The 57671-nt window shown below is 47.6% G+C and carries 50 protein-coding genes, 2 tRNA genes and 1 pseudogene; 27 read left to right on the top strand and 26 right to left on the bottom strand.

The window, feature by feature from the left end:
* Positions 1-105: 105 nt before the first annotated feature.
* The 6 genes from H3001_RS07465 (at position 106) to ettA (ending at position 7279) form a co-directional block, all read left to right on the top strand.
* Positions 106-1371, top strand: a complete 1266-nt coding sequence (locus tag H3001_RS07465) for a putative DNA modification/repair radical SAM protein (protein WP_181214560.1) — start codon at positions 106-108, stop codon at positions 1369-1371.
* 241 nt (positions 1372-1612) lie between these two features.
* The gene (gene zupT, locus H3001_RS07460) at positions 1613-2404 is read left to right on the top strand and encodes a zinc transporter ZupT (RefSeq protein WP_219915849.1); all 792 of its coding nucleotides are present in this window, start codon (positions 1613-1615) and stop codon (positions 2402-2404) included.
* Between the two features lie 393 nt (positions 2405-2797).
* Complete coding sequence (locus H3001_RS07455; protein ID WP_181214558.1) at positions 2798-3451, top strand: HAD family hydrolase; 654 nt, start codon at positions 2798-2800, stop codon at positions 3449-3451.
* 121 nt (positions 3452-3572) lie between these two features.
* Positions 3573-4394, top strand: coding sequence for a 3-methyl-2-oxobutanoate hydroxymethyltransferase (gene panB / locus H3001_RS07450; RefSeq protein ID WP_181214557.1), 822 nt, complete (start codon positions 3573-3575; stop codon positions 4392-4394).
* A gap of 17 nt (positions 4395-4411) precedes the next feature.
* A complete protein-coding gene (locus tag H3001_RS07445; protein WP_181214556.1) occupies positions 4412-5536 on the top strand; it encodes an MFS transporter in 1125 nt (374 codons plus the stop codon).
* Between the two features lie 54 nt (positions 5537-5590).
* Positions 5591-7279: an energy-dependent translational throttle protein EttA gene (gene ettA / locus H3001_RS07440; RefSeq protein WP_181214555.1), complete on the top strand. Its 1689-nt coding sequence runs from the start codon at positions 5591-5593 to the stop codon at positions 7277-7279.
* Positions 7280-7422: 143 nt separating this feature from the next.
* Here the strand turns inward: ettA and pyrH are convergent, their stop codons facing one another.
* The 5 genes from pyrH to H3001_RS07415 all read right to left on the bottom strand — a co-directional run bounded on the left by pyrH (position 7423) and on the right by H3001_RS07415 (position 11280).
* Positions 7423-8133, bottom strand: a complete 711-nt coding sequence (gene pyrH, locus H3001_RS07435) for a UMP kinase (protein ID WP_181214554.1) — start codon at positions 8131-8133, stop codon at positions 7423-7425.
* A 350-nt stretch (positions 8134-8483) separates the two neighbouring features.
* Complete coding sequence (locus tag H3001_RS07430; RefSeq protein WP_181214553.1) at positions 8484-9812, bottom strand: MATE family efflux transporter; 1329 nt, start codon at positions 9810-9812, stop codon at positions 8484-8486.
* A complete protein-coding gene (locus H3001_RS07425; RefSeq protein ID WP_181214552.1) occupies positions 9809-10552 on the bottom strand; it encodes a biotin--[acetyl-CoA-carboxylase] ligase in 744 nt (247 codons plus the stop codon). The genes H3001_RS07430 and H3001_RS07425 overlap by 4 nt, the downstream gene beginning before the upstream one ends.
* Entirely contained in the window at positions 10539-10895 is a 357-nt protein-coding gene (locus tag H3001_RS07420) for an MmcQ/YjbR family DNA-binding protein (protein ID WP_181214551.1), read from the bottom strand. The genes H3001_RS07425 and H3001_RS07420 overlap by 14 nt, the downstream gene beginning before the upstream one ends.
* A 19-nt stretch (positions 10896-10914) precedes the next feature.
* Complete coding sequence (locus H3001_RS07415) at positions 10915-11280, bottom strand: YraN family protein (protein ID WP_181214550.1); 366 nt, start codon at positions 11278-11280, stop codon at positions 10915-10917.
* Positions 11281-11351: 71 nt separating this feature from the next.
* Here H3001_RS07415 and H3001_RS07410 point away from each other — a divergent pair, with 71 nt between their 5' ends.
* Both H3001_RS07410 and H3001_RS07405 read left to right on the top strand, forming a co-directional pair.
* Entirely contained in the window at positions 11352-11585 is a 234-nt protein-coding gene (locus H3001_RS07410; protein ID WP_181214549.1) for a hypothetical protein, read from the top strand.
* Positions 11586-11603: 18 nt separating this feature from the next.
* Positions 11604-12038: a nucleoside deaminase gene (locus tag H3001_RS07405; RefSeq protein WP_181214548.1), complete on the top strand. Its 435-nt coding sequence runs from the start codon at positions 11604-11606 to the stop codon at positions 12036-12038.
* A 48-nt stretch (positions 12039-12086) separates the two neighbouring features.
* Here the strand turns inward: H3001_RS07405 and H3001_RS07400 are convergent, their stop codons facing one another.
* Genes H3001_RS07400 through H3001_RS07390 form a run of 3 tightly spaced genes read right to left on the bottom strand, consistent with a single transcriptional unit; the run spans position 12087 to position 13863 of the window.
* Positions 12087-12383 (bottom strand): DUF4834 family protein, encoded by a 297-nt coding sequence (locus tag H3001_RS07400; RefSeq protein ID WP_181214547.1) that lies wholly within the window; start codon positions 12381-12383, stop codon positions 12087-12089.
* Between the two features lie 53 nt (positions 12384-12436).
* The gene (gene pssA / locus H3001_RS07395) at positions 12437-13144 is read right to left on the bottom strand and encodes a CDP-diacylglycerol--serine O-phosphatidyltransferase (RefSeq protein ID WP_181214546.1); all 708 of its coding nucleotides are present in this window, start codon (positions 13142-13144) and stop codon (positions 12437-12439) included.
* A 23-nt stretch (positions 13145-13167) separates the two neighbouring features.
* Positions 13168-13863, bottom strand: a complete 696-nt coding sequence (locus tag H3001_RS07390; protein ID WP_181214545.1) for a phosphatidylserine decarboxylase family protein — start codon at positions 13861-13863, stop codon at positions 13168-13170.
* Positions 13864-14048: 185 nt separating this feature from the next.
* Between H3001_RS07390 and dnaE the strand changes: the two genes are divergently transcribed.
* The 3 genes from dnaE to H3001_RS07375 all read left to right on the top strand — a co-directional run bounded on the left by dnaE (position 14049) and on the right by H3001_RS07375 (position 18598).
* A complete protein-coding gene (dnaE, locus tag H3001_RS07385; protein WP_181214544.1) occupies positions 14049-17846 on the top strand; it encodes a DNA polymerase III subunit alpha in 3798 nt (1265 codons plus the stop codon).
* 73 nt (positions 17847-17919) lie between these two features.
* Positions 17920-18237 carry a thioredoxin gene (trxA, locus tag H3001_RS07380; protein WP_181214543.1) on the top strand — a complete coding sequence of 106 codons (318 nt, stop codon included), beginning with the start codon at positions 17920-17922 and terminating at the stop codon, positions 18235-18237.
* Positions 18238-18262: 25 nt separating this feature from the next.
* Positions 18263-18598 (top strand): hypothetical protein, encoded by a 336-nt coding sequence (locus H3001_RS07375; protein ID WP_181214542.1) that lies wholly within the window; start codon positions 18263-18265, stop codon positions 18596-18598.
* A gap of 103 nt (positions 18599-18701) precedes the next feature.
* Here the strand turns inward: H3001_RS07375 and H3001_RS07370 are convergent, their stop codons facing one another.
* Genes H3001_RS07370 through H3001_RS07350 form a run of 5 tightly spaced genes read right to left on the bottom strand, consistent with a single transcriptional unit; the run spans position 18702 to position 21946 of the window.
* Positions 18702-18920: an immunity 17 family protein gene (locus H3001_RS07370; RefSeq protein WP_181214541.1), complete on the bottom strand. Its 219-nt coding sequence runs from the start codon at positions 18918-18920 to the stop codon at positions 18702-18704.
* A gap of 38 nt (positions 18921-18958) precedes the next feature.
* The gene (gene tsaE, locus H3001_RS07365; protein ID WP_181214540.1) at positions 18959-19381 is read right to left on the bottom strand and encodes a tRNA (adenosine(37)-N6)-threonylcarbamoyltransferase complex ATPase subunit type 1 TsaE; all 423 of its coding nucleotides are present in this window, start codon (positions 19379-19381) and stop codon (positions 18959-18961) included.
* Positions 19382-19433: 52 nt separating this feature from the next.
* The gene (locus H3001_RS07360) at positions 19434-20258 is read right to left on the bottom strand and encodes a metal ABC transporter permease (protein WP_181214539.1); all 825 of its coding nucleotides are present in this window, start codon (positions 20256-20258) and stop codon (positions 19434-19436) included.
* A 24-nt stretch (positions 20259-20282) separates the two neighbouring features.
* Positions 20283-20702 carry a phospholipase gene (locus tag H3001_RS07355; RefSeq protein WP_181214538.1) on the bottom strand — a complete coding sequence of 140 codons (420 nt, stop codon included), beginning with the start codon at positions 20700-20702 and terminating at the stop codon, positions 20283-20285.
* Positions 20703-20716: 14 nt separating this feature from the next.
* Positions 20717-21946 (bottom strand): 3-phosphoshikimate 1-carboxyvinyltransferase, encoded by a 1230-nt coding sequence (locus H3001_RS07350; RefSeq protein WP_181214537.1) that lies wholly within the window; start codon positions 21944-21946, stop codon positions 20717-20719.
* A 242-nt stretch (positions 21947-22188) separates the two neighbouring features.
* Here H3001_RS07350 and H3001_RS07345 point away from each other — a divergent pair, with 242 nt between their 5' ends.
* The 11 genes from H3001_RS07345 to H3001_RS07295 all read left to right on the top strand — a co-directional run bounded on the left by H3001_RS07345 (position 22189) and on the right by H3001_RS07295 (position 40322).
* Positions 22189-23460, top strand: coding sequence for a hemolysin family protein (locus H3001_RS07345; protein WP_181214536.1), 1272 nt, complete (start codon positions 22189-22191; stop codon positions 23458-23460).
* Positions 23461-23719: 259 nt separating this feature from the next.
* The gene (locus H3001_RS07340; RefSeq protein ID WP_181214535.1) at positions 23720-26296 is read left to right on the top strand and encodes a TonB-dependent receptor; all 2577 of its coding nucleotides are present in this window, start codon (positions 23720-23722) and stop codon (positions 26294-26296) included.
* A 26-nt stretch (positions 26297-26322) separates the two neighbouring features.
* Positions 26323-28188 carry a choice-of-anchor J domain-containing protein gene (locus H3001_RS07335; protein ID WP_181214534.1) on the top strand — a complete coding sequence of 622 codons (1866 nt, stop codon included), beginning with the start codon at positions 26323-26325 and terminating at the stop codon, positions 28186-28188.
* Between the two features lie 94 nt (positions 28189-28282).
* Positions 28283-29302 carry an endonuclease/exonuclease/phosphatase family protein gene (locus tag H3001_RS07330; protein ID WP_181214564.1) on the top strand — a complete coding sequence of 340 codons (1020 nt, stop codon included), beginning with the start codon at positions 28283-28285 and terminating at the stop codon, positions 29300-29302.
* A 274-nt stretch (positions 29303-29576) separates the two neighbouring features.
* Positions 29577-31184: a fimbrillin family protein gene (locus H3001_RS07325; RefSeq protein WP_181214533.1), complete on the top strand. Its 1608-nt coding sequence runs from the start codon at positions 29577-29579 to the stop codon at positions 31182-31184.
* 25 nt (positions 31185-31209) lie between these two features.
* Positions 31210-33180 carry a fimbrillin family protein gene (locus H3001_RS07320; protein ID WP_181214532.1) on the top strand — a complete coding sequence of 657 codons (1971 nt, stop codon included), beginning with the start codon at positions 31210-31212 and terminating at the stop codon, positions 33178-33180.
* 92 nt (positions 33181-33272) lie between these two features.
* The gene (locus H3001_RS07315) at positions 33273-35993 is read left to right on the top strand and encodes a TonB-dependent receptor (protein WP_181214531.1); all 2721 of its coding nucleotides are present in this window, start codon (positions 33273-33275) and stop codon (positions 35991-35993) included.
* Between the two features lie 25 nt (positions 35994-36018).
* Positions 36019-37401 carry a DUF5689 domain-containing protein gene (locus H3001_RS07310; RefSeq protein ID WP_181214530.1) on the top strand — a complete coding sequence of 461 codons (1383 nt, stop codon included), beginning with the start codon at positions 36019-36021 and terminating at the stop codon, positions 37399-37401.
* Between the two features lie 11 nt (positions 37402-37412).
* On the top strand, positions 37413-38459 hold the full coding sequence (locus H3001_RS07305; RefSeq protein WP_181214529.1) for an endonuclease/exonuclease/phosphatase family protein: 1047 nt from the start codon (positions 37413-37415) through the stop codon (positions 38457-38459).
* A 199-nt stretch (positions 38460-38658) separates the two neighbouring features.
* Positions 38659-39936, top strand: a complete 1278-nt coding sequence (locus H3001_RS07300) for a C10 family peptidase (RefSeq protein ID WP_181214528.1) — start codon at positions 38659-38661, stop codon at positions 39934-39936.
* Complete coding sequence (locus H3001_RS07295) at positions 39933-40322, top strand: hypothetical protein (RefSeq protein ID WP_181214527.1); 390 nt, start codon at positions 39933-39935, stop codon at positions 40320-40322. Before H3001_RS07300 ends, H3001_RS07295 begins: the two co-directional genes overlap by 4 nt.
* A gap of 985 nt (positions 40323-41307) precedes the next feature.
* On the opposite strand, the gene H3001_RS07290 is transcribed toward H3001_RS07295, so the two are convergent.
* From H3001_RS07290 to H3001_RS07245, 10 genes are all read right to left on the bottom strand, one after another.
* Complete coding sequence (locus tag H3001_RS07290) at positions 41308-41853, bottom strand: 30S ribosomal protein S16 (RefSeq protein ID WP_181214526.1); 546 nt, start codon at positions 41851-41853, stop codon at positions 41308-41310.
* Between the two features lie 115 nt (positions 41854-41968).
* Positions 41969-42811, bottom strand: coding sequence for an alpha/beta hydrolase (locus H3001_RS07285; protein WP_181214525.1), 843 nt, complete (start codon positions 42809-42811; stop codon positions 41969-41971).
* 12 nt (positions 42812-42823) lie between these two features.
* Positions 42824-44815: an OPT family oligopeptide transporter gene (locus H3001_RS07280; RefSeq protein WP_181214524.1), complete on the bottom strand. Its 1992-nt coding sequence runs from the start codon at positions 44813-44815 to the stop codon at positions 42824-42826.
* A gap of 14 nt (positions 44816-44829) precedes the next feature.
* Positions 44830-45840: an FAD:protein FMN transferase gene (locus tag H3001_RS07275; protein WP_181214523.1), complete on the bottom strand. Its 1011-nt coding sequence runs from the start codon at positions 45838-45840 to the stop codon at positions 44830-44832.
* A gap of 50 nt (positions 45841-45890) precedes the next feature.
* Positions 45891-46460, bottom strand: a complete 570-nt coding sequence (locus tag H3001_RS07270; protein ID WP_181214522.1) for a manganese efflux pump MntP — start codon at positions 46458-46460, stop codon at positions 45891-45893.
* A 6-nt stretch (positions 46461-46466) separates the two neighbouring features.
* Complete coding sequence (locus H3001_RS07265) at positions 46467-47180, bottom strand: DUF6048 family protein (protein WP_181214521.1); 714 nt, start codon at positions 47178-47180, stop codon at positions 46467-46469.
* A complete protein-coding gene (locus tag H3001_RS07260; RefSeq protein WP_181214520.1) occupies positions 47128-47697 on the bottom strand; it encodes a DUF6452 family protein in 570 nt (189 codons plus the stop codon). Before H3001_RS07260 ends, H3001_RS07265 begins: the two co-directional genes overlap by 53 nt.
* A gap of 4 nt (positions 47698-47701) precedes the next feature.
* On the bottom strand, positions 47702-48652 hold the full coding sequence (locus H3001_RS07255; RefSeq protein WP_181214519.1) for a glycosyltransferase family 2 protein: 951 nt from the start codon (positions 48650-48652) through the stop codon (positions 47702-47704).
* Between the two features lie 5 nt (positions 48653-48657).
* A complete protein-coding gene (locus H3001_RS07250; protein ID WP_181214518.1) occupies positions 48658-49191 on the bottom strand; it encodes a DUF4199 domain-containing protein in 534 nt (177 codons plus the stop codon).
* A 52-nt stretch (positions 49192-49243) separates the two neighbouring features.
* Positions 49244-49411 (bottom strand): hypothetical protein, encoded by a 168-nt coding sequence (locus H3001_RS07245; RefSeq protein WP_181214517.1) that lies wholly within the window; start codon positions 49409-49411, stop codon positions 49244-49246.
* Positions 49412-49498: 87 nt separating this feature from the next.
* Between H3001_RS07245 and H3001_RS07240 the strand changes: the two genes are divergently transcribed.
* The 3 genes from H3001_RS07240 to H3001_RS07230 all read left to right on the top strand — a co-directional run bounded on the left by H3001_RS07240 (position 49499) and on the right by H3001_RS07230 (position 51373).
* A tRNA-Thr gene (locus H3001_RS07240) sits at positions 49499-49572 on the top strand.
* 21 nt (positions 49573-49593) lie between these two features.
* A tRNA-Thr gene (locus H3001_RS07235) sits at positions 49594-49667 on the top strand.
* A 299-nt stretch (positions 49668-49966) separates the two neighbouring features.
* The gene (locus H3001_RS07230) at positions 49967-51373 is read left to right on the top strand and encodes an amidophosphoribosyltransferase (protein WP_178244520.1); all 1407 of its coding nucleotides are present in this window, start codon (positions 49967-49969) and stop codon (positions 51371-51373) included.
* 133 nt (positions 51374-51506) lie between these two features.
* Here H3001_RS07230 and rfbB read toward each other — a convergent pair whose 3' ends face one another.
* Positions 51507-52646, bottom strand: a complete 1140-nt coding sequence (gene rfbB, locus H3001_RS07225; RefSeq protein ID WP_181214516.1) for a dTDP-glucose 4,6-dehydratase — start codon at positions 52644-52646, stop codon at positions 51507-51509.
* Between the two features lie 63 nt (positions 52647-52709).
* Entirely contained in the window at positions 52710-53201 is a 492-nt protein-coding gene (locus H3001_RS07220) for a metallophosphoesterase family protein (RefSeq protein WP_178244518.1), read from the bottom strand.
* 60 nt (positions 53202-53261) lie between these two features.
* Between H3001_RS07220 and H3001_RS07215 the strand changes: the two genes are divergently transcribed.
* Positions 53262-55328: an RNA degradosome polyphosphate kinase gene (locus H3001_RS07215; protein ID WP_181214515.1), complete on the top strand. Its 2067-nt coding sequence runs from the start codon at positions 53262-53264 to the stop codon at positions 55326-55328.
* 146 nt (positions 55329-55474) lie between these two features.
* Here the strand turns inward: H3001_RS07215 and H3001_RS07210 are convergent, their stop codons facing one another.
* Positions 55475-56107 (bottom strand): cytidylate kinase-like family protein, encoded by a 633-nt coding sequence (locus H3001_RS07210; protein ID WP_178244516.1) that lies wholly within the window; start codon positions 56105-56107, stop codon positions 55475-55477.
* 301 nt (positions 56108-56408) lie between these two features.
* On the opposite strand from H3001_RS07210, the pseudogene H3001_RS07205 reads away from it, so the two are divergent.
* Positions 56409-57568, top strand: a pseudogene (locus H3001_RS07205) (tyrosine-type recombinase/integrase).
* The last annotated feature ends 103 nt before the right edge of the window (positions 57569-57671 follow it).

The raw sequence follows: 57671 nt of genomic DNA, 5'->3' as shown, positions 1-57671 counted from the left end.
TAAAATGCCTGCAAAGATACAATAAATTTTTCAGGAATGCTTGCAGGTAAATGAAAGTCTGTCTATTTTTGACTCGCCCCACAGGGGATAAAAAGCAAGAGTACAATGGACGAGAAAGTGTTGGAAAAACTGAAGGTGCTGGCCGAGTCGGCCAAATATGATGTGTCGTGTGCATCGAGCGGTACGGTGAGACGCAATACGAAGGGAGGTATCGGCAATACCGTAGGCGGCTATGGGATCTGTCACAGTTTTTCGGAGGACGGCCGCTGTATCTCGCTGCTGAAAATCATGCTGACCAATTATTGCATCTATGACTGTGCGTATTGTATCAACCGCATCAGTAACGATATTCCACGGGCGACTTTCTCGGTCAGTGAACTGGTGGAGCTGACCATTGAGTTTTACCGGAGAAACTACATCGAAGGGCTCTTTCTGAGTTCCGGAGTGGTGCGCAACCCCGATTATACCATGGAGAGACTGGTGAGGGTGGCACACGACCTGCGGGTGGTGCATCGTTTCAACGGTTATATTCACCTTAAGAGCATTCCCGGTGCCAGCGAGGAACTGGTGCGTCAGGCGGGACTCTATGCCGACCGTCTGAGCGTGAACCTGGAGATTCCTACCGAGGAGAACCTGAAACGGCTGGCTCCTGAAAAGGACCACCAGAGTGTGTATCTGCCGATGCGCTATATCCAGCAGGGGGTGGATGAGAACCGGGAGGACCGTCGCCGCTTCCGAAGGGCTCCCCGTTTTGCACCGGCAGGACAGAGTACGCAGATGATTGTAGGGGCTACTGCCGAAACCGACCGGGATATCCTGAACGTGTCTTCCTCGCTCTATGCTCGGTCTACCATGAAACGTGTGTATTATTCGGGATACGTGGCTGTCAATACCTACGACAAGCGTCTTCCGATGCTGAAACAGCCGCCGCTGGTGCGTGAGAACCGTTTGTACCAGGCCGACTGGCTGCTGCGCTTTTATCAGTTTAAGGTGGAGGAACTGGTCGACAGTCAGACGCCCGACCTCGACCTGGAAATTGATCCGAAGTTGTCATGGGCCCTCCGTCATCCGGAGTTTTTCCCGGTCAATGTCAATACGGCCGATTATGAGATGTTGCTCCGCGTACCGGGTATCGGGGTGAAATCGGCACGGATTATTGTGGCTTCGCGCCGCTTCTCGCGCGTCGGCTTTTATGAACTCAAGAAAATGGGGGTTGTTATGAAGAAGGCCCGCTTTTTCATTACTTGTCATGAACTGCCGGAGCATACCATTCACGAATTGGGTCCGATGGGGGTACGAAAACTGCTTCTGCCGGCTTCGGGAAGAAAGAAGGAGGACGACCGTCAGTTGTCTTTCGATTTTGAGCCTTGACCGCTACGGGGGTATCGGGAAGGGTAGCTGTCCACGGTCGTTTTTATCTTACTGTCTGTAATCTGTGTATTTGTATCGTTTCTCTCGAAAAACTTGAAGCATAGGAGGATTCCCGGAACCTTTTAGTGGGATTTCCAGGAATTGAACGTCCGTTTGTCACTTTCTCTGCGATTGTTTTAGTAATTAAATATAAAATTGTTATCTTTACAAAATAAAATAAATTATAAATATTAAGAGGATGATGACCAATCAGGAAATAATAATTGCTTTCCTGCTTACCATGGTGGCAGGACTTTCTACCGGAATCGGTAGTCTTATCGCTTTTTTTGCCAAGCGGACCAATACGCGTTTTCTTTCGGCGGCATTGGGACTCTCGGCAGGAGTCATGATTTATGTGTCGTTTATGGAGCTGATGCCGGAATCGCTTCACCTGTTTTCCGAACAGCATGCTCCGAAGTTGGCCAATGTGTATATGTTGCTTGCGTTCTTCTCCGGAATCGGACTGATTGCGCTGATCGACCGTCTGGTGCCGGAAGATGAAAACCCTCATGAGATGCATCTGGAGGATTCCGATCTTCCGAAAAAGAGTCTGAAGCGTACCGGGATAATGATGGCGCTGGCCATCGGAATCCATAATTTCCCGGAGGGACTGGCTACTTTTGCATCGGCACTGACGAGTCTGGACATTGCGCTCCCGATTGTGCTGGCCATTGCCATTCACAACATTCCCGAGGGAATTGCGGTTTCCGTACCTATTTATCATGCTACCGGAAGCCGGCGGAAGGCGTTCTGGTATTCTTTCCTTTCGGGGATGGCGGAACCGGTGGGTGCCTTGGTGGGAGTGCTCTTCCTCTTGCCTTTCTGGACACCGGCATTGAATGCCTGGCTGCTGGCTTTCGTATCGGGTATCATGATTTATATTTCCTTCGATGAGTTGCTTCCGGGAACGGAACGGTACGGACATCATCACCTGGGAGTATTGGGTGTGGTACTGGGCATGGCTGTCATGGCCATCAGTCTCCTGCTGCTGTAATTCCTTCGCGGGAGGGGACAATCGCAAAGGTACGGAAGGAGAAAGCGGGATTGTTTCAGTAGTGAAATCGCTTTGTTTTTATGGTTATATATAGATCAAATTTTTTAAGCAGAAAAGGGCTGGTTCCATATGGAATCGGCCCTTTTTTTGGGTGGCGCTTCAGGGATGGCACAGGCTGGGCTTATTTTGCCTGTGTCGCACAACTGCGATGCAGTCTTTTTTTATGCTGGTCTGTCGGGCTGCCCGGGTGAAATCATTTTGTAAAAGCGGGCCTTGGGAGAGGGGAGAAAACCGGTTTTTCTGAAATAAAACGCTTAAATGTTAGGAGAATGTCCGGATATTTCGGACTTTTGTATTTACAAAGTCTTATTCAATAATTCATTTTGATTTTCAATGGAGCATTTACACAGGCAATGTGCCGCTTTGTTCGATTTCGACGGAGTGGTGATGGATACCGAAACACAGTATACGTGGTTTTGGGAAGAAATTGGTAAAAAATATGACATGGGTATTCCGGATTTCGGCCGGGTAATCAAGGGACAGACGCTGACCCAGATTTATGAGAAATACTTTGCAGACCGGAAGGAGGACATTCCTGCAATTACCGACGAACTGAACCGGTTTGAGAAGCATATGCAGTATGAGTATGTGCCGGGAGTGGTGGAATTCATACACGACCTGCGCCGGAACGGGGTGGCGACGGCCATCGTAACCAGTTCCAATGCGGCGAAAATGGAGAAGGTCTTTGCGGTGCATCCTGAGTTGCATACGCTGACCGACCGGATACTGACTGCCGAATGCTTTACCCGCTCCAAACCTGCGCCCGACTGCTTCCTGCTGGGGGCCGAACAACTGCAGGTGCATCCTGACCGCTGCGTGGTGTTCGAGGATTCTTTTCATGGGCTTCAGGCAGGCAATGCGGCCGGCATGACGGTGGTGGGACTGGCTACTACCAATCCCGAAGCGGCAATACGTCCTTTCTGCAAGGAGGTAATTCCCGATTTCCGGCATTACTCTTTTGAGAAGATGGCGGCTCTGCTTGCATAACTCAGCGGAATCCACTAATTTTGCCAAGTTTTTGAAAATGATTTTATTTACAACGAGGAAGCTATGGACGGAGTGATCGGAAAATAGCTTCTGTTTTATTAACAGAAAAATAAGCAGAATTATGGCTGGATATCTTTCGGGTGACGCACGTAAGGTGACGACTCACCGTTTGATTGAAATGAAGGAGAGAGGTGAAAAAATTTCAATGCTGACTTCGTATGATTATACCATTGCACAGATTGTGGACGGTGCGGGGGTTGACATCATCCTGGTAGGCGACTCGGCTTCGAATGTCATGGCTGGTAATGTAACGACATTGCCTATTACCATAGATCAGATGATTTATCACGGAAAATCGGTAATGAGAGGCGTGAAGCGTGCGCTGGTGGTGGTTGACATGCCATTCGGTTCGTATCAGGCCGATCCGTTTGACGGAGTGAGAAATGCTATCCGTATGATGAAGGAAACAGGTGCCGATGCCCTGAAGCTGGAAGGCGGGGAAGAGATCATCGAGACTGTGCGTCTGATTATCGGTGCCGGAATGCCGGTAATGGGACACCTGGGACTGATGCCGCAGTCTATCAACAAGTACGGAACGTACGGAGTGCGTGCCAAGGGGGAAGAAGAGGCTGAAAAACTGATCCGTGACGCACACTTGCTGGAAGAGGCAGGCTGCTTTGCCCTGGTACTGGAAAAAATTCCGGCAGAGCTGGCCAAGCGTGTAGCTTCTGAACTGACCATACCGGTAATCGGAATCGGTGCCGGAGGTGCGGTCGACGGACAGGTACTGGTGGTGGCAGACATGCTGGGAATGACCAACGGGTTCAGTCCGCGTTTCCTGCGCCGCTATGCAGACCTGCATACGGTAATGACCGATGCCATCGGACAATACGTAACCGACGTCAAATCGGGTGATTTCCCCAATGAGTCGGAGCAATATTGATATAAAGCATTTGTTCGATGTTGTGGAATAAGAACTTTACTTTATTAGCCCTATCGAATTTCTTGCTTCATTTGGCTGTATACATGCTGTTTCCGCTTTTTTACTTCTGGCTGAAACAGCAGTGGGGGTGTACGCCTTTGCAGGCGGCAGGCATTGCGGTCCTGCCGGGCTTTTCGATGTTTCTTGCGGGAGCCTTCAATAATTATCTGACAGATACTTTTTGTCGCAAGCAGGTCTGTATGCGCAGCATTTTCTTGCTGGGCATACTGGCCCTTTTGTATCCTTATATCACACAGCTCTGGATGGTGACGGCGGTCCGCATCCTGCAAGGAGTGTTGTGGGGGATTGCGCTGATGGCGACGGGAAGTACACTGGCCATTGATGTGACGCCGCGCAACCGCAGGGATGCGGCCAACCGGGTGTTTACCTGGAGTGGCATATTGGGGCTGCTGGCCGGATCGGTTGTGGGATTGCAGGGATATGCTTATTTCCCTCTGGAATATCTCTTGTATTTTTCGGCAGGTGGCTGTGTGACAGCCGGATTGCTGATTTCTTTTGTGGAGGTGTGCTTCCGGGCTCCCCTGAACGTGCCTCTTCTGTCGTTCGACCGTTTCATCCTTTTCCGCACCTTGCTTCCCGGCATCAATATGTTGTGCGTGCCTTTTGTTTTGGGAATGCTCTTTGTGGAAAATCCGAATATTTTTTTCTATCTTTGTATAATGGGTGGGTTCATCGGATATCTGTTTATCCGTGAACTGTTTACCGCCCCGATGAACGGACGGATGCAGATTCTGCTGGGGCAATTGCTGACGGTGGCAGGCGTACTGGTATTGATGAACGTTCCTGACAGCATGGGAGAGTGCGGAAGCGGTATCCTGCTGGGACTGGGAATGGGATTCTCCCTGGGACAGTTCCTGCGGATGATGATCCTGCTTCCCCTGCATTGTGAGCGGGGCACCGGCTATCATACCTATCAGCTGCTGTGGCAGGTAGGAATGATGTGCGGCATCCTGGCTTCGGTCTATTTCCGTCAGGTACATGGAATGTCTTCCTGTATGCCGGCACTGGCTGTGTGCATACTGGGATTTCTGTTCTATCAGGTGTACATACATGGCTATTTCTCCAGAAATCTGCCGGCTTAAGGCGGCAGAACGCAGGAAAAAAATAATTGTTTACTTTATAATAAATAAAAGAATATGGCAGACGACAAGAAGATTATCTTTTCGATGGTTGGGGTGAGCAAGTCATTCCAAAACAACAAGCAGGTCTTGAAAGACATCTACCTTTCTTTCTTTTATGGAGCCAAGATCGGTATTATCGGTCTGAACGGATCGGGTAAGTCAACTTTGATGAAGATCATCGCCGGACTGGAAAAGAATTACCAGGGAGAGGTGGTGTTCTCTCCGGGATATTCCGTCGGATACCTGGCTCAGGAACCTCATCTGGATGATACCAAGACGGTGAAGGAAGTGGTAATGGAAGGAGTTCAGAACGTAGTGGATACGCTGGCTGAATACGAGGAAATCAACCAGAAATTCGGTTTGCCGGAGTATTACGAAGACCCGGACAAGATGGATGCGCTGTTTGCCCGCCAGGCGGAACTGCAGGATATCATCGATGCTACGGATGCGTGGAACCTCGACAGCAAGCTGGAGCGTGCGATGGATGCGTTGCGCTGTCCGCCCGAAGACCAGCCGGTGAAGAATCTTTCGGGAGGTGAGCGCCGTCGTGTGGCCCTGTGTCGCCTGCTGTTGCAGAAACCGGATATCCTGTTGCTCGACGAGCCGACCAACCACCTGGATGCGGAAAGCATCGACTGGCTGGAGCAGCATTTGCAGCAGTACGAGGGTACGGTGATTGCCGTGACGCACGACCGTTACTTCCTGGATCATGTGGCCGGATGGATTCTGGAGCTCGACCGTGGCGAGGGTATTCCTTGGAAGGGAAATTACTCAAGCTGGCTGGAGCAGAAGACCAAGCGTATGGAAATGGAAGAAAAGACGGCCAGCAAGCGTCGTAAGACACTGGAACGTGAGTTGGAGTGGGTACGCATGGCTCCGAAGGCGCGTCAGGCCAAGGGTAAGGCTCGTCTGAATTCGTACGATAAGTTGCTCAATGAGGATGTGAAGGAGAAGGAAGAGAAACTGGAAATCTTTATCCCGAACGGTCCGCGCTTGGGTAATAAGGTGATTGAGGCGAAGCATGTGGCTAAGGCGTATGGCGACAAGCTGCTCTTTGATGACCTGAACTTCATGTTGCCGCCTAACGGTATCGTGGGAGTCATCGGTCCGAACGGTGCCGGTAAGACTACGCTGTTCCGCCTGATCATGGGACTGGAAACAGTGGACAAGGGTGAATTTGAAGTCGGTGAAACGGTAAAGGTGGCCTATGTGGACCAGCAGCATAAGGATATTGACCCGAACAAGACGGTGTACCAGGTAATCAGTGGCGGCAACGACCTGATCCGTATGGGCAACCGCGACGTGAATGCGCGTGCCTACCTGAGCCGTTTCAATTTCTCGGGTTCCGATCAGGAGAAGTTGTGTGGCATGCTTTCGGGTGGTGAACGCAACCGTCTGCACCTGGCCATGGCACTGAAGGAAGAGGGTAACGTGCTGTTGCTCGACGAGCCGACCAACGATATCGACGTAAATACGCTGCGGGCACTGGAAGAAGGTCTGGAAGACTTCGCCGGCTGTGCGGTAGTCATCAGTCACGACCGTTGGTTCCTCGACCGTATCTGTACGCACATCCTGGCTTTCGAAGGCAACAGTGAGGTGTTCTTCTTCGAAGGGTCTTATACGGAGTACGAAGAGAACAAGATGAAGCGTATGGGCAATGTAGAACCGAAACGCGTACGTTACCGTAAGCTGATGGAGGATTGATTCTCCGTCTGAGGGACGTATTCAGATAAAAGGAAACCGCCTTGCGGAGGAACGGACAGTGAGCCGTTCGTGCCGCAGGGCGGTTTTTTTTATGCGATGGCCCTGTCGGTAAGGGCCTGGCTGTATGCCGTCAGGCGATAGGATCAGTTGTGAACCAGTGTACCGATGTTTTCTCCTGCCATTACTTTTTTCAGGTTGCCTACCGTATCCATGTCGAATACAATAATCGGCAGGTTGTTTTCCTTGCACATGCAGGTCGCTGTCAGGTCCATTACCTTCAGTCCGCGTGCCAGTACCTCGTCGTAGGTAATCTCGTCGAACTTCGTAGCGGTAGGATCTTTTTCCGGGTCGGCGGTATAGATACCGTCTACGCGTGTACCCTTCAGCATCACGTCGGCTTCGATTTCGATTCCTCGCAGAGAAGAACCTGTGTCGGTAGTGAAGAACGGATTACCGGTACCGGCAGACATGATGACTACCTCTCCGTTTTCCATGGCTTCGATAGCCTTCCACTTGGTATAGAACTCACCGATGGGTTCCATGCGGATGGCAGTCAGCACGCGTGCCTTTACTCCCGCAGCCACCAGTGCCGAACTGAGTCCCAGGCTGTTGATGACGGTTGCCAGCATACCCATCTGGTCACCTTTTACGCGGTCGAATCCTTTACCGGCACCGCTCAGTCCGCGGAAGATGTTTCCACCGCCGATAACAATACCGATCTGTACGCCCATTTCGTGTATTTCCTTAATCTGCTGTGCATATTCTCCCAGACGTTTTTCGTCGATACCGTATTTTTTTTCTCCCATCAAGCTCTCACCGCTGAGTTTTAACAAGATACGTTTGAATTTAGCCATAATTCCTTTCTATTTAAATGTTTTTACAAAGGTAAAATAAAACCTGATGCTTACCTACATTTTTTATTGAAAAATCGTCAAAAGGGGGAGGCTGCGTCGTGGGTTTTCCGGGCGGGACTGAGGCTTTTTTATGCAGATGCCGGGGGATTCTTTGCCGGAAGTGCAAACGAAAACTCATCCGTAGAAGTGCAAATAAAAATCAGCGCCGTGAACCGGATGATCCGCGGCGCTGATTATTGGGTTTGAATCGCTGATTCTTGGATTGACGAAGAGAAGAATGGAAAGGGTAAATAAGGAGTTGTTTTCCTGATACGGAGTTTCCCTTTATCCAAGAAAGAGGAGCAAAGAATTCAGGCTTTTGCCGTGCGGTACAACCGCTGGTATACCGAATAGCCTTGTACCGCTCCGCGTAAAATCAGGTAGACGATGAAGGCCATCCACAGGGCATGGTTCCCCAGGGAGGGCTGGAGACTGAAGTACAGCAGGAAGAAGGCAGCGGCAGCTACGGCCATGCCCTTCAGCATGACGGAAGTAATGGTGGCACCGATACAGATGCCGTCGAGCAGAAAGGCTGCAAACCCTGCGGCAGGAATGGCCAGGGCCCAGTAAAAATAGGTTCCGGAGGCTGTGATGACTTCCTCTTCGTTGGTGAGCAGTCCCAGAAAAGCTTCCCCACCCAGTCCGTAGACCAGGGTGAACCCTGCAGCAAGCCAGGCACCCCATCGGAAGAGCTGGCGCAGGGTGGTGCGCAGCAAACGGGTGTCACGGGCTCCGATGTGCTTTCCCGTCAGTGCTTCCCCGGCATAGGCAAAACCGTCCATGACATAGGAGAAGAGGGTAAAGAGCTGCATCAGCAGGGTATTGACGGCAAGAATCACGTCTCCGTATCCGGCACCGGTGGAAGTGAAGAACACCGTAACGGCTACCAGGCAGAGGGTGCGCAGGAAAATATCCCGGTTGACGGCAAAGAAGCGTCTCAGTGAGTCTCTTTCAAAAATCTCCCCGAAGCGGAGGTGATGTTTCAGTCCCCGATAGCGGTAGGACCATAGCAGCAGGGCCATCAGCAGACCGGCATATTGGGCCAGCAGGGTACCTAAGGCTACTCCTTCCACTTTCATTCCCATTCCGAAGACAAAGAGCAGGCTGGCTGCGATGTTGACGATGTTCTGGGTGATGGCGATGTACATGGGGTAGCGGGAGTTCTGCATGCCGATGAACCATCCCGAGAAGCTGTACAGACCAAGGGTGGCAGGGGCTCCCCAGATACAGATATGGAAATACTGGGTGGCATAGGCCTGCACTTCGGCACTGGTATCCATCAGATGGAAGGCGGTGAGGCGTATGGGGTATTGCAGGAGGAGGAGTCCGACCGCCAGCAACAGTCCGATGACCGTAGAGCGCAGCAGGATGCGGATGACCTCGCTGTGATTACCGCTGCCGTATGCCTGGGCCGTCAGTCCGCTGGTACCCATGCGCAGGAAGCCGAAGAGCCAGTAGATCATATTGAACAGCATGCCGCCCACGGCAATGGCCCCAATGTAGGAGGCGGCTCCCAGGTGGCCCACGATGCTGACATCGATGAGGCCGAGCAGGGGAACGGTGATGTTGGAAACGATGGAGGGGATGGCTATCTGCAGGATCTGCCGGTTGACCGGCGCGGTAGGGGATTGGTGGGTCATTCTATCACAAAACTTACTTCTTTAAACATGTATTTTCTTTCTTTTCCTTCTCTGTCTTCGAGTACCAGTGTACCCATGGGTTCTATGCGCAGGATGCGGGCCTCGAATTCCCCGTCTTTGTCGCTGTACGGGTAAAATCCTTCACGGCGGTAGAGGGCCGCGTGGTAGCGTGCGGCAATCTCGTCGGTACGGCCGGCTTTCAGGTCGCGGTAGTAGCCCGAAATCTTTTCCATCAACTGGGCGAGCAGTTTCCTGCAGTCGTACTTCCGTCCGGTTATCTGATGCAGGGAAACCGGGTTGGGGGCATCGCTGAGGAAGATTTCCTGGTTGACGTTGACTCCGGTGCCGGAGATGGAACGGCTGATGCACGTACCGGTCAGGTCGTTTTCTATCAGTGTACCGCACAACTTGCTGTCGTTCCAGTAAATGTCGTTGGGCCATTTGATACGGATGTGGTCGGCATATTCCGAGAGGACCTCCTGCAAGGCAAGGGCCGTAATCTGTGAGAGCAGAAACTGGCGTCTGACTTCCAGGAATTCCGGGAATACCACAAAACTGAACAGCAGGTTGGCACCGGCTTCCGATTCCCAGTGATTGCCTCTTTGTCCCCTTCCGGCACTTTGGTAAGAGGTGAACACGCAGGTCAGTTCGGGAGTATCAGGGTGCCGGTTGCACCATTCGTCCAGATAAGAATTGGTGGAAGTGGTTTCCTCCAGCCAGAGAGGTTCAGGGTAGTTCATGATAGATGTCTTTTTGTTTACGGGTAAATTTTTTGATAACTTCTTCGTACGAGTGGTCGATGAGGCGGAGAATCAGCGGGTCGGGTACGTCGCTGCGCAAGGCTACCTGGTTCCAGTACCGCTTGTTGAAATGGTAGGCACCCTCGATGCCGCGGTAGTGCTCCCTCAGTTCGAGGGCATACTCCGGTTCACATTTCAGTGAAATCCACTCCGCACATTCCAGGTCGGCGACACAGAACATCCGGTCGACTACCTTGAATACCAGTGTCGTCTCGTCGAAGGGAAAACCTTCGCTCACTGCTTTCTTCTGCAGGCAATATGTCCGTACGGTTTCGATGTCCATAGGTTTGTCATTTGTCAATTCACCATAGAGGAGGGAAAAAGGCATCGATGAGGTGCGTGATTTGAAAGGGCGGACGGACTCCGGTGACGGTGATGATGTCAAAGCGCACCGGAAGGTCGATGCCGTACTTCTTCAGGTAGGCATCGGTAGATGCAACAATGCGGCGGATCTTTCGTCCGTCGACAGCCTCTTCCGGTTGTCCGAAACGGAGAGAAGCCCGGGTCTTCACCTCCACGACAACCAGCGTACCGTCCTTTTCCGCAATGATGTCCAGTTCATTGCTCCTTGACCGCCAGTTGCGCTCGTGGAGCACATATCCCTGAGCCTGCAGATAGGCCGCTGCAGCCGCTTCACCCTCTTTTCCCAGTTCGTTATGTGTTGCCATTTTTCCTTTTTTGCAAAAATAGCTAATTTCTGTTTTGTAATGTTAGTGAAGTACATTAATTTTGCACCGCAATGACGAACAGTGGAAAAAAAAGAAAAAAAGTGCCTCCAACCGTACCGCCACGCAAGAAGCGGATGGTATGCTTGATGAGTGAAGAAGAAGTGCAGATTGTGGACCGCTATCTGGAGAAATACCAGATCAGCAACAAGGCGCGCTGGCTTCGGGAAACGATATTGGCTTTTATTCATCAGAATATGGAGGAGGATTATCCGACCCTGTTCAAGGAGCATGACATGCGCCGTTAAATTCCAAAACATTTTTTTATGGCTGACGATGTATTTTATATGAAGCAGGCCTTGCAGGAGGCGGTGCGGGCTTCCGAAAGGGGAGAGGTGCCGGTAGGGGCTGTCGTGGTGTGCCGTGACCGTATTATTGCCCGTTCGCACAACCTGACGGAGACGCTGAACGATGTGACGGCTCATGCGGAGATGCAGGCCATAACGGCTGCGGCGAACGCTCTGGGCGGGAAATACCTGACCGACTGTACGCTGTATGTCACCGTGGAGCCTTGTGTGATGTGTGCGGGAGCGATTGCCTGGGCACAGACGGGGCGCCTGGTCTTCGGGGCGGAAGACTTGAAAAGGGGGTATCAGCGGTATGCTCCTCAGGCACTCCATCCTAAAACGGAGGTGGTAAAGGGAGTGCTGGCAGAGGACTGTGCAGCCCTGATGAAGGATTTTTTCCGCAAGAAACGCTGATTGTTCCGGGTCCGGAGATACTCCGATGAGGCCGGACCGGAAGAAGTTTTATTCTTTTATCTCTTCGAATTCTACGTATTCTCCTTCGTTGTCATCAAAGATTTTCTTTCTTTCACTTCGTGGAGAGCCGGAGCCTTCCGGCTGGAAATCGTATGCACTGCGGTTGCTGCCGCTTTCTTCGCCCTGTGCGGCAGAAGAGTCGGAATGGCGGTACGACTGACGGGAAGCTCCCTGTGTCATCCGGCGGCCTAAGCCCAATACCGTACCTACGATTTTAAATACAACGACCAGTCCGAGAAGGACTACAAAAATAAGAATGAAAAATAGTAAATATAAAAATCCCATAGTTATTGTCTTTTTGGTTTGTGAAATACAATAACTGTGCCACAGTTACTGTATTAGGATTTTTTACGGGTGATGAGGGAAAGCAGGATGTACCATACGATGACAGCCGCAAATCCGCTCAACCGGAAGATGATAAGCAATGGAATGCTGACAATCAGGAAGATATAGCTGGTCTGATTGCTTTTCCATGACAGGTTCTTGAATTTTAAAGAAAACATTGGCAGTTCGGCTGTCAGTAAGAGTGACATAATTACCACCAGCACGAAAAGATAGAGGGCATTGAAGGTATCGGATACCAGAAAATCGTGTGCACCTACTACCAGTGAGCCCCAGAACAGTGCGTTGGCAGGGGTCGGCATACCGATGAACGAGCTGGTCTGCCGTTCGTCAATATTGAACTTGGCCAGGCGAAGGGCTGAGAAGACAGCGATCAGGAAGGCCGTATAGGGCATGATTTCCGACCATGATGCCATGAATGCCGGATAATGGATTTCCTTGAAAAGTGAAAATACGATGGCAGACGGGGCTAGTCCGAAGGTGATGTCATCGGCCAGCGAGTCCAGTTCCTTTCCGATGGGAGAGGATACGTGCAACAGACGTGCGGTCATTCCGTCGAAGAAGTCGAACACGGCTCCGAGAATGATGAAGGTCAGTGCCAGTTCGTAATTTCCCTGAAAAGCCTGGAAGCAGGCAATGCATCCCGAAAAGAGGTTGCAACTGGTAATGGTATTCGGTATGTTGCGGACAATAAAGTTTGCCATAGTCTCAAAGTATAATAGTAAGGTCAGCTTAATTTGGCGATAATGGTCTGGTTACCGGTGGTCTTCTGTCCCATCTTCACGCAGACTTCTGTTCCCAGAGGCAGGTATACATCCACTCGTGAGCCGAACTTGATGAATCCCATGTGTTCGTCAATAAAGCATTCCTCTCCTTTTTCAGCGTAAGTCACGATGCGTCTGGCTACGGCACCCGCTATCTGGCGTGCCATTACGGTGTGGCCTTCGGGGGTGTCGATCACTACCATGGAGCGTTCGTTTTCGGTACTGGCCTTAGGCAGCCAGGCCTTCATGAAGCGTCCGTTGTGGTGGTCTACGTGACGGATGACCCCGTCAACCGGATACCAGTTGGCGTGTACGTTGGTTACATCCATGAAAATGGAGATCATCAGACGTTTGTCGTGGAAATATTCGTGCTCGTCTACTTCTTCTATGACTACGATTTTACCGTCGGCCGGAGCCACGACAACCTTTTCCGTGTTGCCGTCAAACAGACGGATGGGACACCGGAAGAAATTCACCATCAGCGAATACAGTACGATACTTATACAGGCTACTGTATAAAAAACAATTTTATTTTGTAATCCCCAGTAGATGGCCGCATTCAGCAAAAGCAGCAGCAAAGCACTGGTAATCAATATGTGGGTACCTTCGCGGTGTAATCTGATTTTTTTGATTTTCTTTATGTTGTTTAAACGAGTCATAGCATTTTTCACATTTTTATCACGCAAAAGTACATTTAATTTAAAAAACCTGCAAGTAATCAAGAGCCGTAATTCTGTTTTTCTGTCTTTTTTTACTAAAATGTATTCATTTGTGCTTTTGTTTTTGTTTCTTCCCCGGAAGAGCGGTATCTTTGAACTTGATTTTATCTATATCGGAATTATCTATGCAGGATTTTGTTCATTTGCACGTTCATACCCAGTATTCCATTCTGGACGGTCAGGCTTCGATACCGCGTCTGGTCGACAAGGCGATGGCCAATGGAATGAAGGGAATTGCCGTTACCGACCATGGCGATATGTTCGGTATCAAGGAGTTTTTCAATTACGTCAACAAGAAAAACGGGGGCGTAAACGGTGAAATAAAGGATCTGAAGAAGAAGATTGCCGCCCTCGAAAGCGGCAAGTCGGATGCGGAAGATCCCGAAGCGGAACTGGCTGCCTGCAAGGAGCAGCTGGAAGCGGCCAAGAAGAAACTGTTCAAGCCCATCATCGGATGTGAGATGTATGTGGCCCGCCGCCGGCTGTTTAATAAGGAGGGAAAGCCCGACCAGAGCGGTTACCACCTGGTGGTCCTCGCCAAGAACTTGAAGGGATATCATAACCTGATCAAGCTGGTTTCGAAGGCATGGACGGAAGGATTTTACATGCGTCCGAGAACCGACCGTGTGGAACTGGAAAAGTATCATGAAGGCCTGATTGTATGTTCGGCCTGTCTGGGAGGGGAGGTGCCCCGCCGTATCTCCGCAGGGCAGTTTGAAGAGGCGGAAGAGGCTATCCGCTGGTATAAGAACCTGTTTGGAGACGATTACTTCCTGGAATTGCAGCGCCACAAGGCTACGGTGCCCCGGGCCAATCATGAGGTGTACAAGATGCAGGAGGTGGTGAACAAGAAGCTGATTGAGTATGCGAAGAAATACGACGTGAAGCTGGTGTGTACCAATGACGTGCATTTCGTGGATGAAGAGAATGCGGAGGCGCACGACCGGCTGATCTGTCTGAGTACCGGAAAGGACCTGGACGATCCGAACCGTATGCTGTATACGAAACAGGAATGGATGAAGACGCGCGAAGAGATGAATGAAATCTTTGCGGATGTGCCGGAGGCCTTGTCGAATACGGTGGATATCTGCGACAGGGTGGAATTCTATTCCATCGACCATGCGCCGATCATGCCGACTTTTGCCATTCCGGAGGATTTCGGTACGGAGGAGGAATACCGGAAAAAGTTTACGGAGAAGGACTTGTTTGATGAGTTCACCCAGGATGAGAACGGAAATGTGGTGATGGATGAGGCGGCAGCGAATGCGAAAATCGAGCGCCTGGGCGGATATGACAAGTTGTACCGTATCAAACTGGAAGCGGATTATCTGGCCAAACTGGCTTATGAGGGAGCGCACCGCCGTTATGGGGAGGTGCTGTCGGAAGAGGTGGAGGAGCGTATCCGCTTCGAATTGTACATCATGAAGACGATGGGTTTCCCGGGATACTTCTTGATTGTGCAGGACTTTATTTCTGCGGCCCGTAACCAGTTGGACGTGTCGGTGGGTCCGGGACGTGGATCGGCGGCCGGATCGGCTGTGGCCTACTGCTTGGGAATTACGCAGATTGACCCGATTAAATATGACTTGCTGTTTGAGCGTTTCCTGAATCCGGACCGTATTTCGTTGCCGGATATCGATGTGGACTTTGATGATGACGGACGTGGCCGCGTGTTGAACTGGGTGACGGAAAAGTACGGGCAGGAGAAGGTGGCGCACATCATTACGTACGGTACGATGGCCACCAAACTGGCTATCAAGGATGTGGCCCGTGTGCAGAAGTTGCCGCTGTCGGAATCCGACCGCTTATGTAAACTGGTTCCGGACAAGATTCCGGACAAGAAACTGAATCTGACGAATGCCATTGCATATGTGCCGGAACTGCAGGCCGCAGAGGTATCGTCCGATCCGGTATTGAGGGATACGATCAAGTATGCGAAGATGCTGGAAGGAAACGTCCGGAATACGGGTGTGCATGCCTGTGGTACCATCATCTGTAGGGACGATATTACCGACTGGGTACCGGTGAGCACGGCCGACGACAAGGAAACCGGAGAGAAGATGCTGGTGACCCAGTACGAAGGTTCGGTGATCGAGGATACGGGACTGATCAAGATGGACTTCCTGGGATTGAAGACATTGTCCATTATCAAGGAAGCCGTAGAGAATATCAAGAAAAGCAAGGGCATCGACCTGAATATCGACGAGGTACCGATTGATGACCCGGCCACCTATAAGTTGTACAGTGAGGGACGTACGGTAGGTACTTTCCAGTTTGAATCGGCGGGTATGCAGAAGTATCTGCGCGAATTGCAGCCGAGTACCTTCGAGGACCTGATTGCGATGAATGCCTTGTATCGTCCGGGACCGATGGATTACATTCCGGACTTTATCGACCGTAAGCACGGACGGAAGCCTATCGAATACGATATTCCGATCATGGAGAAGTACCTGAAGGATACGTACGGTATTACGGTGTACCAGGAGCAGGTGATGTTGCTGTCGCGCTTGCTGGCCGATTTCACCCGAGGTGAGTCGGATGCGCTGCGTAAGGCCATGGGTAAGAAGTTGCGCGACAAGCTGGATCACATGAAACCGAAGTTTATCGAAGGGGGTAAGAAGAACGGACACGATCCTAAGATCCTGGAGAAGATCTGGGCCGACTGGGAAAAGTTTGCTTCGTATGCGTTCAACAAGTCGCACGCGACCTGCTATTCGTGGGTGGCTTATCAGACAGCGTATCTGAAGGCGAATTATCCTTCGGAATATATGGCGGCTACCATGAGCCGGAACATCTCGAACATTACGGAAATCACGAAACTGATGGACGAGTCGAAGGCGACGGGCATCAATGTACTGGGACCGGATGTGAACGAGAGTGGACTGAAGTTCTCGGTGAACCAGCACGGGGATATCCGTTTCGGACTGGGAGCGATAAAGGGTGTGGGAGAATCGGCCGTACAGAGTATTCTGGCGGAAAGGGAGAAGAACGGACCCTTCAAGGGTATTTTCGACTTTGTACAGCGTGTGAATCTTTCGGCCTGCAACCGTAAGAACATTGAAAACCTGGCTCTGGCCGGCAGTTTCGACAGTTTCCCGGAAATCCGGCGGGAGGACTTCTTCGTGAAAAACGCGAAGGATGAATCGTTTGTGGAAGTACTGGTGCGCTACGGTAACAAGTATCAGATGGATAAGGCGGCGGCTGCCAACTCACTGTTCGGAGGAGAACATGAGGTGGAAATTGCCACACCGGAGATTGTCCGGGCACCGGCTTGGGGCGATCTGGAGCGTCTGAACAAGGAAAGGGAACTGGTGGGTATTTATCTGTCGGCCCATCCTCTGGATGAATATGCGGTGATTCTGGAAAATGTGTGCAATGTGCATATGTCCGAATTGTCGGATCTGACTCCTTTGCAGAACCGCGACCTGACACTGGGAGGTATCGTGACCGGAGTGCGCGAAGGTTATACCAAGACGGGTAAGCCTTATGGCGTGGCGAAGGTAGAGGACTACTCGGGAGGTGCGGAGTTTGCCTTCTTCGGAAACGAATGGGTGGAGAAGAAGAATTTCTTCATGGAAGGTATGTTCCTCTTCATGCGGGGCAAATGCCAGCCGCGTCAGTGGAAGCAGGAGGAATGGGAGGTGAAAATCAATACTATCGAACTCTTGCCGGAGGTGAAGGATAATCTGATTGAGAAACTGACCATCAAGGTTCCGTTGTCGGCTGTCAACGAGGAGATGATTACGGAGATTTCCTCGCTGGCGAAAAGCAATCCCGGAAAGACGAAGTTGTATTTCTATGTGAGGGATGAGGACGGACAGATGTACGTGAACCTGTTTTCGCGGAGTGTGGAAATTGCCGTGCGAAAAGACTTTGTAAATTATTTAAAAAGTCAGCCGGTATTGGACTATAAGATAAATTGATTTATATTTGCGTTATCAATATATTTGAGAGATTGAAAACAAAAATTCAGTAACAACTAAAAAATAGAAGAAAATGGCACTTGAAATTAAAGATTCAAATTATGAAGCAATTGTAGCTGAAGGAAAACCGGTAGTATTGGATTTCTGGGCAACTTGGTGCGGACCTTGCAAGCAGATTGCTCCGTTCATCGAAGAACTGGCAGAAGAATTCAAGGATACAGTAAATATCGGAAAATGTGACGTAGATGACAATTCTGACCTGCCTGCTCAGTTTGGCGTCCGTAACATCCCTACTGTATTGTTCATCAAGAACGGTGAGGTGGTCGACAAACAGGTAGGTGCGGCTACTAAGGCTGCGCTGAAAGCAAAAGTAGAAACTTTATTGAAATAATTCACTGATTTAAAACTCTAAGACTATGGGAATGGAAGACGATTTCTTGTTGGAGGATGAAGATGACGAAAAAACCATCGAGTTTATCAAGAATTACCTGCCTCAGGATTTGAAAGGAAAATTCTCGGATGATGATTTATACTACATCCTTGATCTGATTGTGGATTATTATACTACGAGTGGTTGCCTTGATGTACAGCCGGATGAAGAGGGCTACATCAATATCGACCAGGATGAAATTGTGAACTATGTAGTCAAGGAGGCTAATAAAGATGGCATGGGACCGTATGATGCGGAAGATGTTTTCTTTATCGTGCAGGGGGAAATGGAATACGGAAATTCACTGGGACAGGTGGAATAAGTATTTTCCCTGACTGACGGAAGTTCAGGAAATGAAAAAGGATTGACAGGAGTTGCCTGAGGCAAGCACTGTCAATCCTTTTTTATGTCTGTATCCAGCAGTATCACAAGTTTTGTACGGCAAGGAAAAAATAGATTCCGGTGCCGATCATCAGACAGCCCAGCAGGGCATAGATTATCCGGGCGGTTTTCCGTCCCGTGGCAGCGACGATGAACTGGCTGTTGCGTGAGTTGAGCAGCCAGTCGCTGTTGAGGAGGGCTCCCGAAAGGGTCAGTATGCCGACCAGTACAAACAGGGCCTGTATGAAATAATGGATTGCCATTTTGAGACAGGGATTATTGCCACCGTAACGGTACGGAATTATTCTGCATCAAAACGGACAGTGCGGGTGCCGTCTTCCTGTTCTTCGATATATACGTTTACGGCATCTCCCGGAAGGACTTCTTCAATCAGTTCAGGCCATTCGATAAAGCAAAGGGCGCCGCTGTAGAAGTAATCCTCGTATCCCATGTCGTATACTTCTTCCAGTTTCTTGATGCGGTAGAAGTCGAAATGGTAAATGAGTTCTCCGGTTTCTTCCGAACGGTATTCATTTACGATGGCGAAAGTAGGAGAGTTGATTACGTCGGTAACTCCCAGTTCTTCACAAACCGCCTTGATGAAAGTGGTTTTTCCGGCACCCATCTTTCCGTAAAAGGCAAAGACGGTATTGTCTCCCATTGCAGCGATGAATTCTTTCGCTGCTTCGCGGATATGGTCGAGTGAATTGATTTTTATTTCCATAATTTATACTGTTTAATTGATGTTTCTGCAAAATTAATCAAAAATCAGACATTTACTGTGCTTTCTTTTTCTTTGCAAGCAGGAAAAGTTTGGAAAGAGCGTAAATGATGATTGAGATAAAAATGATGGCTGCTCCGGAGGGAATCTGGTAGCTGTATGAGAACAGCAGTCCCCCGATGCAGCTGATGTAGCCGATGCCGATGGACAGGAAGATGATATTCTTGAACCGGTGGGTGAAGAGATTGGCGGTCATCTGCGGAAGTGTGAGCAGTGAGATAGCCAGTACGATGCCTACCATCCGCAGACAGGCCACGATGGTCAGGGCGATGAACATCATCAGTATGTATTCGAACAGGGCTACCGGCATATGCTGTGAACGGGCAAACTCCCGGTCGAAGGCAATGGCGACAATGGGGCGGAGGAACAGGGCAAAGAAAAGGCTGAGCGCCAGACTGAGTATGCCCAGCAGCAGGATGTCCGTCTGGGTGATGGTCAGAATGTTGCCGAACAGAAAGGACGACAGGTCGGGGGTGAATCCCGGGGCCAGGAAACTGAAGATGATTCCTACGGCCATACCGAAGGTCCAGAATACGGCTATGGCGGAGTCTTCACGCATGTCGCTGCGCTTGCTGAGCCATTCTACCCCGAATGCAGAGAGGACTGCGAACAGGGCAGCCGTCAGCAACGGGGAAATCCCTGCATAAAGGCCGATGCCGATGCCTCCGAATGAGGCATGGGTAATTCCGCCGCTGATGAATACCAGCCGGCGGGTGACAATATAGGTACCTATGATGCCGCAGGCGATGCTGGCAAAAAGGCTGCCCAGCAAGGCGTGCTGGAAAAACAGGTAATGGAACAGTTCTATGATATTGCTCATGACAATCTGCTGCGAATGGGTTAATTAATGGAAACGTCGTTCTCCTACGATGAGGAATATCTCGTCTTTCAGTTCGTCGGGAAGGGCAATGTTTCTGAGTTGCAGACTGCGGCACCATCCGGCAACTTCTACTTCCTGCATGGTGTAGAGGATGTTGCGGAACTCTTCGATTTCCTCTTCCGTATATTCATCGGAAGGATGACCCTTGAAGCGGTCGAGCTCTTCGTCGTCGTAATATTCAATCTGCTTGCTTACGGCTGCCAGCAGACTTTCCTTTTCGCAGATCTGATGCTGTCCGCAGCATTCACTGTCTACTTCTACCACTTCGGGAGCTTCCTTGAGTTCTCCCCGTTCAATTTTTTTCTTGATATTCCGGTTGTAAATCAGTCCGACCACCATGCCGAACAAGACAACTCCAATAAGAATAAGTACCAGTATCCACATATGTTGTTGTTTTTTTATTCTGTAATGTTAAATCCTGCCGTGCGCAAGTCTTCCCAGAAATGCGGGTACGACTTGCTGACTACCTGCGGTTCGTTGATGCGCAGCGGTTGTATGCAGATGCATGCCGGAGCGAAAGCCATGGCCATACGGTGGTCTTCGTACGTGTCAATGCCCGAAGCCAGTTCCGCGGGACACCGTTCTCCTTCCCAGGCCAGTACCCCGTTTCCCGTTTCCTTCAGCAGGAAGCCCAGTTTTTTCATTTCGGTAATCAGTGCATGAATCCGGTCGGTTTCCTTGATTTTCAGACTCTGCAACCCTGAAAAGCGGAAAGGAATCTGCAGCAGGGCACAGGTAACGACGAGGGTTTGTGCCAGGTCGGGCTGGTTGATGAAATTGTATTCCAGTGTGGTGGCTGCATTTCCCTGATTTTTCAGGATGACTTTGTCCGGATGGTATTCGGTAGAGACTCCCAGATGACTGAACAGGGATGCAATGGCCGAATCTCCCTGAAGGCTTTCGGAGAATAGGGCCGGCAGTTCAATCACTGCATCCGGAGTCAGCGCACAGATCTCGTACCAGTACGAAGCCGCACTCCAGTCGCTTTCCACATAGAAAGGATGGTGGCTGTACGGTTGAGGCGATACGCCAAGTGTCTGTGGCGAACGCCAGCAGGCATCGGCACCGAACTGGTTCATCAATTTCAGTGTCATGTCGATATAGGGACGTGATATCACTTCTTTCTCCAAAGTGATTTCCAGACCGTTTTTCAGCATGGGACCGATCATCAGCAGGGCAGAGATGTACTGCGAACTTACGTTGCCCGGAAGACTGATGGCAGATCCGGTGAGTGCTTTTCCTCGGATAAGAAGCGGAGGGAATCCTTCGTTTTCCAGGTAGCTGATGTCTGCTCCCAACTCGCGCAGGGCATTGACCAGAATACCGATGGGGCGCTGCTTCATCCGTTGGGTTCCGGTAAGGATATGTGTCTCTCCCTCCCTTACGGTCAGGTAGGCCGTCAGGAAGCGCATGGCTGTTCCTGCCGCTCCGATGTCGATGGTTTCCGGCATCGCCTGCAGGGCCTGGACCATTACGCGGGTATCATCACAGTCCGACAGATTGTCTATCGGAGCATTTCCCTGTGACAGGGCATTGATAATCAGTGCCCGGTTGCAGATGCTCTTGGAGGAGGGCAACTTGATTCGGGTCTGTATATGGGCAGGGGCTGAGACTGTAATTTGTTTCATGCTATTTTCTGATTACAAATGTTTCTGGCAAAGATAGCGAAAATTTGTGAGAGCATGATTCCGTTTCAGAAAAAAGGAGGGATGGACAGGAAGGATTGACGCGGACGAAAAGTCGCTTCCTTAGTATGGATCGAGGCATGCATCAGTGTCGGATAATATTAAAATAGGTTAACAAAAAAGAAGTTTTTGCGGGTCAGTCGCATACATTCTGCTATATTTGCTCATATTATTACAAAACTACTATGAATGAAATAATTATTATTGGGGGATTGATTGTATTGAATGGAATTTTTGCAATGTCGGAAGTGGCATTGATTTCTGCCCGGAAATCGCGGCTGACAGCAGACGAAAAAAAAGGAAACAAGTCGGCTGGAGTGGCACTGAAACTTGCAAATGACCCGGATCGTTTCCTTTCTACCGTGCAAATTGGTATTACGCTGATAGGTATTCTTACCGGTATCTATTCTGGAAATAAGATTGCTGCCGACCTTACTCAGATCATGATTGGATGGGGTGTGTCCGCTACTTATGCTTCGGCTGTGGCTCAGGGAATAATTGTGGTGATTGTAACTTATCTGACCATTATTTTCGGTGAGCTGGTTCCTAAGCGTATCGGTATGAGTCTTGCCGAAAAGGTGGCCAAACTGGTGGCGCGCCCGATGCGCACCCTGTCTGTAGTAGCCCTGCCTTTTGTCTGGCTGCTTTCCAAGAGTACGGAACTGATCTTTAACCTGCTGGGAATTGATGAGAAGGAAAATAAGGTGACGGAGGAAGAAATCAAATCGATTATCCAGGAGGGTGCGGAAGACGGTGAAGTGCAGCCGGTAGAACAGGATATTGTACAGCGTGTCTTCTTATTGGGAGACCTGAAAGTCAGTTCCATCATGACCCACAAGAGTGAGATTAAATGGCTGGACATGCACATGTCGGCCGAAGAGGTCAGAGGAGTGGTGAATGAACACCTGTACGAATGTTATCCGGTAGCCGATGGCGACCTCGACCATGTGAAAGGGGTGATTAACTTGAAGGAACTTGTCCTGCACCTTTATAAACCTGATTTTGAACTTGCTGAACTGGTGCAGCCAGCTACCTATTTTCATGAAAGCATGAATGTGTATAAGGTACTTGAGCAGATGAAGCAGAAAAAGGTCAGCCGGGCATTGGTGTGCGATGAATTCGGTATGTGTACCGGAATCATTACCTTACGGGATATTCTGGAGGGACTGGTCGGAAATATGGACGACGAGGAAGAAGAGCCTTATATTATCAAGCGTACAAACAACGAAGGCTGGCTGGTAGACGGACAGTGTCCGTTGTATGACTTCCTGAATTATTTTGACCGGAAGGATTTGTTTGAAAATGCAGAGTATCATACCGTGGGCGGTCTTATTATGCATCATTTGCAACATGTGCCGGTTAGCGGGGAAAATCTGAAATGGAACAACTTCTCTTTCGAAGTGGTGGATATGGACGGGGCACGAATCGACAAGGTGCTTGTCCTGGTAGACTTTTGATATTTAAGTGCTGAAGGTAAGTAGCAGAATGCTAACGATTATATGATTCGTTAAGCGGATAGTCAGTCTTTGATGGGAAAATGGCCGACTATCCGCTTTTTTAGTTTAGGATGATTTTTCATATGTTTGTAACATGATGAATAATAAATGCATGAAAAAAAACATTGGACCTCAAATTTAACAGGGTAAATCGCTGCTATTTTTTAATATTTTAGTATATTTGTATGTATTTTGATAATATTAAAAAATAATTAAACGTATGAAAAATCATCTGAAGCATTTTCTGTTGTTTGCAGTGCTTGCAGTTTGTAGCATTGCTACGGCGGTGGCCCAGGCTACATTGAAAGGTAAAATTGTGGATGCCGATACTCAGGAGCCTTTGATAGGTGCAACTGTAACGGTGAAAGGAACTATCGACGGTACTGTAACAGACATGGACGGTAACTTTGTCTTGAAGGTAAAGGGGAATAAAGTTACCTTGGCTTTTAGTTATGTTGGTTATAATGAATTGAACCAGAATCTGAAAATTTCTGGTAAAACAATGGATTTGGGAACAGTGGCCCTGACTCCTGATGCAATTGGCCTGGAAGAGGTCAGCGTAATTGCCTCTATCATCAAGTCGGACCGTCAGACTCCGATTCCTATTTCAAACGTGAAACTGGCTACCATTGAAGAGAAGGTGGGTAACCTTGAATTCCCTGAGTTGCTGAAGTCAACTCCTTCTGTTTACGTAACTCGTGAGAGTGGTGGATACGGTGACTCACGAATCAATATGCGTGGTTTCGACTCTTCTAACTTGGGTATATTGATCAATGGTGTACCTATCAACGGTATGGAAAACGGTAAGGTGTACTGGTCTAACTGGTCAGGTTTGTCAGATGTGAGCCAGTTTGTTCAGGTTCAGCGTGGTCTGGGAGCTTCTGCACTGGGACTTTCTTCAGTGGGAGGTACCATGAACATGGTTACTAAAAGTACTGAAGCAAAAAAAGGGGGATCAGCTTACTTCGGTATTGGTAACGATGGCTTCCGTAAATATTCGGTTTCTGTATCTACCGGTCTGATGGACAATGGATGGGCGGTAACCTTGATGGGAGCTCTGAATACCGGTGACGGATACGTAAAGGGTACTAACTATGAAGGATGGACTTATTTCGGAAATATCTCTAAGGTAATCAACAGCCATCACAAATTGTCATTGACAGCTTTCGGTGCTCCTCAGTGGCATAATCAGCGTTCTACTCCACATTATATTGAAGATTACAAGAACAGTCCTGATGGCGGACGTTTCAGCAACTCTTACGGTTATTTGAACGGGGAACTGACCGGTGGAGCTTACGGATACAATTATTATCACAAACCTCAGGTTTCTTTGAACCACTACTGGACAATCAATGAACAGTCATCTTTGACTACTTCTCTTTATGCTTCTATGGCAACTGGTGGCGGACGTCGTGTACGTGGTGCACAAAGCAACTGGCTGGCTATCGATAACAATACCGGTCGTCCTTATGAAGAAACTAAACTGACTGCCGGTGGTTTGCTTGACTATGATGCGGTATTGGCTGAAAATGCAGCTAATCCTAACGGTTCTCAGGCTATCTTTACCAATGCGGTAAACGACCATGACTGGTATGGCGTATTGAGTTCATACAAGAACCGTTTCACTGAAAAATTCACTTTCACAGGTGGATTCGACGGACGTTACTATAAAGGTTATCATAAAGAAGTAATCGACAACCTGCTCGGTGGAGCTTATTACATGCCAGGCTCTAAGCACTTGGATTATGAACCAGCAAATGCAATTTTGAAGGAAGGGGATGTGGTTCAGTATTTCAGTGTAGGTGAAATTGTATGGGCAGGTCTGTTTGCACAGGCTGAATACAACACCGACAAATGGTCTTCATTTGTTTCGGCTTCTATTACGAATGAATCATACCGCTATCATGATAAGGGAGGTAATGTAGACGGAAAGAAGATTTCTGATTTCTATCATTTCCAGCCTTGGAGTGTGAAAGCCGGATACAACTACAAGTTCACTCAGAATCATAACGTATTTGTGAACGGTGGATACTTTACCCGTGCTCCGTTCTTCAACTCTGTATTCCCTAATAATAATGTAACAGCCAATGCTGATGCTCCATATGAAAAGATTATGACTTTCGAATTGGGATACGGATTCAACAACGAATATTTCAATGTAGCCCTGAACGGTTATTATACCAAATGGATGGATAAGTCTACCCGCAGAAGAGTAGGGCAGGATTATGCCAATATCACCGGTCTGGACGCTGTTCACATGGGTGTGGAACTGGAAGCTACTTACAAACCGGTCAATACATTTGAACTGAAGGGTATGTTCTCTTTGGGAGACTGGAAATGGGCAGACGATGTACACTTTACATTGTATGATGAATCAGACAAACCGCTCGGAACATACGATGCTTATGTAAAAGATGTACACGTAGGTAACTCTGCACAGCTGACTGCTGCGTTGTCGGCTTCTTGGGAAATGTTCAAAGGTTTGAAACTGAATGCTGACTATAATTTTGCCGGTAAGAACTATGCAGACTTCGACCCGTCTAACCGTACCAACAAGTCGGATGCAGGTGTCGATGCATGGAAGATGCCTAATTTCTACACTATCGATTTGGGATTGAGCTACCGTTTCGACTTGGGTAAAGGTTTGAAAGCCGTTATCTACAGCAATGTATATAACCTGACAAATACTTGCTATATTGCAGATGCGAGAGACGGTTCTTCTCACGACTGGGACACTGCTTTGGTATATTACGGCTTTGGCAGAACCTGGTCTACTGGATTTAAAGTAATGTTCTGATTACTAACTTAAAATATGATTTTAGTATGAAATTTAAATATAATTTGATTGCTTTATCTTTGTTTGGTGGCTTGCTGGCAGCATGTGACCCGATGGAAGATATTTATAATGAAATAGACTCTGAGGGTATTACCATTACAAAGAACGAGGAAGAGTATGTGCTTGTGAAAGCCGATTATGAGGCTATCTCAAAGGCTGCTCTGGCTGATGCGCAGAATGAAGACGAAGAGGCGCTGGCAAAGCGGGTCGCTTCTGATCTGGCATTGAACTCTTTCGCTACTGCAGACAAGTATGTACCTGCTATCCTGGCCAATTTATATGGCTCATGGGGAAAAGGTTCTACCGTGGGAGTTACTTACAACTATCAGGAAGATATGTCTGAAACGCTGAAGAAGTTTGCTTCGGTATCTACTTATACATTAAACGGAGGTGATTATGAGACCATCTGGGGAGTGGCTACTCATCCTTTCCTGAGTCCTTCCCATCCAGCCAATGTGGAAATTCCTAAAATCCTGAATGCGAAATTTACAGAAGCTCAGGAAGGCGATTTCTATCTGGTAGACTATATGTATGATACGGAAGATCCTTCGGGCATGAGTTATTTGGATGAGAATTTCGACTCTTTCAATTCTAAGGATGTGATTGCAATCGACGGTTGGAAGCAGCTTAATGTGAAGGGAACAGAAAACTGGACTGCCAATGTATTCAAGGGTGACGGTGCTGCTGAACTTTCTGCTTATAAGGCTGCCGGCGAACTGGAGAACTATTTGATAACGAAAGGAGTTCAGATCCAGTCTGCAGATGCTGCATTGACATTCGACCTCGTTTTCGGACATCATAACGGAGACTGCTTCAGTGTCTTTGTTACAGACAACTACGACGGTGGTGAGTTTGTTGAAAACAACTGGACAAACATTACTGATGAGTTTACTTATCCGACTCCGCTGCCCAGCGGTTATACCGATGAGACAAACGTAGGAACTTATTCACTGAAAGCGTTCAACGGAAAGACGGTATACATTGCCTTCCGTTATCGCGGTGCCAAGGGTGGTGTGACTACTACCGTGCAGTTGGATAACATCAAGATTACTACTTCCAAGCCGTCTCATGCTATGCCTTACAATGGCCTGTTCCAGTTCAACGGTGGCAAATGGGGTGCATACACAGAAAAAGATGTAGTGGTGGTTACTCCTGCCGATTACGATGCAATGGGTGATCCGGGCAAGAACGACAACTTCTCTTCTTCTATTAAGCCTGCTGATTATCTGCCGGTATTCCTGGCTCAGAAATTGCCTTATGCCAAGGCTGGCGCTACTCAGGTAGTATTGTACAAGTATTACAATGGTGAAAATACTTCTGCCATTGCAGATGAATACCTCCTGGGTACTGAATGGGCATTGAACAATAACATTGTAACCCGTGAAAAGGAAACCTTCCTGCACAACGGTGAAAAATGGTTGTTCGATCCGACGATTACCGTTTCAATGACAGCCGATGATTACCAGTATCTGGTAGACTGGGTAACTGAAAACAAGCCGGCTTATCTGGACAGCTCTTATCCTGATAATACAGAATGGTGGTTTGGTGCTTCTTCTCATTACAGAAACTTCAATGTAATGTTGATTAAGCGTAGAAGCAATGACCCGGAAGGCTTGGTTGACAAGGAAGATGAAGAAAAGGCAATGGCTTATCTGATGCAGCAGATTCAGGTGGCTTGCGGAATGGTACTTTCTCACAACTATCCGGATGCTCCGACTCAGATGAACGGTGTGGATTTGTATTATAAGGTACAGGCTATCGTTTACGACGGATCAAACAATCTCTATGAGTTCCGTTACAAGAGTTTAGGCAAGGGTCAGTTTGAAGTGGCTGGAGATCCTGTAAAGCTTTGATTTGAATAGATTAAAAACATAATTTAGGGGGATTGGGTATGGAAATTTATTTTCATATTCAATCCCTTTTTTTACCTAACCTGAGAAAAATATGATGAAAAAAAGTACATTGATTATCTGTTTTCTGCTGTCTGCTTTCGTTGTCTTTGCAAAAGGCAAGAAAGAGCAGCTGTATGGAGTTGCCTTTTACAACCTGGAAAACTTGTTTGATACCCGTCATGACGAAGGCAAGAAGGATTATGAGTATCTTCCCGACGGACGGAACAAGTGGGATGATGAGAAATATCAGGCGAAACTGAAAAACATGTCTACCGTATTGTCGATGTTGGCTACTGACAAATTGCCCGAAGGCCCGGCGGTAATCGGTATGGCCGAAGTAGAGAACAACCGTGTGTTGCAGGACTTGCTGAAGCAGCCTGCATTGGCAGACCGGGGCTATGAGATGATTCATTACGAAGGACCCGACGAGCGAGGCGTAGACTGTGCATTCTTTTATAACCCCAAAATCTACACTCCGACTTCTTCCCGGCTGGTGCCATACCGTCTGATGCAGCCAACCGACCGTCCTACCCGCGGATTTCTGGTAATTGATGGAAAACTGGCAGGAGAACGGGTTGCCTTTATCATTAACCACTGGCCTTCGCGCGGTGCTGCTTCCCCTTATCGTGAGCATGCCGGTGAACAGGTCAGGGCACTGAAAGACTCCTTGCAGTCATTAGACCGCAAGATCAAGATTGTCATCATGGGAGATATGAACGATGACCCTATGGATAAGAGCATGGCCGAAGCATTGGGAGCCAGACAGAAGAAAGAAAATGTGGAAAAAAGAGGATTATTCAATCCCTGGTGGGATACCCTGGCTTCAGGAAACGGTACATTGAAGTATCGCGGAAAATGGAACCTGTTCGACCAGATTGTATTTACAGAGAACTTCCTGAAGAAACGTACCCGTAAGCTGTCATATTCTTCACACGAAATTTTCCAGAGAGATTTTATGCTTCAGCAAGAGGGAAAATACAAAGGATACCCCAAACGCACCCATGCCGGCGGCAAGTGGATGAATGGTTACAGTGACCATCTTCCGACAATCGTCTATTTCCAGAAGGGGAAATAAATACAGGGTGTACATTTCTGAAAACGGTTATTGTATTTTCTAAAAAAATGCATTGAAGGATATTCTGGGGGATATGTAAATTTCTTTTGTTTATAATCCGGCATTCCCGGAAAAAACGCTTTAAGTGATAGGTTTGTTTTTTACAAATGTAATATCAGGCATTATTTTATTAAAATCGTATGTTTCAGAGATGAAAAAAATGATATTAGTCGTATATTATTTGTATTTTTTTATATATTAGCACTGTAAAGCAAAATTATTTAATATGCTCAACATGAAAACAAGACTAATTTATGGGTGCATGCTGTCGATGTTGATTTTCCAATCGTGCGAAAACAACCTCTCGCAAGATGCAATGAATGAACAAACGAAGCCAATAGCTTTCAGTTCAGTGATTGATAACGAAAGCTATTCAAGAGCAATGGACGCGGTTTGGGAACGGGGTGACCAGATCGGAGTTTTTATGATGGCTACTGGTGGGGATGCGGTGATAAAAGGTAACGTTCCTTTTGTAACAAATGTGGGGGATGGATATTTTGTAGCCAGCGGTAATCCCTTGTATTATCCGGAAGATGGCAGCAATGTGGATTTTGTTGCGTATTATCCTTATGATGCTGCATTCACTGATCTGACACAGGCGAATGTGGATGTATCCAATCAGATAGCAGACACTGCTCCCGACCTGATGGTTGCCAATAATCTGACCAATTGCAATCACACTACAAAAGGCAGTCTGGAGTTTACCCGTCTGATGTCTAAAGTCGTTTTGAACCTGAATTCCAGCAACAATACTTCATTGGTTGGTATTTCTGCCAGCATTCCGGGACTGAAAACCCAGGCTGTGGCCAATTTGAAGGAAAAGTCTTTAAGTCTTGTGGATAATTCAGTAAAGGAAGTGGTCATGCATGTCAACGGAGATGCAACAGCAGCAGAGGCTATCCTGCTTCCTCAGACTTTTTCAGGAAAACTGAAACTGAGTCTGACACTGAATGGAGCAACTAAGGTGGTTGAAACCGGAATTACAGAAAAACTGGAAGCCGGAAAGAAATACGTCTTCAATGTAAACATCTCTGCTTCGGGAGGTGAGATCACTCCTGACCCGGAAGCCAAATATACGAAATGGTTTGAGACTCCGGTAATTTCCGCATCGCTTCTGGAAAAGCCCAATATGCGGTATATCATACACAATACCGGATTGCGCTACAGCGGGGGTACTTTGAATGGAATTGATATCCGTAATTATACGATGCTTTATGACACCGATGCCAAGTTTGCTTACTGGGTAGCTTATCCGTTGTGCGGATGGTATCTTGAGGGAAATGTCGGACGTACTGACGATTGGGGGTATGATCCGGAACTGAAGCAGAGTGAGCAGCCCAATATGAAAAAGGGTATTGGCAACAACTATGACCGCGGACACCAGATTCCTAGTGGTGACAGACAGCGTAAAGACTGTAAGATGAATAACCAGACCTTCTATTTTTCCAACATGACTGCCCAGTTGGGAAAAAAATTCAATCAGGGAATCTGGGCTAATCTGGAAAATAAAGTCCGTTCCTGGAGTACGGGTGTCGATACGTTGTATGTAGTGACAGGTGCCATGCCTACCACAGCTACCGACCAGACACTGAAATATGCATACGATAACAGTGGTGTACAGATGGTAGTACCTAAGTATTATTTCAAGGCACTGGCCAGAAAGGTTGGCGGTTCTTACCAGACCATTGCATTTTATCTGGATCATAAGGATTATTCCGATGCAGGCAGTTATATGAACTATGCCGTATCTGTAAGCGAACTGGAAAAACGTACCGGATTTACGTTCTTCCCCTCTTTGGATGCAAGTGTGAAAGCTAACTTGGATTTGAGTCAATGGAGATAACAATTATTTTTTTAATTATATGATTATGAAAATCCAGAATTTGATTTACATGGGTATATTGTCTACCCTTGTTCTTGCAGGATGTAAGACCAATGATGACAATAGTACGTGGTCTGGCAGTGACGGAATTGTGTTCAATTCTTATATCGGAAGTCACACTCGTGCCAGTGGCAGCTCTTGGGGTAATGGCGATGAAGTCGGAATTTACATGACAGGTGCCGGCGCAGGCATTGATGCCGCAACTGCAGTCAATAAGAAATATCTGGCTCAGACCAATGGTATCCTGACTCCGGAATCTAAAACGGAGGCTATCTATTATCCGGAAACGGGTAATGCGGATTTCGTAGCTTACTATCCTTATTCTTCTTCGGTAGCAGATAATATCGTTGCTGTAAATGTAAGCAATCAGAGCAAACCGGAGGCTATCGATTTGCTGTATTCAAACAATGCAAAGAATATTGCAAACGGAGCTACTGTAAGTCTGGGATTCACACACCAGTTGTCTTTGGTAACCATTGACCTGAAGAATACTGACGGTACCATACCTTCTTTGAACGGAACGACTGTTTCTATGGGCGGTATGAATACGCAGGCTTCTTTCGACCTGGACGGTGGGGTGCTGACCGTATCTCCTCAGTCGGCTGAACCTACATTGGATATGTATATGGTGGCTGGCCAGGACGGTGCTATGAAAGCACAGGCCATTGTACTTCCTACAAAAGCTACAGGAAGTTCACAGACTCAGATGGTACTGACATTCAAATTGGATGGCATGACATTTGAATATACTGTAAGTGATATCAGTGCCTTCGAAGGCGGTAAGGAATACCTGTATACAGCTGATTTGTCTATCAACAACGGAAAACCGACTGTGAAGATGGGTAACGCAACCATCACAGACTGGGTGACTGTTCCGGGTGGTGACATTGACGTGGACTTCGACGGTGGTTCTACAGAACCGGGTGAAGAAAAGGTATTGCTGGATGAAAGCTTTGCGACAAGTCAGGGTAAGTTTACTATCGATGACAAGCAGTTGCCGGAAGGTAGTACTTATGTTTGGAAATATGATGAAAAATACACTTGCATGAAAGCAAGTGCGTTTGTGGGTGGTGCTAAAAAGGCTTCTGAATCTTGGTTGGTTTCTCCGGAACTGAGTTTAGCTGATGTGAAGTCTGCTGTGCTGTCTTTCGAACATGCTCATAATTATGCGGGAACTGCTTCTGAAGAACTGACTTTGTGGATTACAGAAACTTCTGCAGAAAACTGGAAGCAGTTGACTATTGACAAATATGGAGAACAATTCAAGTTTGTTGCAGTTTCTGTCGACCTGGCAAGTTATCTGGGTAAGACTGTTAAGTTCGCATTCAAATATGTGAGCACTACTTCTGCAGCTGCTACTTGGGAAATCAAGAACGTGAAGGTAGTAGCTAACGGTGACGGTACAGTAGATCCGGAACCGGAACCGACTCCGGCAGGTGTCATTTTTGAAGAAAAAATGGGGGCAACAGTGATTTCTAACAAAGTTAGTATAGCTAATTATACTAATTGGGATAATAAAGATTTGCAGTTCTCGGATGAAACAAAGGCTGCTGATGTGCGTTCTATTGCTCATAAAACAGAAGCAAATCCAAGTGAGACAACTAAAGTGAATAATGTATGGTTGCCTGCTGGTAAAGATTCAGGGCTGACCATTTCTGGAATCAATACTGCCGGACATTCAAAATTCAAACTGACGTTTGAGGCTGCTGCGAATGTTTTCAATGCAGGTACTTCTATTGATTTGAATAAAATCAAGGTTACTTTCAATGATACGTCACTGACTATTCCTAGCAAGGTTGTTTCTAAAGACAATAATGATGCAAATGTGTTTTACACATTGACTTCTACATTCGAAGTTGCTGGAACAGAAAATTCTACTCTTAAATTTGCCGCTTCAGCTGCAGATAATACAGTAGGACTCAGATTGTACAACATCAAGTTAGAAACTGTAGAGTAAGATTTTTATGTTACTTGATAGTATGTGGTCACACAGGGCCGGTTTCCGGCCTTGTGTGACCTAGATTAATAATCATCCAATATTTTTTATTTATGAAACACAAATTACTGTTCATCTTGACATTCTTGCTTCCTTGCATTGTCTTTGCGCAGAACAATGTGACTGTAAAAGGAAGTGTAATCGGAGCAGTAAGCAATGACCCTGTTCCGGGGGTCTTGGTAACTATAGAGAAACTGAACAGACAGGTGAGAACGGATGCAGACGGATTCTTCTATATCCGCAATATCCAGCCGGGAGAGTATGTCCTCAACCTGAACTCTGTATTGATTTCTCCGAAGAATGTCGTTGTAAAGATTGAAGATTTAGGCGATACTGAACTAGAACCTATACAGGTTACAGAATTAAATGCAACTGAAGACATTTCAATGGTCGGATTCATTGATGCCGGCCTGCTGGACGACGATGTGGAAAGTTCATCACAGGACGTGAGTGCAACGGTACTGTTGTCTAACGATGTGTACCTGAACAAAACCGCTTACCAGTTGTCACCGGCTCGCTTCTCTCCTCGTGGTTATAGCAGTACACAGGAGTTGAAGTATATCAATGGGGTAGTATTCAACGACCAGAATCGTGGTGTGTTCAACTATTCTTCAGTGGGTGCACTGAACGATATGACACGAAATGGTGATGTCACTAATTTCACTTCTCCTGCCAACTTTACTTTCGGAGCCCTGGGCGGTGCCGAAAATATCAATATGCGTGCCAGCGGTTATGCACCGGGCGGAAAACTGTCTATGAGCTATACCAACCGCAACTATTACCTGAGAGGCATGTTTACCTATGCTACAGGAGTGAAAGACAACGGATGGGCTTTTGCTACTTCCGTAGGTGGAAGATACTCTCATGAAGGAAATATCGAAGGAACCTTTTACAACAATATTTCTCTGGCTTTCTCCGCAGAAAAACAATGGAACGGAGGAGAACACAGCCTGTCTATGGTAGCCTTTGTTTCTCCGGTACGCCGCGGACAGCAGGGAAGTTCTTATAGAGAGGTATATGAACTTACTGACAATTATCTGTATAACCCGAACTGGGGATATCAGAACGGTAAGAAACGAAATGCAAAGGTGGTTACTGCATTCGACCCGACTGCAGTGATCTCACATATCTGGAAGATCAATGACAATACTACATTGACTACCGGTCTGGGTACACATTATGCCCGCTACGGTAATACGGCCTTGAACTGGTACAATGCACCCGACCCGCGTCCGGACTACTATCGTTATCTTCCGTCGTATTTTGACAGTCCGGAAGCAAAGAATGCTTATACGGAACTCTGGCGTTCAAACCGTACGGAGTATACTCAGATCAACTGGGATAACCTCTACCTGGCCAATGCCAACAGCGTACGCAACGGTAACGGAGCAGCTGTATATATGGTGGAAGAACGTAGAAGCGACTTGTTTGAGACTTCTTTCAACAGTACGTTGAATACCAAAATCAACCGTTATTTCAACATTACGGCCGGTGTCGGTGCCCGCTATACGCTGTCAAGACAGTTTAAGACCGTAGATGACTTGCTCGGTGCGCAGTATGTGCTCGATATCGACAAGTTTGCCGAACAGGATTTCTCCGGCGACCATGACAAGATACAGAACGACTTGAACCGCCCGGACCGCAAGGTATACGAGGGAGGTATCTTCGGATATAATTTCAACCTGAACATCTATTCTGCCGATGCCTGGGTAATCAATAAGTACAGATCCAGATATTGGGATTACTACTATGGATTCAAGTTTACGTATACCAACTTCTGGCGCGACGGTAAGATGATGAACGGACGTTATCCTACTTCTTCGTATGGCGAAGGACAGCATCATGAGTTTACGGATGTGATGCTGAAGGGAGGACTGACCTATAAGTTCAACGGACGTCACATGCTGACTGCCAATATCAGCTACGGCAGTGAGGCGCCGCTTCCAAACGATGCTTATGTTTCTCCGCGTATTACCGACCGTACAATCAGTAATATCAAGAGCGGACGGGTGTTCTCGGCCGACTTGAACTATGTATTCTCTTTGCCGCAACTGGCAGGACGCGTGGGAGTGTTCCAGACTAATTTCTATGACCAGATGGAGCGCAGCAGTTATTACGACGGTATCGAAGGTACTTTCATCAACCACGTACTGTACGGAGTGAACCGCATTCACCGTGGTGTGGAACTGGGAGCTACTTATAAGCTGAACGACCAGTGGAGCTTCGATCTGGCAGGAACGGTTTCCGAATATTACTACAGCAACAATCCGAACGGTATCAAGAATTCGGAAAACGGAAAGATCGTACAGGAAGAAAAAGTATATATGGAGAATGTGTACGTGGGCGGTATGCCGCAGATTGCCGGTACATTCGGTATCCGTTATTTTGTGAACTACTGGTTCCTGGGAGCGAATATCAACGGTTTTGCACGCAACTATATCGAAGCGGCTCCGTTGCGCCGTCTGGCTTCCAACTATGCTTCTGTCAGCCCGAGCAGACCCGATGAGTTCGAGGCTTATCAGAAACTGACTACACAGGAACGCTTCCCGGCAGCCTATACCATCGATTTGTCGGTAGGAAAGATTTTCTATATCAACCGTAAACAGTCGGTGAACTTCAACCTGTCTGTAAACAATCTGCTGAACAAGCGTGATATCTGTACCGGAGGTTATGAACAGGGACGTTCCGACTTGTCTTATCCCGACCGTTTTGGTGGAAAGTACTACTATATGCAGGGCATCAACTGCTTCCTGAATGTGAGCTATCGTTTTTAAGTAACTTATTATAAATACAGAATTTATGAAACTCTTGAAAAATATTGGATTAATGCTTCTTGCATCAGTGGCATTATTTGCTTGTGAGCGTGAATATGATGCACCTCCTTTGAATGAGCCGATATACAACGGACCGGCTGCGAACATGACCATTGCCGAACTGCGTACTCAGTGTGCTGCGGCTACCAAGGATGCGCCGGTTAACATTACTGAGGACTGGGTGCTCAAGGCGGTGGTTTCGGCTAATGACGAGTCGGGAAACATTTACAAGAAGATTTACCTGCAGGATGAGACAAGTGCCATCGAAATGCAGGTGGATCAGGGTAGTGTGTACAACTATTATCCGGTAGGCCAGGTGGTTTATGTAAGCCTGAAAGGGCTGTGTGTATCGGTATATGGTGACGAGCAGCAGCTGGGGCATCCAGACGGATACCTGTACCGTACTCCTTGGGTGGATTTCCAGGCAGTGGTAAGCAAGGACCGTTGGGCAGATGCCAACAACATCCAGCCGATTGACGTAGAGGATATCAGTCTGATCAACGGAGCGGTCGACCAGTACAAGTTCAAGCTGGTGAGACTGAAAAATGTGGCTTTCAAGAACGGTGGAAAGAATACCTTTGCTCCGAGCGACGGATATGGTGAGGAATACATTACCGACAAACAGGGTAATACGCTGATGGTAAGAACCAGCAATTATGCCAACTTTGCGGGCGACAAACTACCTGAAGGACGTGGTGACGTAGTAGGTATTCTGGGCCGTTTCAACGGCAGCTGGCAGCTGACAGTGCGTACACGTGACGATGTAATGAACTTTACCGGCAGCAGCGAAGGCGGTGATGAAGGCGGTGAAAGCGGTGAGACAGTGATTTTCTCTGAAACGTTCGGAGAGCCTCAGAAGTCAGGAAACTACTGGCCTTACGTAAAGGATTATACTGGTTTCGATAATCCGGCATCCATGTTCAAGGATGAGTCAGGACAGGCTTCTGTGCGTATGCAGGACGGACTGAGCAATATCTGGTTCCCGGCAAATAAGGATATTACGTTGCAGATTTCAGGCATCAATGCCGGAGAGGTGCAGAAAGCTACCTTGGAATTCCAGGTGGGTGCCAACCTGTACAATAAAGGTGAGTCTATCGACCTGGCAGTGATGAAGGTGAAATGCAACGGTAATGCCATTACGATTCCTAGCAAGGTGGTGAGCAACGACAAGGGTGAATCTAACAAGCCGTTCAAGTTCACGTTCAACGACGTGGCAGTTTCTGCCAATACCGTATTGGAATTTACTACAGAAGCAGCTACAAACGATAAGGGATTGCGTCTGTACAGCGTGAAACTGTATACAGGCGGTTCTTCTGCAGGTGAAGGTGACGGAGGTACAGTAATCGAACCTCCATTGGTTAACAATTAAATGGAAGCCTTATGACAAAACGTTTTTTCTTGTCCGGATTCTGGTTCATCGTGTTGTCCTGCATGTGTGCGGGGCTGTCTGCACAGAACAAGGTACGTGTGTATGCGGCAGCCTTCTATAACCTGGAAAACCTGTGGGATACGGAAGATGATCCGAACAATCGTGGGGACGATGACTTTACGCCTGACGGCCAGTACAACTGGACCGAGGCCAAGTATCAGCAGAAACTCAAGAACATTGCGAAGGTAATTTCGGAACTGGGACGGGACTACTGTCCGGCGGGACCGGCCATTATCGGAATATCGGAAGTGGAAAACCGGAAGGTGCTGGAGGATCTGGTGAAGATGGATGCCATTGCTGAAATCGGCTATAAAATCGTGCATTTCGAATCGCCCGACCACCGTGGTATTGATGTGGCAGCCTTGTATAATCCAAGGGTTTTCCGCTTTACTTCGGCTACGGTTTATCCGTTCCGTAAGCCCGACCAGCCGGATTATAAGACACGCGACCAGTTGCTGGTCAGCGGAATGCTGGCAGGAGAGCCTTTCCACATGATTGTCAATCACTGGCCTTCACGTTATGGAGGTGATGCCTCTTCTCCTTTGCGTGAGTATGCGGCTAGCATTACCAAGCACATTGCCGATTCGATTCATGCGGACAATCCGAAGGCAAAGGTGCTGATTGTGGGTGACTTGAATGACGATCCGTATAACAAGAGCTGCAGCGAGGTGCTAGGAGCCAAGCGTAAGGCAAAAGGAGTGAAACCTTATGAATATTACAATGCGACGTGGGCCTTGTACGACAAGGGAATCGGCTCGCTCTGTTATCAGAACAAATGGAACCTGTTCGACCAGCAGATTATCTCGGGTAATCTGCTCGGACAGGATAAGAATACGCTGAAGTTCTGGAAATCGGAGGTATTCATCCGTGATTATCTCATTCAGCAGGAAGGAAAGTATAAAGGGTATCCTTTGCGTACCTTTTCGGGAGTAACCTTCCAGAACGGTTTCAGTGACCACTTGCCGACGCTTACTTATTTTGTAAAAGAAGCAGAATAACATTCTCCCTTCTGTGGAGATCGATGAACAGCGTGGTGTAAACCGGCGATTTCGCCCGGTTTACACCGCTTATTTTATTGAAAAAAGATTTTTGAGTGTTTATTTCTGAAGTTGAATATTTTTAGATTAATACCTGAAAGTAGGTATTGATAAATAGCTCTTTTCTGTTTTCATTTGTATTATCTTAAAATATGTATTTATGAAACTGAACTATTTATTTAATCTATTTTTATTGTCGGTATTTTGTATCAGTTGTTCTGATGATATAGAATTTGTAGAACAAAAAAACGCACCGGTGATTTTATCAGAAAAAATCCCTGTATATCGTACAGAAGAGAATGCTATTATTGAAGTGGAATCTTTTATTAAAGGGAATGAAAATTTCTCTCGGTCAGAATTACCTCATTATTCTATAGGAAGTGAAATTTATTTTTGTAGAGATACAGTTACTAATCAGGAGTATCCATCATTTTATATAGCGAATGCAGATGGTGAAAATGGTTATGCAATAATTTCTGCTAATCCATATACGACTCCTATTATTGCTTATTCTGAATCGGGAAATCTTTCTTTGAATGACACGCTTCAGTATAAGGAATTATCTTTCTTTTTTAATATGATTCATAACTATATTTCTAACACTTTTAAATATAAAGTTGACATTGAAGAGGATGGTGATGATCTTTTGGATGTGCTTCAAACAAGAGGAAGGAGACTTCCCCTTTATGATGCTAAGCCGGGAGGATGGCAGGAGACGGCAAGAGTTCCTCCATTGATTTCTGTTAAATGGGGACAAAGGAATCCCTATAATAATGCTGCACCTTATATAAAAGATGGACAAAGAGCTCTTACGGGATGTGTTGCCACTGCAGTTGCTCAGATAATGGCATATCATGAAAGACCTTCTGAATATGATGGTGTATTTTACGATTGGACTGACATGAAAAAGAATCCTTCTATGCCGGAGGTTGCTCACTTATTTCGTTCTATAGGTGATTTAGTTAAAATGCAATGGGGGCTGGGCGCAAGTGGGGCTTATATGAAAGATATTCCACAGTGTTTTGAAAAAATGGGATATAAAAAGATTACCAATCCTCAGATTTATAGTCAATGGGATGTTATAACATCTATTAAAGCCAAATGTCCAGTTATAATATCTGGAAATTCAGTAAGAAAGAATATTCTTGGTATTAAATTTTATCGTAATGGACATGCGTGGGTCGCAGATGGTTATTTTCACAGGGAGAGGAAAGTTGATATGTACAGAAAAGGAAAAGATAAAATTCACCATTCATACGTAGAGAAAGAGGACTATCTGCATCTTAATTGGGGTTGGAATGGTATTTCTAATGGATATTATTTGGCAGGAGTGTTTAATGGAGGGGATGGACCGGCTTTTCCGTCTTCAAGGGCGGCTGGGAAAGGTAATTATCCGTATAATATTGAAATAATCCCATATATAAATTTAATTAAATGAAAAAATCTTATTTTATTTTTCCTTTCCTTTTTTTATCATTACTATCATGTAGTAGAGGGATTCTTGGCGATGCAGAAGACACAATAGGTTTGGAGAGAAGGGAGGTTCTATTTGCGTCTGGAAAAGATTCTATAGAATTACGTACTACGAAAGGAGATGACTGGTGGTTATCTAGTATTTCTACTTCTGATACTACATACATAAATCATTCCGTTAAAGATATAATCATGGAAGGAGGGGGGCTCTATGTCAAGAAAACTGGCAGAAAGTCCATATTTATTAGGGTGGAATCCAATAAAACAGGTATGGAAAGAAGATTCAGTATAGTCATTCAAGCTGGAAACTATTTTAATTCTATTGAAATAAGGCAGAAGGCCGGAGATTAGATAATATTGTAATTTATAATCTGGAGCAGATAAACATACGTATCTGAACATTATCAAAACCAGACATCATAAATAATTGCTAATGAGGATAAAACAAAGGAGAAAATTTTTCTTCTCCTTTGTTTTTCCATATGTATTATATATCTTTGAGATACAAAGATTTAACCTAATTGTTCATAATATGAAAAACCTGCTATTCATCGCAATATTAATAATTACACTTACTGGCTGTTTTAGAACTTAATCATTTACCCTTTATAATAAAACAAATGAACCTGTCAGAATGTATTGCTATTATGATTTCCGTAATCAAATAGACTCTTCAGTCTATATCCCCCCATCAGGCTATTTTTATTTACCTTTTATAAAGGTAAAGCTTAAGATAGAGAATGTTGCCAATTTTTTTATGAATCATATGGACAGTGTCATTCTTAAGCTACCCAACAGAGAGATTGCATTCAAAGACAGCACGTCTATATATAACTTTTTTTACATGAGAGACACATCAGTTATTAAATCAGTTCCCCAAAAAGGGCTACTATACTACTCTATGAAAGAGAAAGGCATGCCGTTACGAGAATTTGAACCGTAAGATTTATTATTTTATAATCTATCCTGGAAAAGGAAGGAATTTAGGAGATTATGCTGCTGAGACCATATTTTCTTTTCCTCACGTTTTCTTTGTGACATGCAGTTGGATAATCTGTGTCTCCTTTATGGAAAGCAACTCCTTTTTTGTTATTAAATACAGTCAGCACCGTTGATTCAATAATCAGCGGCATGGTTTATTAAATCAACGGTGCTGATTATTGAATTCAAATAGGGGAGTATCTTTGCCATTTGCAGGTGATTTCTTTCCTTTATACAGGGAAATTCTTTTCTTCAGTGGGATGATACAGTTTATATCTGATCATCCTTTTAGGGCAAAAATAAAGGCCATACCGTGAATACGGTACAGCCTTTACAATGCTTTTTCAGTAAAGAATTATGCTTCAGCAGGAGCTTCAGTAGCTTCTTCAGCAGTAGCTTCTGCGTTTGCAGCAGCTTCAGCCTCTGCTTTTGCAGCAGCTTCAGCAGCCTTCTTTTCAGCTACTTTCTTAGCGATTTCTTCGTTTACTTTCTTTTCAGCTTCCAGACGTGCTTTAGCGTCAGCCTTCTTAGCTTCTACTTCTTTAGCTTTCAATGCAGCCAAGCCAGTCTGCTTGTTTTCTTTCCAAGCGTTGAATTTAGCTTCAGCCTGTGCTTCATCGAATGCACCTTTAGCTACACCGCCCAGCAAGTGTTTCTTCATGTAAACACCTTCACGAGACAGGATGTTGCGTACAGTGTCTGTAGGCTGTGCACCGCACATTACCCAGTGCAAAGCACGTTCAAAATTCAAATCTACTGTGGCAGGATTGGTATTAGGGTTGTAAGTACCAATTTTCTCAGTAAATCTACCATCACGTGGTGCTCTTGCATCTGCAATAACAATTGAATAGAACGCATAACCCTTGCGTCCGTTTCTCTGCAATCTGATTTTAGTTGCCATTTTTTACGTTTAAATTTAAATGTGAATGATTTGAATTATGCTGATATCCCGTATCAGCGGCTGCAAAGGTACGACTTTTTATTTGTTTTACAAAAGGTTAAGTCGTTATATTTTGTTATTTATTGATTTCTCTGAGCCATTTTTCCAGTTCGCCCGTCCATTCTCTTTTGTAAGTGAACGAATCCCGGTAGCCCCATCCGTGCCCGCCGATGGGGTAGATGTGCAGGGTAGCCGGAACCTGGTGCCTGAGCAGAGCCATGTAATAATTGAGGCTGTGGGCTACGGGTACAGAACGGTCGTCGCTGCTGTGCAGGATGAAGGCCGGGGGTGTATTGCCGTCCACATGCAGTTCGTTGGAAAAGTCATCTTCCTCTTCCTTGGCAGGCTGTTTGCCCAGCAGATTGTCGTGCGTGCCCCGGTGCGTGTATTCCGGGTCCATGCTGATGACCGGGTAGAACAGTATCTGAAAGTCGGGATGCGATTCCTCGTCTTCGAAATGCGTGGCCACAGTACTTGCCAGGTGACCGCCTGCCGAGAAGCCCATGATCCCGATCCGTTTCAGCTGCCACTCTCCGGCACGGTGGCGCAGGATGCGCATTGCCTGACGGGAATCGCTCAGCGGTACTTCCTTGTGGCCGTTGGGCATCCGGTATTTCAGTACGGCATACGTAATTCCCTGGTTGTTGAACCAGGCAGCCATGTCCTTGCCTTCGTGGTCCATGGCCAGTTTGCCGTATCCGCCACCGGGACAGGCCACAATGGCCATTCCGTTTCCCTCCGTAGCAGGATAAACGGTCAGGGTAGGTTCGGCTACATAAAGTACCCCGTTCTCCTCCTGACACGTCATTCCATTGTCATTGGGCATTCCCTCCGGCCAGAGCTTCAGTTCCAGTGGCTGCTGTGCGTGCAGCCACGTTTGCGACAGTACAAACAAACCCATACACAAAAGAAACTTCATGCGTGCTTATGATTATTTCTTCGATACGTTCATACTTGCCTTCACCAGGTAGATAATCAGCAGGGCATAGGCCACAAGAGCTGCCACTTCACTCAGCGGATTAGCCAGCCACTCTTCGTGGAGCAGGTTGACACCGCCAAAACGCATGGCCGCACTGATGACACCCATTAAGGCTCCTCCGGCAATGAAACCGGATGCAAGCAGGGTTCCCTTTTCACCGCGGGCAGCATTGACAGCCTCGTCCTTGCTGCGGGTAGTGACATACCAGTTGATGGCACCGCCCACTACCAGCGGCAGGTTCAGTTCCAGCGGAATGAACATACCCAGTGCAAATGCCAGTGCCGGAACTTTGAAGTAAGTCAGCACAAGCGCCAGTACCGCACCGATTCCGTACAACAGCCAGGGAGCTGCCACACCGTTCATCAGCGGGTCGATGACCGCTGCCATGGCATTGGCCTGAGGAGCAGCCAGTGCGCCCGATGCGAAACCGTAAGTCTTGTTCAGGATCATGATGACACCACCCACCGTAGCGGCCGAAACCAACGTACCGAGGAATTTCCAGGTCTGCTGCTTGGCCGGCGTACTACCCAGCCAGTAGCCGATTTTAAGGTCGGTAATGAAACCGCCTGCCATGGACAGTGCCGTACAAACCACGCCTCCCATGACGAGTGAGGCTACCATTCCCGTAGCTCCTTTCAGACCTACGGCTACCATGACTACCGATGCCAGAATCAGGGTCATCAGGGTCATACCCGATACCGGGTTGGTACCTACGATGGCGATGGCATTGGCAGCTACCGTAGTAAACAGGAACGAAATGCCTGCCACCAGGATGATGGCTACGGCAGTATGAAGCAGGTTACCCTGCATGACATCAAAATAGAAGAACAGCGCAATCAGCACCAAAGTAACCAGTGAGCCGATGGCAATGATCTTCATGGAAAGGTCTTTCTGGGTGCGGATGACATTGGCCTCTTCCTTCTTGCCGCCCATTTCCTTGGCAGCCAGTCCTACCGCACTCTTGATGATGCTCCACGAACGTACGATACCGATGATACCGGCCATGGCAATACCGCCGATACCGATGCTCTTGGCATATTCAGAGAAAATTCTTTCGGGCGACATGGTGCTGACCGCTTCCGTGATGGCCGGATTCCAGGCATTCAGTACCTGGTCTCCCCAGATCAGTGAGATACCCGGTACGATGATCAGCCATACTGCCAGTGAGCCGGCACAGATAATGGCCGCATACTTCAGTCCTACGATGTATCCCAGACCCAGTACCGCAGCACCGGTGTTGATTTTCAGTACCAGCTTGGCTTTCTCGGCCAGCATCTCTCCCCAGCCGCATACCCGGGTGGTGAAGTTCTCGTTCCACCAGCCGAATGTCGCTACGATGAAATCATAGAGACCGCCGATGAGGCCCGCCATCAGCAGCGGTTTTGCCTGACTTCCGCCCTTTTCGCCGGAAATCAGCACCTGTGTACTGGCAGTGGCTTCCGGGAACGGATATTCACCGTGCTTCTCGCTGACAAAGTATTTGCGGAAAGGAATCAGGAACAGAATACCCAGTACACCTCCCAGCAGCGAACTGATGAACATCTGGAAGAAGTCGACAGTCATTTCCGGGTATTTGCTCTGCAGGATGTACAGGGCAGGAAGGGTAAAGATGGCTCCTGCCACGATGACTCCCGAGCAGGCACCGATAGACTGTATGATGACGTTTTCGCCCAGGGCATTCTTGCGCTTGGCTGCGCTCGATACGCCTACGGCAATGATGGCAATGGGAATGGCCGCCTCAAAAACCTGTCCCACCTTCAGCCCCAGATAGGCCGAAGCGGCAGAGAAAAGCACTGCCATGGCGATACCCCAGAGTACCGACCAGAGGTTGACTTCCGGATATTGTTTGTCGGGCGACATGAGGGGCTGGTATTTCTCCCCCGGTTTCAGCGGACGGAACGCATTTTCAGGCAGTCCGCTTGGTTTTTCATTTTCTGCTTTCATGTTTTCTTAGGTATTTAGTATTTTAAGTATTTTTTCATGCCTTCGGTGAAGTATACCCCGGTCTCCCCGTTGTCCTTGCTGTAGATGAAATAAGCATCCAGTTCCGGGTGGGCATTGCAGACCGCTTTGGCCGAATCCAGTCCCAGCACCATGAACGAAGTGGCATAGGCATCGGCAGTGGCACAGTCCTTGGCAACGACGGTCGACGAAAGAATGTTGTGCTGTACGGGATAGCCGGTACGCGGGTCGATAGTATGTGCGTACTTCTTGCCGTCCTTATAGTAGAAATTCCGGTAATTGCCCGAAGTTGCCATTCCGGCATTGCTGATTTCCAGAATGGTCTGCAGCTCCTGGTTGACAGCCAGCGAATCGTCTATCGGCTTGTTGATACCGATGCGCCAGGTGTTCATCTGCGCGTTCTCTCCCTTCATGACCAGTTCTCCGCCGATATCAATCATGTAGTTCTTGATACCCTTGCGGTCGAAGAGACGGGCCACACAGTCTACTCCGAAGCCTTTGGCAATGGCACTGCAGTCGAGCATCAGCCGCGGGTCGTCTTTGATGACCTTGCCGTTTTCCATCCGGACCTTGTCGATGCCCACAAACTGCCGGATGCTGTCGATGGTCAGGGAGTCAATCTGGGTGGCATTCTTGAACCCGAAGCCCCAGGCATTCACCAGCGGAGCTACCGTAATGTCGAAGGCTCCATGCGTCTCCTCCGAAATCTGCTTGGCCAGCTGGAATACATACGTAAACAGACTGTCGGCCGTGAGGTCGGTATTCTGGTTGATATGTGTGATGACCGACTCCTTGCTGAAAGGAGAAAGCGACTGGTTGACTTTTTCCAGTTCGGCTTCGATTTCGTTTTTCAGGTTTTCGTCAGACTGGTAAGTGATTTTGTACATGGTACCGAATACCAGCCCCTGGTCGGTCTGGAATGGAGCCTGTTTTCTTAATATCAGGACGGTTCCTACAATGAGTAAGACAAGGAATGGCAACTGCCACCGGATCTTGTTGCGTGTCATAAGCTGTATGAGTTAATCTGTTATAGATGATACTGTATGATTCTCTGTAATCAGGCAAGGATATGTTCCCATAGAATCTTGATGCCGATGCCTATCAGGACGACACCTCCGAAGAGGGAAACCTTCAGGTGGAACTGCTTGCCGAAGAAGACTCCGATCAGACTGCCCGTCAGGGAGAGTACGAAGGATACGAAGCTGATGATGAGCAGCGGATATCCCAGTTGGGCCACCTGATGGAAGCCGGTAAAGGCAAACGAAATTCCTACTGCCATGGCATCGATGCTCGTCGCTACGGCCAGGGTAAGCAGTACCTTGAGGGAGGTAGGGTCGAAACTGGCCTGCTCTTCGTCGGAAAACTGTTCGCGTATCATGCGTATGCCCAGGATGGTGAGCAGCCCGAAGGCAATCCAGTGATCGTAATCCTCTATCAGCTGGTTGAATGTACTGGCTCCGTACCATCCCAGCAATGGCATCAGTGCCTGAAAAGCCCCGAATAAAAATCCCATGAGGAGGAAATCCTTCCATCTGATTTTTTTCAGGATGATTCCGCTGGTTACCGAAACCGTAAAACAGTCTATTGCCAGACTGACCGCCAGCAACCATATTTCAAGTGTCGTCATATGTCCTTAAAAAGGTAAGTTGTAAATTAAGTTATAAGTCAGGTTGAAACTGCTTCCGGCATTTTCTCCGAATCCCGGAATGTACCACGGCGTGGAATTCTCGTGGGCAGTGGCACTCATGCGCATCTTGTAGCGTACGGCCCAGCCCATGTGGAACCGCTTGTAGATTCTGACCTTGATGCCTACTACGGCTTCCAGCCAGTGTGCGGAACTGGTCTCGCTGATGTCTCCGAAAGGTACCGATACGTGTCCCCCGTAGTTCGGGTCCTTCATGTCGGGACCGCTCACCTCGTAACTGAAGTTGCTCATACCGTAGCGGAGTCCCACATACAGATATCCCGGCAGGTAAGGCTTAAGGTAGAATACATTGTAATCCATACCGATACGGAAATAAGGAGCCTGTGTCTTATAGTGAAAGTAGTTGCTCTCGTTGGTGGCATCGGTCTTTCCGTAACCGATTTCGAGGGTAGGCAGAAACCGGTTTTTCAGGTTGCTCTGAATCTGCACCTCAGTGCTGAAGACATCGCTTCCCAGCAGGTAGTTGCCCGCTCCTGCGATTTCCACTCCTACGGCCGTACCCTGATAAAGCGGAGAAGCCTTGTACTCCGCCTTCAGCGTTTCCTTGTCCTTCTTCTGCGCCTGTGCCGTCTGCGGCAGCATCAGCAGACTACATACCGGTAGCAGCAACAGTGAAATATATCTTGAAATTCTCTTTCTCATAATTGTCTATGCTTGGGTTGGTAATTAGTAAAGAGTCCATCCGGTGGTGAGTTGCCTTGACTTCGGTAATCTCATAAAACATCATGGATCCGCAGTCCAGGTTGGTGAAATACGGCGTATTCCGGTGATGCACCGTGACGGTATCCGTTCCGGCAAACTTCCGCTCCAGGCTCCGGTATGAGAAGATAAAGCGTGTCTGGTCGTTATAGCTCAGCGGCACTTTGAAACTGCTTGCCCCCGCTTCCTTGTTGATGAGAATTTCTGAAATCAGCGAGTCGTATACCACCCTCGGCTTGAGACTTCCGTCGGGGAGGGTATCATATACGGTTACGTCGGCAACGGTTTCTCCGATTACGGTAATCGTATCGGAAGAGTTGAATTGCTTGCCCATCTGGTCAACCAGGGTGAAATGGGCATATGAGATGGTGTTGGGAGGACAGTTCTCCACCTCGCAGGCGGGGAAGAGCAGGATTCCCAACAGCAAGGCCAGGCCCAGTATGACAGGAAGTTTTCTCATGGTCTTACAGTTCTTTTTCAATTTGGTATTTGTTGCGTTCAGGAGCGTTCCGCACAATCAGTTCGCCGATAAAGCCGGCCAGGAACAGTTGGGTTCCGATCATCATGGTGGTCAGCGCCAGGTAGAAATAAGGACTTTCGGTAACCAGACGGTACGGATTGCCCACATAGAGGTCGTACAGCTTGTTGGCTCCGATGACGGCTGCCGAGATGAATCCCAGGATGAACATCAGTGAACCGAGGAAGCCGAAGATGTGCATCGGTTTCACTCCGAACTTCGAAAGGAACCAGAGGGTGAGCAGGTCCAGGTAACCGTTTACAAAGCGGTTCAGGCCGAATTTGGTCGTACCGTATTTGCGTGCCTGGTGATGTACCACCTTCTCGCCGATTTTAGAGAAACCGGCATTCTTGGCCAGATAAGGAATGTAGCGGTGCATTTCGCCGTATACCTCAATGTTCTTGATCACTTCCTTGCGGTAAGCCTTCAGTCCGCAGTTGAAATCGTGCAGGTTGTGAATGCCCGAAACGGCCCGTGCCGTCGCATTGAACAGTTTGGTAGGAATGGTCTTCGACAGCGGGTCATACCGTTTCTGCTTCCATCCCGATACCAGGTCATATCCGTCTTCGGTAATCATCCGGTAGAGTTCCGGGATTTCGTCCGGGCTGTCCTGCAGGTCGGCATCCATGGTGATGACCACATCTCCCTCGGCTCTTTCGAATCCGCAGTAAAGGGCCGGCGACTTTCCGTAGTTACGGCGGAACTTGATACCTTTCACCTCTTCGTGCTGCTGGCGCAGCGCTTCGATGACTTTCCATGACCCGTCGGTACTTCCGTCGTTGACAAAGATGATTTCGTAACTGAACCGGTGTGCGTCCATTACACGTTTGATCCAAGCATGCAGTTCCGGAAGAGATTCCTCTTCATTGTATAAAGGAACGATAACAGATATATCCATGTGCGTTAGTATTTTTTTTGTTTCATGACTATGAGGGCTGTAGGCAAGGCCAGCAGCGTTCCGTAAAATATATTTTGAGATACAAGTTGCAGGGTGAGTTGCAGCGGAGTCAGTGAGGCAATCGTTTCGAAGGCCTTCATGAACTGGTCGACGGTGGCCGACAATTCCCCTTGTGCGGCCGACTGCAGCGTTTCCAGTTGGGTGCGGTAGCTTTCAAAGATAAATCCGTTGTCGATGAAGCGGAAATATATATAATGTACGGCAGCTGTAAGGATAGAGGCAAACATATACATGAAAAATGTAAAGGCGAAGGCCCGGAAAAAAGAGAGGCTTCCCTGGCAGCACTCGTTTCTGAACTTACGGGCATAGATGTATCCGAGCACAGGCACGAACAGCGTGAGCAGGATGAACAGCAGCTGCAGCAAAGGGATTTTGAATCCGAGCGGGAAAAGGATGAATTTGATAATCCAGAACAATCCCATGAGGGTTCCGAACCGCATTGCGTGCTCCTGAAGGGTGATAGGTCTTTCTGTCGTCATTTTTCTTTAATATATTATATCCTATGAATGTGCAAAAATACGGTTTTTGTATTTATGCGAGGGTATAAAAACCTAAAAAAACGTGTTTTTGATATTTTTTCTGCATTTTTTTTGCTTCAGGTATTGCAGGTTCAGAAAAAATACCTACCTTTGCACCCGCAAACGAGAAACATCGCAAGATGATATCGCAAGCGAGTTTTGAAATACGGGTAAGTCCCATACGGCCAGCTCCCTTCGAATCCTCCAGGGCTTGATCGCAGCAAAGGTAGTTGGTTGTAGCGGCGCGATATGGTAAGCTTACCCACCTGCCTCTTTAGCTCAGTTGGCCAGAGCACGTGATTTGTAATCTCGGGGTCGTTGGTTCGAATCCGACAAGAGGCTCAAAAACATAACTTATTTATCGCCTCTTTAGCTCAGTTGGCCAGAGCACGTGATTTGTAATCTCGGGGTCGTTGGTTCGAATCCGACAAGAGGCTCAAAAAGACTGGTTCTCGCCAGTCTTTTTTGTTTGTATCCTGCCGGAGGTTTTCGGAAGGGCATAAAAAAAAGATACCGTTCGGAGATGAAACGGTATCTTCCAAAAATAGAATAGTTAAGTCTGTATTGTATATTCTAAATTGATATCTACACCTATATAACAACGGCGTTCTCTGTTTTGTTCATAAAAAAGGAATATTTTTTTTATGTTTCTGTTTGACTCCCTTTATCACTTTCTGTTTTTTCTGTACCTTTGCGCCTCAATTATATAACAACATAACATAAAAAGACATAAAAGATGGGTGGCTTTTTTGGAACAGTTTCGAAAGTTGGATGTGTGACCGATTTGTTTTACGGCACCGACTATAATTCTCATTTAGGTACCAAACGCGCAGGTATGGCGACATTCTCGGAAGAAGGAGGCTTTGTGCGTTCGATTCACAGTTTGGAAAATTCGTACTTCCGGACCAAGTTTGAATCAGAACTTGCCAGCTTCAAGGGAAAATCGGGAATCGGAGTGATCAGTGACACTGATCCACAGCCTATTATGATCAATTCTCATCTCGGCAGATTTGCCATAGTGACCGTCGCAAAAATCAACAATATCGATGAACTCGAAAAGGAAATGCTGGATGCCAACATGCATTTCGCAGAAATGAGTATGGGAAAAACCAATCAGACGGAACTGATTGCGCTGCTCATTGTGCAGGGAAAGGATTTTGTAGAAGGTATCGAGAATGTATACAACAAGATAAAGGGATCGTGCTCCATGCTGATTCTTACCGATGACGGTATCATCGTGGCGCGCGACAAATGGGGACGTACTCCTATCGTTATCGGAAAGAAGGACGGAGCCTATGCGGCAACCAGTGAGTCGAGCAGTCTGCCGAACCTGGATTATGAAATCGAACGTTACGTAGGCCCGGGAGAAATCATCCGCATGCGTGCCGACGGCCTGGAGCAGTTGCGTGCGCCGAACGAAAAGATGCAGGTATGCTCGTTCCTGTGGGTATATTACGGTTTCCCGGTTTCCTGCTACGAAGGACGCAACGTAGAAGAAGTGCGTTTCATGAGCGGTTACAAGATGGGAAAGACCGATACTTCGGAAGTGGACTGTGCCTGTGGTATTCCGGATTCGGGTGTGGGTATGGCACTGGGATATGCCGAAGGAAAAGGGGTACCTTACCACCGTGCCATCTCCAAATATACGCCGACCTGGCCGCGCAGTTTTACACCGAGCAACCAGGAAATGCGTTCTCTGGTAGCCAAGATGAAACTGATTCCGAACCGCGCCATGCTGCAGGGCAAACGCGTGCTTTTCTGTGACGACTCAATCGTGCGTGGTACACAGTTGCGCGACAATGTCAACGTACTGTATGATTACGGAGCCAAGGAAGTACATATGCGAATCGCCTGTCCGCCGCTGATTTACGGTTGCCCGTTCATCGGATTTACTTCTTCGAAGGGAGATATGGAACTGATAACCCGTCGCATCATCAAGGAGATTGAGGGTGATGAGAATGCCAAACTGGTTCAGTATGCCACTACCGACTCTCCGGAATACAAGGAACTGGTAGAGCGTATCCGTGCCCGTTTCGGACTGACTTCCCTGAAGTTCAATACACTGGAAACCTTGATTGAGGCCATCGGGCTGCCGAAGTGCAAGGTTTGTACCCACTGTTTCGACGGTTCCAGCTGTTTCTAAGGACTGGGAAATAAGATAAGAAAAAGCCATAGCAGACTGATTCTGTAAAGAAAAAGGATGCTATGGCTTTTTTTATTGTCCGGTTGCCCGGACCCGGTATTCAGTGGAACAGGATCCTTCCGGACCCTGCCGTTTATCTGTTATTATACATGTTCTCGTAATAGTTCTGGTAATCTCCGCTGGTTACGTTTTTCACCCATTCCTGATTTTCCAGGTACCAGATAATTGTTTTTACGATGCCGTCCTCGAACTTGGTTTCCGGTTCCCATCCCAGTTCGCGCGTGATTTTGGTCGGGTCGATGGCATAACGCTGGTCGTGTCCCAAGCGGTCTTTCACAAACGTAATGAGCGACTCATTGATCCAGTCGATGCGGATTTCCCCGTTTTCATCCAGTTCCTTCTTCTTGAGCACCTTCCGGTATTCCGGATGCTCACTCATCAGACGGTGGATGGTGGCGAGGGTCAGTTTCACGATTTCGATGTTCTTTTTCTCATTGTGTCCGCCTACGTTGTAGATTTCTCCGTTCTTTCCCTTCCGTACTACCAGGTCGATGGCCTTGCAGTGGTCTTCCACATACAGCCAGTCGCGTACGTTGCTTCCGTCGCCGTATACCGGCAAGCGCTTTCCTTCGAGGATATTTTTGATAATCAGCGGTATCAGCTTTTCAGGGAAGTGATAAGGACCGTAGTTGTTGGAACAGCGGGTAATGGTTACAGGCATTTTGTACGTATCCCGATAAGCCATGACAATCAGGTCTGCACTGGTCTTTGAGGCACTGTACGGGCTGTGCGGACAGAGAGGAGTCTCTTCGGTAAAGAATCCTTCTTCTCCGAGTGAGCCGTATACCTCATCGGTCGATACCTGATGGTAACGTACATCCTTTCTCCAGGTAGGATAGCCGTTTTCGTCCTTTCCGGTTACCCATGCGCGGCGGGCTGCATCCAGCAGATTCTGTGTACCCAGAATGTTGGTCTGGAGGAAAAGCTGCGGATTTTCGATGCTCCGGTCTACATGACTTTCTGCAGCGAAATTGACAATGTAGTCGAATTTGTATTCGGAAAACAACTGGTCGGCCAGGTCTCTGTCGCAGATGTTGCCCTTAATGAAAAAGCAACGCTCGTTGTCGATGTCCTTGGCGATGGTGCCCAGATTGCCGGCATATGTCAATGCGTCCAAAATCACCACTTTAATGTCTTCATGTTTTGCCAGAATGTATTTGATGTAATTGGCTCCGATGAATCCGGCCGCTCCTGTAACTAGATACGTTTTCATATTTTCTTGTAACTTAATTTCAATGTGCAAATTTCGGAAAGTTTTTTTAATCCGACAAACAATTTAATCGTTTAATTCTATCACTTCCAGGTCTGAAAAATTTCCTCTGTCTACGTTGAAACGCACCAGAGTACGGGTGAGGTGGAAGCCGTAACGTCCGGCCGCTCCGGGATTTATGTGCAGCATTCTCAACGTTTTGTCATATTTTATTTTCAGTATGTGGGAGTGTCCGCTGATGAACAGCTGGGGAGGGCGTACCAGCAGGCTTCCCCGTATCGAGGGGTCGTATTTCCCGGGATATCCTCCGATGTGCTTCATCAATACCTGGGTGCCTTCGACTTCAAAACGGGCGGTGAGGGGAAAGAGCTGGCGGATGTCCTGTCCGTCGATGTTGCCGTATACGGCCCGTAGCGGACGGAAGGCACGGAGTTTTTCCACAATCTCCATGGAGCCGATATCGCCGGCATGCCAGATTTCGTCGCAGGGTTCGAAGTATTTCAGATAGCGGTCGTCCCAGTAGGCATGTGTATCTGATAGAAGTCCGATTCTTTTCATTTTTCTTTGGATTTATCCTACAAAGATAGTACATTTGAGAAAATCTTGAACCGCAATATTATGAAAAAACAATATAGATATTTCAACCGCGATATCAGTTGGCTGTCATTCAATCACCGGGTATTGCTGGAAGCGGATGACGATACTCTTCCTCTGTATGAGCGCATTAATTTCATTGCTATTTACTCGTCTAACCTGGAAGAATTCTTTAAGGTACGGGTGGCGGAGCACCGGGCTGTGGCTTCGGGCGGAAAAAGTGAGGAGATGACGGTAGATGAGGCCCGGGAACTGATTGCCCGGATCACTGCCATCGTGAATGCGCAGCTGGAGGACCGTATCCGGATTTATGAGACCAAGATTTTACCGGAACTGAAGCGCAACCATGTGGTGTTTTATCAGGATGCGGAACACCTGGACGAGAATCACCGTGCGTTCATCCGCCGCTTTTTCCTGGAAGAGATTTTTCCTTTTCTGCAGCCCGTAAAGATTGAAAGGGAGCGTGTGCGGATGTTCCTGCGCGACAAGCGTCTTTACCTGGCAGTTCGGGTGCGCTGTAAGGAGACGGGGGAGCGGGAGTATTATATCCTTAAAATGCCTTACAGCAAGGTGAGCCGTTTTGTCGAACTGCCGAAAAAGGGAGAAGACTTCTATCTGATGTTCCTGGAAGACATTATACAGGCCAATCTGAAGGAAATGCTCATCGGTTATGAGGTGGAATGCAGTTATTGCTGCAAGATTTCGAGGGATGCCGATGTCTTTGTAGACGATGTGCCGCCCGAACACATGGTGGAGCAGTTGAAGGAGAAGGTCAAGAAAAGGAAAATCGGTGCCATTGCCCGTTTTGTGTACGACCGGAACATGCCGGCTGACTTTCTGGCGTTTTTGATGCAGGCGTTTGAGGTGAGTCCGGAGGAACTGGTGCCGGGAGACAGGCACCTGAACCTGGAGGATTTGTCGCACTTGCCGAATCCGAATCCGGAAATAAAGCCTTTCCGGAAACCGGCTCCCATGCGGCTGGAAGGACTGGAAAGTCCTCATTTCATGTACCGGCGTATTGCCCGGAAGGACTTGCTCCTGCATTATCCTTATCACAGTTTCGATCATTTTATCCGTTTCCTGTATGAGGCGGTTCACGATCCGATGTGCCGTGAGATCATGATTACCCAGTATCGTGTGGCCGAGCATTCGGAGGTGATCAATACCTTGATTGCGGCAGCTCAGAACGGCAAGCGGGTAACGGTGTTCGTGGAACTGAAGGCGCGTTTTGATGAGGAGAACAATCTGGCGACTGCCGAACTGATGCGCAAGGCGGGGATTCAGATTCTTTTCAGTATACCGGGACTGAAGGTGCATGCGAAACTGGCACTGGTGTTGCGTTACAATGCCAAGGGGGAGCCGATCCGGAGCTATGCGTACATCAGTACGGGAAATTTCAACGAGGAGACAGCCAAGATTTATTCGGATATAGCTCTGTATACCTGTAACCGGGTACTGGTGGAGGATTTGCATAATCTGTTCCGCTATCTGTGCAAGGAGATAGAGGAACCTCACTTCAAACGTCTGCTGGTGGCCCGTTTCAACCTGCTGCCTGAACTGAAGCATTTGATTCATCATGAGATGGCGCTGGCCAAACAGGGGAAGGAGGGACGTATCATTCTGAAGATGAATGCCCTTCAGGATTTGGCCATGATAGACGAACTGTATCGAGCCAGTGAGGCAGGGGTGAAGATTGACCTGATTGTGAGGGGAATCTGTTGCCTGATACCGGGTGAGGAGTTCAGCCGGAATATCCGGGTGACGCGTATTGTGGACAGTTTCCTGGAGCATGCACGGGTGTGGTATTTCGGAAACGACGGAAAGCCGCTGGTTTTTCTGGGCTCGCCCGACTGGATGAGGCGCAATTTGTATCGCCGTATTGAAGCGGTTGCCCCGGTGCAGGACAAGGACTTGAAGCAGGAACTGATTGACATGCTGGATATTCAGTTGCATGCCAACTGGAAGGCTTGCTGGGTTGATGCGCACTTGAATAACTTGTTCAAGCGTAATCCGGAAGAGCCTAAGGTACGTGCGCAGTACGACTTCTATCAGTATCTGAAACGGAAGTGCTTGCCTGAGGAGGCGGAATGATGGACGGATGAGGAAGGTATTGATAATTGATGGTATGAAAACTCCCCCTTTTACCCTGAATGAAGCAGGTAAAAGGGGGAGTGCTTATTTTTTTGCTGATGACGCTGGGATGTAGTTTCCTGTAGCGGTCATTACCGGCCGGACGGTTATGGCAACTGCAGCTTCAGTTTGATGAAGTTCTTGACGAAGGCTACGGTACCGTCAATGCCCAGGACAGAAGAATCGATACAGAGATGATAGGTAGCTGCGGCTCCCCATGTCTTATAGCTGTAATAGTTGTAGTAAGAGGAACGCTTCTTGTCGGCCTTTTCCATTAATTCCTCTGCTTCCTCAGCATCTACGTTAAGGGTTTCCATCAGTCGCTTGATTCTTGCTTCGGGAGCGGCAGAGATGAATACGTTTACGCAACGCGGATGATCGCGCAGGATATAATCGGCACAGCGGCCTACGAAGAGGCAGGATTTCTCTTCGGCCAGGTGACGGATGACGTCACTCTGAATCTTGAACAGCGAGTCGTTGCTCAAATAGGAGTTATAAGGATAGGCACCCTCGGTGATGAATGGAAACCGTGCACCGAAAAGTCCACCCAGTAAACTTTGGGAAGCTTTTTCATCGGCTTTTTCAAAAAACTCCTTGCACAGACCGCTTTCGTCGGATGCCAGGTTGATCAGTTCTTTGTCGTAGAAAGCAATTCCCAATTCCTTTGCCAGTTTTTCACCTATTTCTTTTCCGCCGCTACCCAGCTGGCGTCCCAGATTAATCACATAGTGTTCGCCCATAGTCTGAAATTTTAAGTTCTATAAGGCAAACTTACATAAAATAGCTGGAATATCCGCCGAATTGCAGCAGATTAACGCAACAGGATTTGATAATTAGGAAGTTAGAAGAAAAACGCAGAAGTTGGGCAGACAGTTGAAAACCGTTTTAAAGCAGATTAAAGCAAAAGAACGGTTTCCTAATCATTACCCGATGAAAGTGCAGATTTAACAGTTCCTGTTTCATTTTGCGGCGTTCTGCGCAGCTTTGCTTATCAATAGGTAACTCGTTGATTTATAGTTTTGCGACCAAAAAGAAACGAGTATGGCAAGAAGCACATTCAAGGTGCTGTTCTACGTGAACGGCAGTAAGGAAAAGAACGGAATTGTCCCCATCATGGGACGGGTTACAATCAACGGAACGGTAGCACAGTTCAGCTGCAAGCGGTCTATCCCGAAAGAACTTTGGGACGCAAAAGGCAACCGTGCCAAGGGCAAGAGCGTGGAGGCAAGGGAAACGAACCTTGCGCTCGACAACATCAAGGCGCAAATCATCAAGCACTACCAGCGCATTTCCGACCGTGAGGCGTTTGTGACGGCAGAGATGGTGCGCAACGCCTATCAGGGATTGGGCGGTGAGTATGAAACGTTGCTCGGTGCTTTCGACAAGGAAAATGAAGTGTTCAAGAAGCGTGTCGGAAAAGACAGGGTCAGGGCTACCTATATGGCAAGGGTACGGGCAAGAAACCATGTGGCAGCATTCATCAGGTCACATTACAAGCGGAACGACATCTTCATGCCTGAACTTACGCCCGACTTCATCAAGGAGTTCGCCGTGTTCCTTTCCAACGAAGCCGGACTGCACAACGGTTCGATATGGGAAAACTGCATGTGGCTGAAAGGTGTGGTGATGCGGGCGCATTTCAACGGACATATACCGAGGAATCCGTTTGCCCAGTTCCATATAAGCCCGAACACGAAAGAGCGTGAATATCTGACGGAGAATGAGTTAAAAACATTGATGGAATTTCAGTTCAAAGACCCAAGAACTCCTATCTCCGTGATATTTTTGTTTTCGCCAGTTTTACCGCCCTCTCATTCGTGGATATAAAGGAATTAAGCAACGACCAGATTGTGGAAGTGAACGGTGAGAAATGGATTATTTCCAAACGACACAAGACGGGTGTACCGTTTCAGGTGAAGCTGCTGGATATTCCCTTGCAGATAATCGAGCGTTACAAGGCTTTTCAGGAAAACAATCTTGTATTCCCCAATCTCAACTATTGGTCAATATGCAAGCGTATGGGAAAGATGATAAAGGAATGCGGCATCACCAAGAAAATCAGCTTTCATTGCTCAAGGCACGGATTTGCGACCCTGGCTCTCAGCAAAGGGATGCCAATCGAGAGTGTCAGCCGTATTTTGGGGCATACGAACATTGAGACTACGCAAATCTATGCGAGTGCGCCCAGAATGGTCGCTTAATAAATACTTCTTTAGCAAGAAGTTAGGATTGGGTTCGATATAATCCTATCGTCAATCAGTTTATCCAAAGGGGAAACCCGATGGGGAGTGTAGCATACTGATT

The organism is Phocaeicola faecicola (assembly GCF_013618865.1).
Lineage (GTDB): Bacteria > Bacteroidota > Bacteroidia > Bacteroidales > Bacteroidaceae > Phocaeicola > Phocaeicola faecicola.
Note: the sequence above shows the minus strand (reverse complement) of the source record. Positions and strands in the feature narration are given on the sequence as shown.

Coding starts and splice junctions, on each gene's coding strand:
- H3001_RS07390 (WP_181214545.1), bottom strand. CDS start 13,863: ATGACTCGTTTAAACAACATAAAGAAAATCAAAAAAATCAGATTACAC.
- H3001_RS07350 (WP_181214537.1), bottom strand. CDS start 21,946: ATGAAACAAATTACAGTCTCAGCCCCTGCCCATATACAGACCCGAATC.
- H3001_RS07430 (WP_181214553.1), bottom strand. CDS start 9,812: ATGACCCACCAATCCCCTACCGCGCCGGTCAACCGGCAGATCCTGCAG.
- H3001_RS07370 (WP_181214541.1), bottom strand. CDS start 18,920: ATGGCAATCCATTATTTCATACAGGCCCTGTTTGTACTGGTCGGCATA.
- tsaE (WP_181214540.1), bottom strand. CDS start 19,381: ATGGAAATAAAAATCAATTCACTCGACCATATCCGCGAAGCAGCGAAA.
- H3001_RS07405 (WP_181214548.1), top strand. CDS start 11,604: ATGGCTGACGATGTATTTTATATGAAGCAGGCCTTGCAGGAGGCGGTG.
- H3001_RS07355 (WP_181214538.1), bottom strand. CDS start 20,702: ATGTGGATACTGGTACTTATTCTTATTGGAGTTGTCTTGTTCGGCATG.
- H3001_RS07330 (WP_181214564.1), top strand. CDS start 28,283: ATGAAAAAAAGTACATTGATTATCTGTTTTCTGCTGTCTGCTTTCGTT.
- pyrH (WP_181214554.1), bottom strand. CDS start 8,133: ATGGCTAAATTCAAACGTATCTTGTTAAAACTCAGCGGTGAGAGCTTG.
- H3001_RS07220 (WP_178244518.1), bottom strand. CDS start 53,201: ATGAAAAGAATCGGACTTCTATCAGATACACATGCCTACTGGGACGAC.
- H3001_RS07360 (WP_181214539.1), bottom strand. CDS start 20,258: ATGAGCAATATCATAGAACTGTTCCATTACCTGTTTTTCCAGCACGCC.
- ettA (WP_181214555.1), top strand. CDS start 5,591: ATGGCAGACGACAAGAAGATTATCTTTTCGATGGTTGGGGTGAGCAAG.
- H3001_RS07425 (WP_181214552.1), bottom strand. CDS start 10,552: ATGAACTACCCTGAACCTCTCTGGCTGGAGGAAACCACTTCCACCAAT.
- pssA (WP_181214546.1), bottom strand. CDS start 13,144: ATGGCAAACTTTATTGTCCGCAACATACCGAATACCATTACCAGTTGC.
- H3001_RS07315 (WP_181214531.1), top strand. CDS start 33,273: ATGAAACACAAATTACTGTTCATCTTGACATTCTTGCTTCCTTGCATT.
- H3001_RS07310 (WP_181214530.1), top strand. CDS start 36,019: ATGAAACTCTTGAAAAATATTGGATTAATGCTTCTTGCATCAGTGGCA.
- H3001_RS07305 (WP_181214529.1), top strand. CDS start 37,413: ATGACAAAACGTTTTTTCTTGTCCGGATTCTGGTTCATCGTGTTGTCC.
- H3001_RS07415 (WP_181214550.1), bottom strand. CDS start 11,280: ATGGCAACACATAACGAACTGGGAAAAGAGGGTGAAGCGGCTGCAGCG.
- H3001_RS07280 (WP_181214524.1), bottom strand. CDS start 44,815: ATGAAAGCAGAAAATGAAAAACCAAGCGGACTGCCTGAAAATGCGTTC.
- H3001_RS07255 (WP_181214519.1), bottom strand. CDS start 48,652: ATGGATATATCTGTTATCGTTCCTTTATACAATGAAGAGGAATCTCTT.
- H3001_RS07420 (WP_181214551.1), bottom strand. CDS start 10,895: ATGGACATCGAAACCGTACGGACATATTGCCTGCAGAAGAAAGCAGTG.
- panB (WP_181214557.1), top strand. CDS start 3,573: ATGGCTGGATATCTTTCGGGTGACGCACGTAAGGTGACGACTCACCGT.
- H3001_RS07260 (WP_181214520.1), bottom strand. CDS start 47,697: ATGAGAAAACTTCCTGTCATACTGGGCCTGGCCTTGCTGTTGGGAATC.
- H3001_RS07210 (WP_178244516.1), bottom strand. CDS start 56,107: ATGGGCGAACACTATGTGATTAATCTGGGACGCCAGCTGGGTAGCGGC.
- H3001_RS07465 (WP_181214560.1), top strand. CDS start 106: ATGGACGAGAAAGTGTTGGAAAAACTGAAGGTGCTGGCCGAGTCGGCC.
- H3001_RS07345 (WP_181214536.1), top strand. CDS start 22,189: ATGAATGAAATAATTATTATTGGGGGATTGATTGTATTGAATGGAATT.
- H3001_RS07270 (WP_181214522.1), bottom strand. CDS start 46,460: ATGACGACACTTGAAATATGGTTGCTGGCGGTCAGTCTGGCAATAGAC.
- zupT (WP_219915849.1), top strand. CDS start 1,613: ATGACCAATCAGGAAATAATAATTGCTTTCCTGCTTACCATGGTGGCA.
- H3001_RS07245 (WP_181214517.1), bottom strand. CDS start 49,411: ATGGGACTTACCCGTATTTCAAAACTCGCTTGCGATATCATCTTGCGA.
- rfbB (WP_181214516.1), bottom strand. CDS start 52,646: ATGAAAACGTATCTAGTTACAGGAGCGGCCGGATTCATCGGAGCCAAT.
- H3001_RS07230 (WP_178244520.1), top strand. CDS start 49,967: ATGGGTGGCTTTTTTGGAACAGTTTCGAAAGTTGGATGTGTGACCGAT.
- H3001_RS07300 (WP_181214528.1), top strand. CDS start 38,659: ATGAAACTGAACTATTTATTTAATCTATTTTTATTGTCGGTATTTTGT.
- H3001_RS07290 (WP_181214526.1), bottom strand. CDS start 41,853: ATGGCAACTAAAATCAGATTGCAGAGAAACGGACGCAAGGGTTATGCG.
- H3001_RS07445 (WP_181214556.1), top strand. CDS start 4,412: ATGTTGTGGAATAAGAACTTTACTTTATTAGCCCTATCGAATTTCTTG.
- H3001_RS07340 (WP_181214535.1), top strand. CDS start 23,720: ATGAAAAATCATCTGAAGCATTTTCTGTTGTTTGCAGTGCTTGCAGTT.
- H3001_RS07285 (WP_181214525.1), bottom strand. CDS start 42,811: ATGAAGTTTCTTTTGTGTATGGGTTTGTTTGTACTGTCGCAAACGTGG.
- H3001_RS07295 (WP_181214527.1), top strand. CDS start 39,933: ATGAAAAAATCTTATTTTATTTTTCCTTTCCTTTTTTTATCATTACTA.
- H3001_RS07455 (WP_181214558.1), top strand. CDS start 2,798: ATGGAGCATTTACACAGGCAATGTGCCGCTTTGTTCGATTTCGACGGA.
- H3001_RS07400 (WP_181214547.1), bottom strand. CDS start 12,383: ATGGGATTTTTATATTTACTATTTTTCATTCTTATTTTTGTAGTCCTT.
- trxA (WP_181214543.1), top strand. CDS start 17,920: ATGGCACTTGAAATTAAAGATTCAAATTATGAAGCAATTGTAGCTGAA.
- H3001_RS07325 (WP_181214533.1), top strand. CDS start 29,577: ATGAAAACAAGACTAATTTATGGGTGCATGCTGTCGATGTTGATTTTC.
- H3001_RS07265 (WP_181214521.1), bottom strand. CDS start 47,180: ATGAGAAAGAGAATTTCAAGATATATTTCACTGTTGCTGCTACCGGTA.
- H3001_RS07320 (WP_181214532.1), top strand. CDS start 31,210: ATGAAAATCCAGAATTTGATTTACATGGGTATATTGTCTACCCTTGTT.
- H3001_RS07410 (WP_181214549.1), top strand. CDS start 11,352: ATGACGAACAGTGGAAAAAAAAGAAAAAAAGTGCCTCCAACCGTACCG.
- H3001_RS07215 (WP_181214515.1), top strand. CDS start 53,262: ATGAAAAAACAATATAGATATTTCAACCGCGATATCAGTTGGCTGTCA.
- H3001_RS07250 (WP_181214518.1), bottom strand. CDS start 49,191: ATGACGACAGAAAGACCTATCACCCTTCAGGAGCACGCAATGCGGTTC.
- H3001_RS07375 (WP_181214542.1), top strand. CDS start 18,263: ATGGGAATGGAAGACGATTTCTTGTTGGAGGATGAAGATGACGAAAAA.
- H3001_RS07335 (WP_181214534.1), top strand. CDS start 26,323: ATGAAATTTAAATATAATTTGATTGCTTTATCTTTGTTTGGTGGCTTG.
- H3001_RS07275 (WP_181214523.1), bottom strand. CDS start 45,840: ATGACACGCAACAAGATCCGGTGGCAGTTGCCATTCCTTGTCTTACTC.
- dnaE (WP_181214544.1), top strand. CDS start 14,049: ATGCAGGATTTTGTTCATTTGCACGTTCATACCCAGTATTCCATTCTG.